Below are 57,671 nucleotides of genomic sequence, written 5' to 3'. Positions count from 1 at the left end.
ATGTTTTTTCTTTTTGACATTTACGTTGAACAAATTGGCAGCCAGCGCATTGCCTTGTGCACGCGCGAACGCTTTTTGTTTTGACCAGATCGATAAGTTTTTTCTTTTCACATGGTGTTTGGAATGTCTTCTACTCATGGAAATCACCTCCCTTCATAGGAAATGAAGGTACGGATGGTCTTAGTGGTGCTTTTTGCGTTTGGATATTTTGATGTTCAGTGCATTGGTTGCCAAGGCATTACCGCTCCTTGCTTTAGCAGCTGCAGCTTGAAAGATTTTAACGACCAGAAATTTGTTTTTACCGACACGGTGTTTGAACGTTTTTACTCTAGTTCGAATCATCTGCATACCCCCTCTGCTAAGGTATACTTTATTTATATGCCAGTGGCGATAGCGATGTATCAGCATGAATCTATTAACAGGAAAAAGAAACTATTACCTAATAAATAGTTTTCCATGTCCCATATTAACTATATGAAACTCAACATATCGTCATATTAGAAGGCTGGGATCGTGATCAGCATGAACCATACATATATAGTGCTAAAATCGGATATCGAACTATTTTCAGCTGCATTAAGTCGGGTAGGAGTGTATGCAGTACAGCCGTTAAGTGATGATTTGATAGAGGTTGTGGACTATGGCGGACCAGTGGAGAAGTACACTTCTCAGTCCGTAAAGATCAATGGATCGTATTTCTTGCGTAATCAGTTTGAAGTTAGAGTAGATGTGAAAAAGGACTCCGCTGGTTTGTAGCCAATAAGGAGTCCTTTCTTGTTTATTTAGTTGAATACTCGCTTACTTCAAACGTGAGTATTTTATTGAAGATCACATAGTTTTTACGGCTGCTGAATGGTCCTTTGTTGTTATTGTGTTTATCAATCGCATATTTGGAGGGGCCGGTACCGGCATCTTTTGCATCGTACCAATTCATGAAGGCATCCACTTCCTCCATTGAGAGATCATATTCTTTTTCCAAACCAGTTGTTAAAGTGATAGTAAGGATGGCACGATTCCCTTTGGGTTCTGGTTCACTAGGATTAGAACTACTATGGACAATCGCGGAAACCTCATTTGATGCCTGAGCCTCATTGCCGTTAGAAATAGCCGTTACTCTATAGTAATATGTTGTGTCTAACCTAATATTGGTGTCAGTATACGTTGCATTAGTAACATTGCTAGTGATTTTATCGTATGGACCGCCGGATACCAAAGATCTTTGGAGTGTATAACTCTCTGCCCCTTCAATGGTGTTCCAACTAAGTAAAATATTATTTTGCTGAGCATTTGCAGTTAAGTTAATCGGACCAGTCGCTAAAGTTCCATAGACTTCAAAATCATAAATATTTGCTGACTCCCCAGCTACGTGGCATCATTGTACCAGTAATCAACACTGCTAGACGTGAAGTAAAGCTGTCTCGCAGGAAAGATGATTATAGTTGGGTTAAGCTGGAGGATATTATATCTGCATCGTAAAAAAATACCTCACATAATACATAAAATATTCCATTTATATTGGTAATTGGATTGCCTCGAATTGGTAGAAAATGTAGTATTAAGGTGTGTTTGTTACCAATTACATGAAGGGGATATGTGTTATGTGGGAGCCTATTAGGTTCTTGCTGTTTTCAACTGTAGAAACAATGGCTGCATTAACGCTTATGCTTTCTATTTTTAGGTTAAAAGCTGTAAAGTATATGTTGCCGGCTTTGTTCATAGGTCTTGTTATGAATCTCCAAAGTTACATTTTAAGAGAGGAAATGTCTTTATCCTATTTGGCTCCTGCTATAAGCACATTGTTGTACATATTACTTATAACGACAGTTGTCAGGGTGCCTATACTGTGGGCTGCGATTATCTCTATCACAGGGACGTTTTTGTACACGCTTGTTCAAGCAATAATGATAGGGTTGTTTTTTGGGGGCGTAGACACTGCTGATCTACAAAATAGCGCTCAAGGGTCTTTGCTGCAAGCCATTACGAGCGCTTCGGTTTTTGCGATATCATTTGTATTGTTAAAATTTAAAATTGGCTTCATCGCGGATTTTGAGCGTTTGCGTTTAAAGTGGGAACATGTACTAGTTATTATTTTTATAGTAGGATCGCTCATGGCATCAACATTCATGTTTTATTATAATGATCTGTTTCTGATGATACTATATGTCTCTATGGCCGCTGGTTTATTTTTATATTATGCGCTCAAAAAAGAAAGGGAAGAACTTGAGGATGATTGAGACTTTGGCTTTGAGAATGGCAACTCATATAAAATCTACAATCCCTGATCATCCGGCGTCGGTAGCTGTGTTAAAGCATTCATTATCCATAGTTCTGAATGTTGTTTTTATTGTCTGTTTGACCATGGGTGCGGCGTTGTTTACAGGCAAGGTTAAAGAAGCCTCTTTAATGTTAGTCATGTTCGCAATACTCAGACAAATTACAGGCGGGATACATCTAAAAACAGGTATTGGATGCGTACTTGTTACATCTATCGTATGTACCGCACTATCATTTTTTACTCTTAGCTACAAATTGAGCATTGGTGCAACGATATTAAGTATAATCCTGATTTTAATCTATGCTCCGTCAGGGATTGAAAAGCAGTCGCGTATTCCTAAACGTTATTACCCGCTCTTAAAAACCATCGCTGTATTACTGGTCGGAACAAACTTGGTATTCGCCTCGTCTATACTAGCGATAAGTTTCTTGATTCAAAGCATTACTCTTATAAGGAGGTGAGAATGTGAAGAAATACATTTATTCAACGTTTGCAACAAGTTTGGCTGCTCTTGCCATGTTTTCTGTAAGTGTAGCCAGCTTAGCGTTCGTTTATAATCCAGAACCACCGGAAGAACTGATGAAATAAGGTGTGATTTTATGCATACCGTTTCAACAACGTCAAATGCGATACACTATACAAGTTGAATTTTTACGGATAATACTTACCGTATAAATTGGAAAGCATCGTAGCACCCTGCTGGCTCAAGCTGATGGGGTGTTTTTTTGTTTACCTAGAAGTCCATTTCCTAAGCAATACCTCGCATAGCCTGTAGAGTAAACAAAGGAGGCGTTACGTGTGAGGAGAATAGAAAAAGGTGGCGGAGAGGCTGCCGAAAAAGTTTGGACATCGATAGTTACGATCTTGGCACTGTTCATTTTGCTGGTCATCATCTTGAAATTAATTCTTTTATAAAGATTCTTGGACTCCACCGTCATTTTTGCAAATTGCCGTTTAGCCCTGTCAAATTCTTTAATAACACATACTGTGTACAGTATCTAAAAAAAAGGAGGAGTTTATGTGAGTGAATGTGGACATGAGCATAAGGTCAAACATTGTGGTGCTTTCACATCGACGAGTGCAATTTTGGTGCTCTTTATCCTGTTGGTCATAATTACTAAAGCATGTTGGATTTAATTTCGTGAGCATAGCCACACTATTCGCTGCTCTTTGGTTAACTAAGTTCTTACCGTATGCATGGCAATTCCTTCCATAATAGTTGTTGCGCTTATTGGGTTTTGTAGACCTAGCGGGATTGTCAGTAACGGGGATTGTTCGAATTAGCACTGGAATGACTAAGGATGATAAAACTATTAGAAAACGAGTGAATACCTTATCGGCTTCGGCTGGTAGGGTATTTTTTTGTTTACCCACACGCCCTGTCACAGAATGCATTTATTCATATATTAGAGTATCAACAAATAAAGGAGGTTAAAGGCCATGGGTGCTTATGAAGGCGGCGGCGGTGTATGGACTTCTACAGCAGCAATTTTGGTGCTCTTTATTCTGTTGGTTATAATCACTAAATCAATTTGGGTTTAATTTGTGAAAAGAACTGTTGGATAATGCCACATCAATTAAGATTAACGGATCTTATTTCTTCCGTAAGCAGTTTAAATTTAGAGTAGATGTAAATAAGGACTCTAGCGGTTTGTAACCGATAGGAGTCCTTATTATTATGTACTCGAATATCTCGTCCACATCGCTTGATTTACCAAGTTTTCGCCTTTTAATGTGACTTGAATACCATTTATATCTTGCTTGGAAACTTGACTATAATTATTATAAACTCCGCTAATATCCTCGCTGCCTTCGGCTACTCTATAATTAATTTTCTCCTTACCATTACTATAATCAGCCTCTATAACTGATTTTCCAATTACTTGAATCAAATTTTGCCAAAACAGGCCTGCTGATTAACCAGATTATGTAGTTTGAATTGATTCATACTCAAGTGTAGTCAGATGATAGATGCGAATCATCCATTCAACCGATAATCTATCCAGAAGCAGCAAGCGAGCAAATCGAACAAAAGAAAGGTCAGCATGACAGGGGAACGAGTTATGATTCATTTGATGATGCCGAGGAACTGTGTGGCAACATAACAGTAATCAACACCACTAGATGCGAAGTAAAGCTGTCACGTTGGGAAGAGGATTTTAGTTGGATTAAGCTGGAGGATATTATATCTGCATCTATAGAAAATATTTACCTTACATATATCATAAATATTTCCAATTGTACGGTTAATTGCATTGCCATACGCCGAAAATTAAATATACAATAGTAGAAGCCTAATTCAAGGACGGTGTTTCATTTGTTATCTGCTTTATTGTATATCCTACTCGGTGTGTTTGATGCCATAGCATCTGTTACTTTGGTCCTGAAGCTTTATATGCTACCTCTGTGGGAATATCGGAAAAGAATACTTATTTATGCAGTAGTTATAGCTTTGTTCTCCTATTTGATGCGAGTAGTTGTTGGGATGCCAAAGTTAGATTTGCCACTACAATATATTTTTATGATTATATTTTTTAGGTTTGGGTTGGGAATCAAAACACATTTGGCAGCCTTCTCAACTGGAGCTGGGTTGACGGCATATATAAACTTGCAACTCATAGTATTTTTATTTGCAAATTTCTTTGGAATAGCCCAGCCTGAGGTAATACAAGATACTGATGGACTCTCCATTTACTTTATACAATTGTTTTCCATTGTTGTTGTTTTTTTAATTTCATTTTTAATGAGCAAATATAATTTTGGATTTTCATTTATCGTACAACCTCCGCATGATTTCCTGAGAGGGAAAAGTTACTCTTCCTCCTTAAATAAAATGTTGATTTTTGGTGCGATAATATCTGCTATAACTATTTCTATAACTTTATACATGCTCTACAATTCTATTGCAATAGGTCTTCTTTCCATTTCTTTATTAACATTCGGTATATCTTATTTCTTTTCAGAGAAAGGGGATTATGAGGATGCTAGAAGCGCTATCCAGGCGCATCGCGGCAGAAATAAAGAGATCTGATCCTGATGGTCCAACAAGTTTAGAGGTGATGGAATATGCGCTTGCAATAAAACTTACTGAAATCTCAACGATAATTTTTGTTTCCATTATAGGATGGTTTACAGGACATTTTTTCGGAGCATTATTGGCTCTTGGAAGCCTGATGCTAATTAGAAGATTCTCGGGAGGAATTCATTTTTCCAACCTCAATTTCTGTGTTTTTTTTACAACGATAGTATGCACCATCATTCCTTTTATTCCCCTGAGTTTGTCGGTAATTTTAATTACTAATGTTTGCTCATTGCTGATATTTATTGCTTATGCACCGAATCATTTTATTTATATTAATAAGACTGAGAATCACAAATATTATAAACTAATATGTATTTTTATTTGCATGTTGAATTTTTTCGTACAATCATCCATAATATCCCTATCTTGTGTTGTACAATCTTTCAGTATTCTGCCTTTATGGAGAGGAGGTGAACGTAAATGGATATGAAATTGGCAAGATTATTGAATGTAAAATTGGGTAAATACGCTGATGAATCAACCAAAAAAGAAAAAACAATATTTGGAGCTAAGCCAGTACCAGCAGAGTTGAAGAAAAAAGAAAAGAACTAATTATTTGGACTGTCTTGAGTTCCTTTTTAGAAGGAAGTGGAAATGGGCACTCGATCAATATGATACCATACTAAAATGTGAAATCTCTTAGCGCTCTGAGCGTTGAGGGATTTTTTCGAAGAAGGACGATACATTTTAGCAGTAGCATGAGAAGTCTGTGGCAAAGTGGATCGTGTGACATAAAAAAAGCAGGAAGAATCCTTCCCGCTTTTTGCTGACAACGGCTATTAACGTCTGCGTCGTCCGTCATTTACGTTAAACAGGTTAATAGCCAGCGCGTTACCTACTGCACGCGCGTTGGCTCTTTGATTGGAACGGATGTTTAATCTTCTTCTTCTGTTTCTTCTGCTCATCATATCACCTCCCTTCAAATATAATGAAGGTATGGTCTAAACTTACCCGTCTTCATCTTTACGCTTGCGCTTGGAAATTTTGATATTCAATGCATTGGTAGCCAAGGCATTACCGCTCTTTGCTTTAGCAGCCGTAGCCTGAAAGACTTTAACGATCAGATATTGGTTTTTTCCGATGCGCTGCTTATATGTTTTGACTTTACTTCTGATCATCTGGCATGTCTCCTTTGCTTAGGTCTGCTTTATACATATGTCAATAGTGCTAGTAATGTATAAGCATAAATCTATTAAAAGCAAAAAGAAGCGAATACCTATGATTCTAAGAATTTATAAAAAAAACGTATAGGTATAAAATGAGTGAACAATCCTTTGAAAGAGGGAGGATTTTTAAAGCTGATAAAATGGTCAAAGCCATAGCTTGCTGAAAAGGAAATAATAGTTATTAGTTACATAGATGAACATGAAATCAATACAAAACCGGCTTGCCCTAGGCAGCCGGTTTTTGAGGTAGTGGATAAAATAACGGGGAAGAAAAAGTGATAAATCAGTGGAAGTCCCGGAAGAGTCCTACAACCTTGCCCAAAATGCTGACATGCTTCAGGCGAAGCGGTTCAAAGGCTGGATTCTCTGGTTGAAGCCGGATATGATCTTTTTCTTTGTAGAAGGTTTTAACCGTTGCTTCATCTTCATCTGTCATGGCTACAACAATGTCACCGTTATCAGCAGTTTGTTGCTGACGTACAATTACATAGTCACCGTTAGCAATACCAGCTTCAATCATGCTTTCGCCTACAACAGATAACATGAATATTTTATCCTCACCAACAAAATGTTGGGGAAGAGGAAAGTAATCTTCGATATTTTCTGTCGCCGTAATAGGAAGACCGGCAGTTACTTTACCGACAACGGGAACACGACTAATGGAGTAATTAATCAAGTTGCTATTATCCGCCTCGTCTTGGCCAAGTAACTCAATGGCCCGTGGTTTCGTTGGATCGCGACGGATGAGTCCTTTTTTCTCTAAACGATCCAAATGACCGTGAACCGTAGAGCTGGAGGCTAATCCGACAGCCTCGCCTATTTCGCGTACAGAAGGGGGATAGCCCTTTAGACGCACTTCATTGCGGATAAATTCAAGAATGGCCTGCTGGCGGCTCGAAATCTTAGACATACCGTATCAACCCCATTTAGTAACGTTTGGGAAAATTATAGCATAGAACCTCCGTTCGCACAAACATAAGTTCTAAATAATCCCTAAAAATATTTGCGAACTTTTGTTCTATTGTCTATTGAACAAAACAAACGTTCGTGTTATATTGTGAAAAAACATAAGAACAAACGTTTGGAGGACGCAGCCAATGATGAGATATAGCACATATCAAAGTATTTTTCCGATGAATTTAGAAAAGATGCAGGAGAATCAAAAGAAAGGGAGCAAAGGATTTTTACAATTGATTGCACAGATGATTACCAATACTCTCTTACTTAAGCTTCTCATTCTAGTTATTGTTGTTTGGATTGCAGGTGCAGGCGTTTTGACAGTTTTCGCAGCACCTTCAGTTCCGAAGGTAGAGGTAACCAAGCTGACAGTACAGCCTGGGGACACATTGTGGCAGATTGCAATCAAACATAAACCGGAACGAATGGATACACGAGTATATATAGAAGGAATTGTACGGATTAACGGGCTGGAAGATCGGGGAGTGCAGGCAGGTCAGGTGCTCAAGCTTCCGTACTTCTGATCTATACACCGTTAGGGCTTGTTAGGGGCGTGATGTGGGAACCTTGACAAGCTCTTTTCTACATGTCAAAGTGTATTATATCTTTGCTTTTATGGAGGGGACATAATTTGGATATAGACAGCTTGGTACAGCGCATCAATGAATTAGCGCGCAAAGCAAAATCCGAGGGACTGACGGAAGAAGAAACTACAGAGCGTGCCAATCTTCGGGAAATTTATTTAGGTAACATTCGCCGTAATTTTCGGCAACAGCTTGAAACGATTGAATTTGTGGACGATGATACGCCAAAGGGTAATGGCGGGCTTAAGCATTAATGTCGCCAGAGCGACTTGACCTGCATAATTTGACTTTTGTTTTTAGGTATCTTTCGCGGTATCTATATAGATTTGCTTTCAAGCAAACGTTTTGATGCAATATATATGGGAAGGGAATTGACAGATGGCCCGATCATTTGAAAGAAAAGTACGCAAAAACACAGCGCATTTAAACAAAACGCGCAAAAAACAAGGCATGCAAACCATTAGCGGTACGGGTTCTGCAATGGATATTTTCCGCGGCCGTAATATTACTGTGCCTATCATGCTGGCTGGCCTTGCCGTATTATACATGCTGATGAGTTACTTTCTAACCAAGACCGGTATGAGAGGAATGGATTGGCTTGTATTCGGCTTGTACTTGATGCTGGCTGTTATCTTTTTCATCCGTCGTCCTTATTTGAAGGTCGGGAAGAATACGCTGTATATGCTAAAAGGCGGCAGAGAACGTCCCATGACGGCTGAGGATATGAAAGCCATTAAGATTGAAAAGGGCTACGTAACGATTGAAAGAAAAGGTAAGGGCGGCAACTTTATTTTAACAAAAACATTGGGTCGCTATGACACGGATGCCATTGCAGAGCGACTTGAGAAGTTTGCGCTATCCAATCAGGTGCAGGTTGAGAAGAAATAACAGATATCACCTGTAGCTCTGTATGTAAGGCCGCATGATGTTATTTCATATAACACGTTGCGGCCACTTGCTTAATGTGGGCACATCATATCGGAATGCTTGTGAGACGTAACTATGCACAACAGGTGTTACATATAACATGGAAAGAGAGTGGATAATTCAGATGGCGATTCAGGCGGTAATGTTTGATCTTGATGATACGCTTTTGTGGGATGAACGTAGTGTGGAAGAGGCGTTTGACGCAGCATGCCAGACAGGTTCCCGGGAAGCATGCGTTGATCCGAAGGCTCTGGAGGAAGCAGTCCGCAAGGAAGCACGCGCTTTGTACGAGTCTTATGAGACCTTTAGTTTTACTCAGATGATCGGCATTAATCCGTTTGAAGGGTTATGGGCGAACTTTTCGGCAGGTGAGCAGCCTGAGTTCCGTCAGTTGGAACAACTGGCTCCTGTTTATCGCAACGAGTCATGGCGTAGAGGTCTTCAGCAGCTAGGAATAGATAATGAGCAGCTGGCACAAAAGCTGGCTACCCAATTTGCTGCCGAAAGACGCGCACGTCCCCATGTATATGAAGAAACATTTGAAATTCTGGAGCATTTGAAAGGACATTACAAGCTGTTATTGTTGACAAACGGCTCCCCTGACCTACAACAGGAAAAACTGGATGGCGTACCTCAATTAGCGCCTTTTTTTGATCATGTTGTCATTTCAGGTTCGTTTGGTAAAGGAAAGCCTGATCCGTCTATATTCCAGCATGCTTTAGGGCTTCTTGGTATCAAGCCAGAACATGCTTTAATGGTAGGGGATAAGCTGACAACTGATATTCAAGGGGCTTTGGGAGCTGGTGTGCACTCCGTGTGGTTGAACCGAAACGCCAAAACCAATACGACAGAGATCAAGCCAAAGTTTGAAATCAAGCATCTGTCTGAATTGGATGGAATTATTCAATCGTTAAAGTAATAAATGAAGAGCTTTTTCCATAGAAACGAGTATTAAAAACTCCCTCCGCTCAGTGTGCTTTGAGTAGAGGGAGTTGTTTTATCTACAATAGGATAAGCTCGCATTAAGCTTTAATAAATGACGGATCTTCAAAAGGTTCGGCAATCCAGCCATTCTCTTCAATGAACAAGCGGACTGCGACGATCTTCTGATTTTCCATTAAGGTGAAGAAATGAGGGATATTTTCAGGTACAGAAATAACGTCACCCGGTGAAAGCTCTACATTGAAGTAGCCAATCTCTTCAGGACCTTTAATGATGAAAATACCTTTGCCGGCAACGATGGCACGGATTTCATCCTCGGTATGGGTGTGAATTTGTTCAAATTTGGCTAGCAGCTCGTCCAGATTTGGTGTTGCTTCAGATAAGGTGATAACGTCCCATATTTTATATCCGCGACGCGCGGCCAAATTCTTGATTTCAGGTTCAAAGGTTTGGAGAACAGCGGCTTTTTGCTCATCTGTTAGTATAAAATTTTCTTGCAGCTCCCCGGACAATTTGGAAACGTCCCAATGTTCATACAGGACTTCGTGACTTTCCAAAAATTCACGGACTTGTTCCTCACCGCTAATTCGTTCATTGGTATTGCGAATTAAAATTTCAGCCATGGGTTTATCCCTCTTTTCCACTTGGTTTAATATTGTATACAGGATATCATGTCTTGAATCGTTGCACAATACAGGATTACAACATTTTATGCTGAATGACTCTAGCTAAAAAATACGGATTAAAGCCTGTCTTTCTAACACAGCAAATTATAAAATGGATTACAGGAGTAGTTATTATAAAAGAGTAAGCTGCATAAAACGTATGTTTTTACTTCAATCTATCTAAATGATACGGTTTCTGCTAAACTAGGATTTAACGTTTTGCGGGGGTGAAGAGATTTTGGACAAAATTAGCTTGCAGGAAGCGTTACAACGAAGGATACTACTTCTTGACGGAGCCATGGGGACCATGATTCAGCAGGAGGATCTTTCCCCCGACGATTTCGGTGGGGAAGAGCTGGAGGGCTGCAATGAGATGCTGGTCTTAACGAGACCGGACGTCATTCAAGGCATCCATGAAGCATACTTGGAGGCCGGGGCAGACCTGATTGAAACGAACACATTTGGAGCTACATCTGTCGTTTTGGCGGATTATGATATACCAGAACGTGCACGTGAGATTAATCTGGCTGCGGCCAAGCTGGCGCGTAATGCGGTGGATAAATTCAACACTGCGGACAAGCCCCGTTTTGTTGTAGGAGCGATGGGGCCGACGACGAAAACCTTGTCTGTAACAGGCGGAGTTACGTTTGCGGAACTGATTGAGAGCTATCAGGAGCAGGCCTTGGCGCTGATTGAAGGCGGCGTGGATGCACTGCTATTGGAAACGTCACAGGATACACTTAACGTCAAAGCGGGAAGCATCGGAATTCGCCAGGCTTTTGAGCAGACGGGGATTGAACTTCCGCTAATGATTTCGGGTACCATTGAGCCTATGGGCACGACGTTGGCCGGACAAAATATCGAATCCTTTTGCATATCACTGGAACACTTGCATCCGGTATCGATTGGTCTGAATTGTGCTACAGGTCCAGAGTTTATGCGGGATCATATTCGTTCCCTTTCCGAGATGTCCTCAGCAGCGATTAGCTGTTATCCAAATGCGGGCTTGCCTGATGAAAATGGTCAATACCATGAATCACCTGAATCATTGGCTCGTAAAATGGCCGCATTCGCTGAAAAAGGTTGGCTCAACATTGCAGGGGGGTGCTGCGGTACCACACCTGAACATATTCGGGTTATGAGTGAACAAATGGCACAATTTGAGCCGCGTCCGCTGGCAGGTCATCATCCTCCAGCAGTATCCGGCATTGAGCCTGTATATATTGAACAGGACAATCGTCCTTATATGGTTGGTGAGCGAACGAATGTTCTGGGCTCCCGCAAATTCAAGCGTTTGATCGTGGAAGGCAAATATGAAGAGGCATCTGAAATTGCACGCGCTCAGGTAAAAAGTGGGGCACATGTCATTGATATTTGTGTGCAGGACCCGGACCGCGATGAAATGACGGACATGGAAGCATTTTTGAAGCTGGTTGTGAACAAGGTAAAAGTGCCTCTGGTGATAGATACCACGGATATTAAAGTCGTTGATAAAGCGCTGCAATATTCGCAAGGCAAGGCAATTATTAACTCCATTAATTTGGAGGATGGTGAAGAGAAATTTGAGAAAATGGCTCCGCTTATTCATAAGTACGGCGCGGCTGTTGTAGTCGGCACGATTGATGAACGCGGTCAGGCTATTTCGCGTGAGGATAAGCTGGAGGTAGCCAAGCGTTCTTATGATCTGCTGGTGAACCGTTACGGTCTGGCGGCGGAGGATCTCATTTTTGATACGCTCGTATTTCCAGTAGGTACAGGTGATGAGCAATACATTGGCTCAGCAAAGGAGACGATTGAGGGCATTCGCATTATTAAAGAAGCGCTTCCCGGGGTCCATACCATCCTTGGTATCAGTAACGTATCCTTTGGTTTGCCGGAAGCGGGCCGTGAAGTGCTCAATTCTGTCTATTTGTATGAATGCACCAAGGCAGGTCTGGACTATGCGATTGTAAACACAGAAAAGCTTGAACGTTATGCATCGATTCCTGAGCATGAGCGGAAGCTTGCCGAAGACCTGATTTATAAAACGAATGACGATACTTTATCTGCTTTTGTGGCAGCTTTCCGTAACAAGAAAGTAGAGAAAAAAGAAAAGGTATCCAATCTTTCGCTCGAAGAACGCTTGGCTTCTTATGTAGTGGAGGGAAGCAAGGAAGGACTGATTCCCGACCTGGAGCAGGCACTCGCCAAATATTCCTCGCTGGAGATTATTAACGGTCCGCTCATGAAAGGGATGGAAGAGGTAGGGCGCCTGTTCAACAACAATGAGTTGATCGTTGCGGAGGTGCTGCAAAGCGCTGAAGTAATGAAGGCGTCGGTTGCCTATTTGGAACCGTTCATGGAGAAAAATGAATCCTCGGTAAAAGGCAAGATTTTGTTGGCTACGGTTAAAGGTGATGTGCATGATATTGGTAAAAATTTGGTGGAGATTATTCTGTCCAACAATGGTTACCAAATCGTGAATCTGGGTATAAAAGTACCACCAGAACGCATTATTGAAGCTTACCGTGAAGAAAAGGCCGATTTGATTGGCTTATCCGGCTTGCTTGTGAAATCGGCCCAGCAAATGGTACTAACCGCCCAGGATTTGAAAAATGCGAATATTGATATTCCTATCATGGTTGGCGGAGCTGCTTTAACGCGTAAATTTACTAAAAACCGCATCCGTCCTGAGTATGATGGTCTGGTTGCTTATGCGAAGGATGCTATGGATGGTTTGGACATTGCCAATAAGCTGATGGACCCTGAGTCCCGCAAAAAAATGGCGGAGGAAATGGAGGCTGAACGAGAGGCAGAAGCCGCAACAGTCGTGGAAACCAAGCAGCTTCCTAAGCTTACTCGGGCTGTACGCTCTAAAATTGCTCAGGATTTGCCTGTCTATATTCCACCGGATACGGATCGCCATGTTCTGCGCAACTATCCGTTAAACTATATATTGCCTTATGTAAATATGCAGATGCTGATGGGGCATCATCTTGGCTTGAAAGGAAACGTCGAGAAGCTGCTGGCAGAGGGCGATCCCAAGGCGACCCAGCTCAAGGATACGGTGGACAGCATCATGTTTGAAGCTGTTACAGACGGAATTATTCAGGCACATGCCATGTATCGCTTCTTCCCGGCCCAATCGCAAGGAGATCAAATCCTGATCTATGACCCGTCTGATGTGAGCAAGGTATTGCACACATTTACGTTTCCACGTCAGCAAGTGGAGCCATACCTGTGCTTGGCCGACTTCCTGAAATCTGTAGAATCTGGAGTCATGGATTATGTAGGTTTTATGGTTGTGACTGCCGGTCATGGAATACAGCAGCTCTCTACCCAGTGGAGAGAACAAGGAGATTACTTGCGCTCTCATGCGCTTCAAGCGGTAGCGCTCGAAGTGGCAGAAGGTCTGGCGGAGCGGCTTCATCATATTATCAGAGACAGCTGGGGCTTCCCGGATCCTGCCGATATGACGATGAAGCAGCGGCATGGAGCCAGATATCAGGGCATTCGGGTATCCTTTGGTTATCCGGCATGTCCGGATCTGGAGGATCAGGGACCGCTGTTCCAGCTGCTAAAACCTGAGGACATTGGCGTTGAACTGACAGAAGGGTTTATGATGGAACCGGAGGCTTCTGTATCAGCCATGGTGTTCAGCCACCCTCAGGCGCAGTATTTTAACGTCGAAAAGGTTTAACACCTCTATCAGATAGGATAGCAAAGACCCTCCGAGCTTCGGAGGTTTTTTGCTGGTCAGTAGGAAGAAGGTTAACTTATGGAATTTTATTTTCTCGGTACGAATGCAGGGGTGCCTACGATTCAGCGGAATGTAACGTCCATTGCTCTTCGATTGCTGGAAGAACGAAGAAGCATGTGGTTATTTGATTGCGGTGAAGGCACTCAACATGAGATACTGCGTTCGCCGCTCAAACTCAGCAGGCTTGAAAAGATATTTATTACCCATTTGCATGGAGATCATCTTTTTGGTCTGCCGGGCCTGTTGTCGAGCAGGGCATACCAGGGAGGTACGGCCCCGCTGACAGTATACGGACCACCAGGGCTCAAGCAATATATTGAACTTTCTTTAGGAATCAGCCAATCCCGGATCAATTACCAGCTGCACATTGTGGAGCATACGGGCGGAGTGTTGTTTGATGATGGGCAATTTCGGGTGGAGTCAGCTCTGCTGGATCATCGGATCGATAGCTTTGGCTATCGAATTGTAGAGATGGATAAGCCCGGCAAGCTTAACCAGGAGCTGCTGGAGCGATACGGAATCAAGCCCGGTCCGATTTACGGTAAATTAAAGCGTGGAGAAAGCGTGGAGGTGGAGGGTGGCGTCATACTTCATCCTCAGGATGTCTTGGGCTCACCGAAAAAGGGGCGCATCATCACCATCCTTGGTGATACACGACCTTGTCCCAATACTGTAGTGCTGGCTCAAGATGCAACAGTTGTCGTTCATGAAGCGACTTTTCTGCATGAGCTGGCAGATACAGCATACGAGTATCATCACAGTACGGCGCTTCAGGCAGCGGAAGCTGCAAAAGCCGCAAATGCGGGGCAGTTAATACTGACGCATTTTAGTTCCCGATATAAAGATCAGGAACAGCTTGAGCCATTGCTGGAAGAAGCAAAAAGTATATTTCCCAATTCATTGCTTGCAGAGCAGCACGTGCTATTACCAGTACCCGATATCGGCTAATTAACGCTTGGAGTGTAGATATGCATGTGGGGGTGCCGGAGCTTGCTCCGGTGCTTTTGTTTTCCACCCGTAATTATTTTCCGGGAAAGCGCAGGATGCGACAAGAGACGAGAGCGGCCACTTGTTGGGATGGAGTGAATTTGTGATACCACATATGGAGGCGTGTTATATTTGATTTTCTATATATCGAATTTGAAGGACTTTATTTCTTTGAGCAAGTGAGGAAATACAGGGAAATTCCTTTGAAGACATGGTCTCTTCGATGGATTTCGACGCTGATGTAAACTTATTTCATGTGAAAGCAACGGCTTTTAGCGAGGAATGGCACTATTTTGGACGGTTTATCGGCAATTCATAGACTTCATTAGCATGTTTGACTTAAGATAGATAAGATGAAATAGAGATGTCAACTTATTTTATGACCTAAATGATTAAGGTGGTTAAATAAGTGGGGGGAACATCCTTCATAGGATGAATGATCATTTTGCGACGTTATCATGAATTGATTTGAAGTGGGGGAGGGGATTACGATAAAATCGTTACTGATTGATCTGGATGGTACACTTTATCATGGAAACCGGATGATCAAGGGTGCGGACCTGTTCATATCCCAATTGCGTACAGATCGGATACCATATGCGTATGTCACAAACAATGCTTCACGCACACCCGAATTGGTGGCAGAGCATTTGGTTGGTATGGGAATTGAAGCAGTCAGCCATGAAGTATATACTTCGGCGTTGGCAGCTGCACAATATGTTGCACAGCAGAGCCCAGGAGCACGTGTATATTGTATTGGCGAAACCGGATTACGCCAGGCGCTCACAGAGGCCGGGTTGCAGCTTGTTCAGGAGCAGCCGGATTATGTGGTGCAGGGGATAGATCGTCAATTTACATATGAAACACTGGCCGCTGCCATGCGCTGGATTCGGGAGGGAGCGACTTTTATTTTGACCAATCCGGATCTACAATTGCCCTCACATGATGGGTTAACGCCAGGTGCAGGAACGATTGGCGCTGCGATTGAAGCGGCTTCACAGGTAAAGCCAGTGGTTATCGGCAAACCTTCGAGCGTGTTGATGAACTATGCGCTGGATCGCTTGAATATTAGAGCGGATGAAGCTCTGGTTGTGGGCGATAATATGCTTACTGATATTGCAGCAGGTGCAGCGGCAGGTTGTAAAACAGCTCTGATTCTGTCGGGTGTGACGACCCGCGCGAATATGGAAGAACATATGCGCGCCGTTGGCGTAAAGCCTGACCTGATATTTGAAAATCTGGATGAACTGCAGGACTGGATCAAGGAAGAGTTGAAATGATAACCAACATACATTTAATAATGGTGAGAATTAAAAGCTATGTAGCTACGAAAGGAAAGATGTTGATATGCCGGAACTTCCTGAAATGGAAAACTACAGAACGCTATTGTCAAAACAAATTTTGGACATTCCTATTACTGGAGTGACGGTTAACCGTGAAAAATCCATTAATACTGACGTGGACACGTTTGAAAAGCATTTGCTGGGAGCGACCGTTGTATATTTAGAGCGTCGAGGCAAGCATTTGATTTTTCATTTAAACACGGGTGGGCGGCTTGTGCTGCACCTGATGCTGGGAGGACTGCTATATCTGGGAACGGAGGAGCAGCGCCCGAACCGTACGGTTCAGATTGAATTGGATTTTAGCGGTGTGAAGCTTTATTTTATTGGGCTGCGGTTAGGCTACTTACACTTGCTGACAGCTAAAGAAACAGAGGAGGCATTATCAGACCTCGGACCCGATCCGTTGGACCATCGAATGACGTTGGAAAAGTTCACAGCGCGTCTAAAGGGACGGCGGGGGATTTTGAAAACAACGCTGGTGAATCAACAGATTTTTTCGGGTATTGGCAACTGTTATTCGGATGAAATTGCTTATATCGCCGGATTTACACCGGGTTCCAAAGTACAAAATATCGTACAGTCACCGGAAAAAGTGGAAAAGCTGTATCATGCTACTCAATCCGTGCTGCGTGAAGCTACTGCGGAAGGCGGTTATATAGAAATGCCGCTGATGGAGGGAGACACATTAACGGGTGGCTTCGATCATCAGTGCCGGGTATATGACCGTGAGGGTGAAGAATCCCCAAGTGGCGGGAAAATTGTTAGGGTTGAGCTGGCGGGGAAAAAAGCATTTTATTGCCCGGTACAGCAGCATGATGCCTAAATTACTCATCGGCGCCCATGTGAGTACGCGTGGCGGCTTTTCCAAAGCTGCTATGCGTGCACAAGAGCAAGGGGGATATTCTTTTCAATATTTTCCGAAAAATCCTCGCAGTCTCAGGTTAAAGGAATGGAGTGCTACGGATGCTGCTGCTTGTAAAGCTTATTGCTCAAAGCACCAGCTTCAATCTATTGCCCATTCGCCTTATCCTGTGAATCCGGCTCTTGGTCGTGCGCGTGGTCAGGAGCTTTATGAGCTGACGGTTGCCTCATTGCGGAACGATCTGGACATTGCAGAAGCTTGCGGCTCGAGGGGGATTGTCGTTCACTTCGGGCATATGCATTCGTCTGACCCACTGGAGGGCTACCGAAATATCATTGGCTGTCTTGATGATGTACTGGAAGGCTGGCAGGGAAATGCCAAAATACTGATTGAGAATCAAGCAGGGGATCACGGACCGATGGGAACCACGCTGGAGGAAATGGTGCAAATCCGCCAGTTGTGCCAAAATTCCGACAGTATCGGCTTTTGTCTGGACACCTGTCATGCCTATGCAGCAGGTTTGTGGAACGGTGAAAAGGACGAGGCTTTGATTGAAAAAGGGGAGCGTCTCGGCTATTGGTCAGCCCTGTGCGGAGTTCATTTGAACGATTCCAAATATCCGTATGGATCTAAAAAAGATAGACATGCCCGCGTCGGGCAAGGCTGTATCGGTTTAGAGGGAATGCGTTGGATGACAGAGCAGAGGCCTGTAAGAGGTATTCCTGTCGTCCTGGAAAGTGAAACGGGAGATGATGGGACACATCGGGAAGATATTCAATTGGTTCTAAGCTGGCAGTAAATCAGTCTAACGGATCATGGATATCTTTGGGGCTTTTGAAGCTTTTTTTAGGGGAAAAGGAGGAGAGTTGATGATTTACCTGCATTCCTCCAGTCCGGAGGGACGGCGTGCTATGTATGAGCTGCTCTATGCCAACAAGCCAGAAGGAGTCATCGTGCATAATGGTCCGATACCCGAGGAACGTATGCGTGAGATCAGAAAAGAGTCGGAACGATGAGAGAGATAGGACAAAAAGAGGCACGTCGTGCCATATGGGAGGGATGCAAGCTGGCTTTGTTTGTGTACACTCCCATGTGTGGAACCTGCGCGGCTGCCCGTCGAATGCTCGAGGTGGCGGAGCATTTGCTTCCCGAAGGAGCAGTGTTGCAAAGCAACATAAACTATATTCCTGAACTGGTGCAGGAGTATCGAATTTCCAGTGTACCCGCGCTTCTTATATACAACGGCGAAAATGAAATTCCTGAAATCATCTACAAAATGGAATCTGTGGAACACTTGCTGAACAGGATAAGGAGCGTGATGGAATGATATCCATAAAGAACATCACATTGCAGCGGGAAGAAAATAAGATTTTGGACGATGTAAGTCTCGATATACGGGAAGGCGAGCATTGGGCGATTCTGGGGCGCAACGGTTCTGGTAAAACAACATTGCTGGAAATGATGACAGGATACATGTTTCCCAGTCGTGGCACGGTCGAGGTGCTTGGACAAACCTATGGTCAATGTGACGTGCGGGAAGTTCGCAAGCAGATCGGTTATATTAGCCAGACATTGCTGGAAAAGCTAGCGTTAAAAGATCCGGTATGGGAAGTGGTCGCTACCGGTGCATATGCTTTTTTGCGTTTTTATCAAGAGATTCCGACAGAGGCAAAGGAAAAAGCCGTATCTTTGTTGGAGGGGATGAATTTAGGCGGTCTGATGCATCATCCGCTGGGGACATTATCTCAAGGAGAGCGCAAAAAGGTCATGCTGGCTCGTTCACTGATGGCGGAGCCTCGTTTATTGATTATGGACGAGCCTTGTGCCGGGCTTGATTTATTTGAACGGGAAAAAATGCTGGTTGAGATTGATCGGCTCCGTCAACGGGATTTGTCAGTGGTTTACGTAACGCATCACATTGAGGAGATTGTCCCTCTCTTTACGCATGTGGCGTTGATCCGTGATGGCAAGGTTGCAGCAGCGGGACCCAAAAAAGAAGTTTTAACGAAAGAATTGATTATGCACACGTATGAAGTTCCAGTTGAGCTGGATTGGGATGGAGAACGTTCCTGGATTCGGGTGTGCAATGGAGGGTAATGTTACTTTGGAGGAACAATACATGCGTACAGATGAACAGGGTGTGGCCGCCTTGTCATCGTCAAGATTTATTTGTACGGCTAATCATGGCTTTGCGCCCTACGCTCAAGAGGAGCTTAGAAGATTATTTGGCTCTGTGAAAAGTACAGTACTATTGCCTGGAGAAATTTTTCTGGCTACATTACCTGCGGGAGCCAGTGAGGCTGTAGGGACGATCACAGGTCAGCCGCCGATGTTTTTGCGACACTTGTTTCCTGTACATTTTCAGGAGGAAGGAACAAACTTGGCCCAGGTGCTGGAGCATCTGGTTGCATTTATCCGTAACCGCCGGGAACTGATAGATCAACGTGTCTCTTTGCAAGTGCGCAAAGGAGCTAACAGCAGTTGGACTGAAAGCGCAGGCGCGCTCAAGCAGGCTTTAAGTGAACAATTAAGTGATCTACCTATGGAGCAAACGGTACAAGGGGCCGACGTAATTGTATCCGTTTTTGCGGATACGGATACGTGGTATGCAGGCGTATCACACCCTCAGGACAATCTTTCAGATTGGAGCGGAGGCGCGGTTCGTTTTCAGAAGGAGGAGGGACAAATTTCTCGTGCCAAATTCAAGCTTTTAGAAGCGGAAGCGACATTTGGTATTGATTTTGGTGCCTTTCATCAAGGACTGGATATCGGGGCAGCACCGGGTGGGTGGACTTCCTTCTTACTGGAGCGAGGGCTTAAGGTAACGGCGGTTGATCCGGCCAAGATGGAGCCGTCGCTGATGAAGTATGCCAATCTGACTTTTTTGCGCAAAAATGCGAGTGAAGTCAAATTTAAAGAGAACACGTTTGATCTGCTGGTTTGTGATATGAGCTGGAGTCCGAAGCAGATGGCAAGGCTCGTAACTGATTTGCTGTATAGTTTGCGGAGCGGGGGTACTGCTATCGTAACGGTCAAGCTAATGCATAAAAAGCCTTTGGCGCTCATTCATGATGTGATGGCTTCATTCGAGCAGTCTGGCATGCAGATTCAGCGGGCTAAGCAGCTATTCCATAACCGAGATGAGATTACCCTGTATATGATCAAGTATGGAAAATAATACTTTACAATGAGTACAGGTCTGCTATATAATAAAACCAAATTGTTCCTTAAAAAATAATAATCACGTTTTAATAAAGGGAAAGCATCCCGCAGATCATTTTCATGGTGACATGGAGATTTTGTTTTGCGGCGGCTTTCCCTTTTTTGCGTTGTTTGCTTATAGAAGGGAGGTGGAAGGATGATGCAGAAGCCATCACGATTGGAATACGGATCTATAGTCGGTGAACGTTACCGAATTGTTCGCACGTTGGGTACAGGAGGAATGAGCCGTGTATTCATGGCAGAGGATTTGAAGCTGCCAGGCAAGCAATGGGCGGTGAAGGAGTCGGTTGCCGAGCCGCAAATGATGAAGCTTATACGGACGGAAGCGGAAATGCTGATTTCATTAAGCCATCCACGCCTACCGAGAATTGTTGATTTCTTCGAGCATCTGCCATCTGGTGCGGTATATCTGGTTATGGATTACATTGAAGGCATGACGCTGGAAGCCTATATGAAGGGCTACCAAGGTCATATCCCACAGAGGGAAATCATTCCATTTGCTTTGCAGGTGCTGGATGTGTTGGATTATTTGCATACCCGTCAGACACCAGTCATATACCGTGATCTGAAACCGACGAATATTATGCTGACCCCGGAAATGGAATTTAAGCTGATTGATTTTGGGATCGCGCGGAGCTATAAGGCAGAACTGAATCAGGATACGGTAAAGCTGGGAACCGTGGGCTTTGCAGCCCCGGAGCAATATGGAGCAGGCCAGACGGATGCTCGCTCAGACTTATACAGTTTGGGAGCGTTGCTGTTATATCTCTGTACGGGTGGCAAATATAGCGAGTGGACTTCAGGAGTAGAAAGATATATTCGCGGGGAATTACCCCGCCATTTGATTCCAGTGATTCGAAAGCTGCTGCGGCAGCATCCTGAGGAACGATTTCAATCTGCCGGAGAGGTCATTGAAGAACTGCGACGAAGTGCAGAGTTTCAGCCTGCTCAACATGGAGCATCCGTTAGTGAACCTTCAAATACTTTATTGGAATACGCAGGTACAAGGGTAGTAGCTGTGCTCGGTGTGTCTTCCGGCTCCGGTGCTACACATACGGCAATTGCGGTGAGCCACTACCTGGCCCGAAGAAGTCGCTCCGTAGCTTTGGTTGAGCTGCACAGCACAGCCAAAGCGTTTGCCCGGCTTCAAGCAGTGGTAGAGGGCGCGCCTGCTGGACGAACGAGTTCGAGTCGGCGTTTTGAGGTGGACGGAGTACATTATTGGCGGCAGACATCTCGTGCGGACGTTATCTCTTTACTAGGCGGTTCCTATAGATTTATCGTTCTGGATTTGGGGAGTGGACAGGATAATGAGCGACTGGAGGAATTTTTGAGAGCCGATTACCCGCTTGTCGTTGGTTCAGGAGCGGAATGGAGAGCTCAAGAGATAATCGGGCTGGCCCGATCGCTTCAGCGCCATCCGCAGCATAAATGGAATTACTGCTTGCCGTTGGCGCCCTTGGAGGCAGTTCGCAGGCTGCGTAAGGAACTAGATCATGATAAAGTATTTGCTCTACCATTCCATTCTGACCCATTCGAGCAAGATGGTGAGATGGATCAGGTGCTGGACGAGCTGTTTCGCGGTGCCATTCCGGATACCCGGAAAAAACGCTTCGGATTTCTAAAACGCCAGCGCTAAATCAAAGATATATATCAAAAAAGGCAGGGGAGAAGCTGTGTGTCCAAGCTAAGAAAGAGCAGTAAGCAAAAGCTATACGCCGGTTGTATTGGAGCGGGTATAGTTAGCATTATTTTTGTAGGCTACCTTATCGTTAACACCCATCAAATGAATGAGGTCAGGAAACAGGCCGAAGTAGACGCAGAACTAAAATGGAAAGTGTATGAACAAGAGCAACGCACTGCGAAAAAAGGCTGGGCTGTTATTCGTGACATATCACCGGGCGAACAGATTACAGCTAATGATTTGAAGGGAGTTACGGTCCCTGGTTCTCAGGCTCCGGCAAATTTGGTGACAGATAAAAATGAAGCTTCCGGCACTACAGCCAAGATTGAATTGAAAAAAGGGTCTGTGCTTACGTCTGCAATGGTAATTGTTGATGAGCCCGCATCTAAAGATTTACGCAACCGTGAGCTAAAGGTGGTAGTACTGCCCAGCAACCTGAAGCAGGGAGACGAAGTGGATATCCGCATTCAATTTCCAACGGGCCAGGATTATATTCTATTGTCCAAAAAGAAAATTTCCAGGCTGGAAGGCCCTGTCGTCTGGGTCACTATGAATGAGCAGGAAATATTATCGTTTTCAAGCGCAATTGTTGATGCCTATCTGCATAAAGCATCCATCTATGCGCTGACCTATGTCGATCCTGAGTTCCAGCCGAAGGCGATCCCAACTTATCCGCCTAATGCCCAAGTGTTAGCACTCATGAATAGTGATCCGAATGTGCTACGCGTGGCGGAACAAAAGCTGTCCAAGCAGTTGCGGAATTCTCTTGAAAATGCAATTAATTCATCAAACAATGTCATTTCGACACCAATAGAAAGAAGTCTGAGTGAGGAAATTGCAGCTCAGCATACGGATACAACTGTAGGAGATGCATCTGACGGGAGTAAGGGTATAGGGAATGGATATGGAATCGGGCAGGATCATAAAGAACAGGCTGAAATTTTGACGCAGGGTGGAAGCTCTGATCCGTATGCCAAATAAATAAAAGAAAAGGAACGGAAGCATGAAAACTTGGATATTTGCCGGACTTTGTGACAAAAGCGATACCTTGTTATACATCAGCAGCATATTAGCTGCTTCCGGCCAACAGGTGCTGCTTGTGGATGCTACGCTGCGGAAACAGTATCGATATAGCATCGGGATGCTCGATAAACCACTTCCCATTATACAGTTTAATGGTTTTGATGTGGCGACTGGTTTTACAGCGTGGGAAGATCTTAACATCGGTATGATGGCTGATCTAAAGGCAGAGAAGGCTTATGACATTGTAATTTTGGACGTGGAGTCAGCGGATTTTTGCCCCATATCTGCTTGGAAAAGGGCGGAACAGCGAATTTGGGTCAGTGATTATAGCCGAATGCAGATGCACAACGGACGGATGTGGCTAGAGCGTCTGTTCGGCCAACCTGGATTTCCCAAAGATCTTGCATTTGACAAATTATTTTTACAAGCCGTGGATTGTGGTGTAGAGGAGCCGTACTTGTGGGATTACATGAACGGTTTTCCTGCCTTCTGGCAGCAAGAGCCGTATGTATTGCCATGGGATGAGGGACATCTTGCCCTGAAGCTGGAAAATGAGCATAAACAGCAGCTTCAACTAAAACCGCTATCCAGAATGTATAAGAAAGAATTGTGTCGTTGTATTGGAGAATGGATGGGCTGGGAATTTAAAGAGAGCCGACGTGCGCTAAAGCGTGCGGAAAGGAGGAGAGCATGAGCACTGTTTTATTTTGGAGCCCAATTAAGGGAGCGAGTGGAAGTAGCTCATTGGCGGTGGCAATAGCAGTTACCATAGGCAATCTATATAGAGGAAGATTACTATTGACCCATCTGGGACGTAGACATACGGGAATTGAATCAGGATTCCCTATACAGGAGCATCGTATGGATGATCCAAGTTTGCGGCTTCAGGAAGGTGGTTGGGATGCTGTCGCACGGTTAGTACTGCGTGGAACATTGTCTAGAGAAAATATTTGTAATTATACGACACCTGTACTGGAACAGACTCTGGATGTGCTTGAGGGAACCTCCAGCTTTGGAGCTGTTCCACCACTGTTATCCCCTGGACTTGTACGAACAGTCATGGACACGGCGGATCAATATTATGATTTGACGCTGGTTGATGCAGGAAGTGGAGCAGGGTGGGGATCTGTACAACATGAAGCATGTGCGGGAGCCAAGCTGGCTGTTCTGTCGCTGACTCAGAATATGCGAGAGCTGGATGCTTTTTTTGAATCTGTATCTCCGCTATCCACTTACTCGGCATTGCCGTTATTAATGGTACTCGGGAAATATGATGTGCATTCTCAAGCAAGTGTAGCGAATATCCGCAGGAGATATGGCTACAAGGGAGCTTTATATACGGTTCCTTACAGTACTGAATTTATGGACGCGTGGAACCGCAGGGATGTGGTAGGCCATGTACAGCGTGGCGTGCGAAGTGGGAAAGAGCCGCATCGCAGGCTTTTTACACCTATCGGATGGGAGCAGAGCATACGGCAGATCAGTAAAGCTATTCTAGAGGCGGCAGAATCCGATCTTCGGCTCAAGGCTTTGGAAAGGGGCGCTTGATGCTGTCTGCTCAATTGATCAATGGATTGATACTTGCTTGCATTATACTGCTGGGCATCGTATTGATTATCGTTAAATATCGAGGAAATATTCACTCGCGTCATTCAACCTCGCGGGTCGGCAAAGAGAATGAAGAGGCTACATTGGAAATTCTGATGGAGTATATCAAAAATGCACTTCATGAACTAAGTCATAGCCAAATGGCGGATGTCGGGTTGCATGAAGAGGAATACAGAAGGCGTATCCATCAAAGAGCGGAGCTGCGCAGAGCGTTAAAGGACTGCGCCAATGGCAGTAGTGGCGATAAACGTTTTGTTAAAAATCTGATGGCTGAACTGCTGATTAACGGCTATGGCTTGAACGAAAAAATCGTAGATTCCGTTATGCCATTTTCCAGACCTGAGTCATTAAGTATACAGGATCAATTCGAAATTTTCTTTTACCAATACCAGCAAAAGTATGGCGCTGACGCCCTGTCGCGTTTACTGGATACTTATGACTTGGCCGAAATGAGATATTCACAGCCACATGAAGAGGATGGAAGCTATCTCGTCACGGGAGAGGATATCCGTTATATCTATGACTGTGAACACCGCCCCCTTTCCTTTTTAGAGAAGGTGGATATTATTGTGCAGCGGATTTATCAGCATTATAAAGGCTTTTCCGTCATTGATGATATACGTGATCAGCGGATTGACGGTGTAAGCGGGGGCGTTAGTGGCATGCCAAAATGTGGGGCTCCTGCGTCGGCGGACTGGCCTTCGGATCGGTATACATTAGAACAAGCATCTGAACCTACTGCAAATGGTTATGAGAGTGTGTGGATTTTTTATAAAGGAAAAACGATTCATCTTTCGTTTCTTTCCTTTGGTTCAGAGCGTGAGCTTAAACGGGTGTGCCAAAATATTTATAAATATAATTACCCGGGACAGCTTTCCGAAGCCAATGGTTATAAGGTAAACGAAATGAAGGATGGGTCACGGGTTGTGGTAGTCAGACCTCCGTTCTCTGAATCGTGGGCTTTCTTTGTCCGTAAATTTGATATCCAAAGCGCATCGCTGGAGCAGTTAGTTAAGGGTGAAAATGCTGATTTTCCGATCCAGCTTCTTTCTTACTTAATGAAAGGCAGCCGGATTACTGCAATTACAGGCGCACAGGGTTCAGGTAAGACGACGCTATTGATGGCGATGGTTAAGCATATCTATGCTTCGTATACGCTTCGTGTACAGGAAATGGCCTTTGAGTTGCATTTGCGTAGCATCTACAGTCGCCGTAACATTCTTACCTTTCGGGAAACCGACCATATTTCAGGGCAACAAGGGCTTGATTTACAGAAAAAGACGGATGGAACCGTCAATATCCTTGGCGAAGTAGCGAGTGATGAAGTGGCTGCTTGGATGATCCAGATGTCGCAGGTTGCAAGTCTGTTCACCATTTTTACTCATCATGCCAAAACATTTCGTGATCTTGTATTCTCGCTTCGTAATTCATTGCTCAAAACTGGAGTATTTCAACATGAAGGCATTGCTGAGGAGCAGGTAGTTCATGTCATTAACTTTGATGTGCATCTTAAGCGTGATGCGGAAGGGCGCCGTTATATTGAACGAATTACAGAATGTGTGCCGCATGACCCGGATCACATAGATACTGGCTCCAATGCTTCGGCGAATTATAGCTATCGGCATGTAATGGAATACCGGAATGGGTGTTATATGCCAATGGAACCGCTAACCGCCAAAAGCGCAAAGGAAATGTGTGAGCAGATGAATGCCAAGGACGCCAGTGATTTCCGCCGTTTTTTGACCCGTTATTGGGAGGAAGAATATGAGTCTTAAAGAGATGTTATTGTGGATTTTACTCATTTCAGGTGGGGGCTTTGTGCTTCTATATACAGCTTTGTGGTGGCTGCACAAACGCAATAATCGTGCAGTCCGCATTGGACGAATTCATTCTGTGCGGGAAGGGCGGAAGGGAAAAGCGGTACTGCAACGGGAGATACAAGCCTTATTGCACAAGCTATACACGCTGGGCATGGGAGTGCCTGTCCTTTCCGAATACATCAAGAGCGTACGTAAGCGTCTATCTGGTTTGCATGCCTACGATGAGTACAAGCTACGCCTACAGACTATGAGGATGACACTGTTCATCTGGGGAGCTTTTATTTGCAGCGGCATCGTGCTGTTAATGATGAAACCCGGATTAGAGTTTGCTGTATTGGCCCTTTTATGCGGCGTGGTAATCAACAGCCTCTTCTTGGATGTGGCCATTAGCCGGATGGAAAAAAGACTGCTTGCACAGATGACCGAACTGTTCGCCAATGTGCGTCATCATTATCACCAGCATGGCATGGTAGAGGAAGCCATTTCAGAAGCGGCCGATTTGGCCGGGGCCGAGGCTGGAAGACACGCACGACTCATTCATGAAGCGCTGACAGATGTTGATCCGCATGAAGCATTGGAAAGATACTATGAGTCTGCTCCTAACCGATTTTTAAAAGCCTTTGCTGGTATCTCATATATGGTGATGGAGTTTGGTGACCGGAATGAGGAGGGCGGCTCTATCTATTTGAAGGGACTTGGCAGTCTTGCGCGCGAAATCCAGCTGGAGATGCTGCGGAGAAATAAACTGGACTATCTGCTCAAAAGTTTGAACGTGATTGCACTGGCCCCCGTTTTTTTTACAATACCGATTGAAAAATGGGCGAGATCCAGTTTTCCATCCATGGATGATTTTTATCAAGGGAAATTGGGATATATTACAAAATTATCTGTCTATATTGTAATTATTTTATCTTACTTTCTGTTACAAAAGCTGCAACAGACCAACGAAACAGGTTATCGTGCGGGTCGGGGCCGTTATGTCTGGGAGCAAAGGCTATACCGTTACCCCATCATTCATAATGTAGTAGATGCTTTAATTCCGCGGCCGCAGGCATCCTCTTATTTCCAGATAACCCGCCTGCTAAAGGAGAGCGGCGCGGAGATTAAACTGGAATGGCTGTACATACGGAGGATTGCTCTTTTCATTACAGGATTGGTGCTGAGCATCAGTACGGTATTTATTTTACATGAAGCTGAGAAAACACATATTCTTTACGCTCCTGTCCAATCGGGTCAAATGTTTGGACGTTTAAATCCCACAGAGGAAAAAGAAGCTTTGAAGCAGAGTGAGGTTGACCGCAAAATCATGTACCTACTTAACATGAGAGCGGAAAGCACATATGAGCAGACGTATGCAGCTCTGGAGCGTAATGCAGGTGGCACAGCAAATGCGGATCAGCTATCTAAAAATACACGCCGCATCCTCCAGAAGCTGGAAGCGTGGAATGAGGAATACATCAAGTGGTGGGAAGTGCTGATCGGTTTGGTTGTTGGATATGCAGCCTACCAAATGCCTGTGCTTCTGTTATATTTGCAACGAAAAATGCGTCGGTTGGATATGAGGCATGAGGTATATCAGTTTCAAACGGTCATTTCTATTTTGCGGGTCATGGAACGAATGTCTGTCGAGGAAATATTGGAGTGGTTGAATCGTTTTTCGGTTATTTTCAAGAGGCCATTGCAAAAATGCTTGCTTCATTATGAACACGGACCCGAGGCAGCTCTAGATTTGTTGAAAGAAGAAGCGCCTTTGCCGGAATTTCAACGTCTGGTGGACAAGCTCCATTTGTCTTTGGGCAAAATTACGATTCGCGAGGCCTTTGACGATTTGGATTCTCATATGTCCTACTATTTTGAACAAAGAAAACAGGAGTATGAAAAAATGATAGACAGCAAGGCCATCTGGGGTAGGATGATTGGTTTTGCTCCAATGTACAGTCTTATCTTTTTATATTTGGTGATTCCATTGATCGGCATGAGCTTTGTTCAAATGGATAGCTATTATGAGCAGATACAAAAAATTCAGTAAGTAAGCTCTATGATTACCCATACGATATAACAAACTAAGGAGAGAAAAATAATGAATAACGCATCAACTGCCTTAAAGGTAGCCGCCGGTATATTTTTGACTATCGCCCTCATTACAATTGTAGTCATTCTGTTTATTTCAGCTCAGGAGGCGACCAAAACGGCACAAAATAATTTTGCTGATATTCAGACGGAATTGTCTCAAGCCTCTTTTACAGTATATGACGGTACAACGATTAGCGGATCTCAGGTAACTAATGCGCTACGCAAGTTTCAGGGCAAGGACCAATTCGGTATTCAGATTAAAACCGGCAAAAATATGGCAGGGCAGTGGTACGGTAATGCTTTGAACATTAGCCCGGACAGTGAACAGTATGGTGCAGTGAACGGTGGAAGTGATAAGACGGGAAAAATAGCGAATACGCTGAATGAGAAAGAAAACGAATACGTCAATCCAAGCGGTAAATTCAAGGCCGAAATCGTCAAAGACAAATCGAATGTTGTACGCGGCTTGCTATTTACCCAATCCTAAACGCTACAGTGGAGATCATAATGAGTAGGGAGATGGGTGCATGTCTGATCACGCTTCGAGCATGCTGCGGCTTGGTGTATCACTTATTTTGTTCATAACCGCATGTACGGCAGCAGCAGACTTGTCCAGTCAGATGAGTATGGCACTGGAATTAAGATCACAGCAGGAGGAGCGTTCCGAGGGGCGGATATCCCGTACTGCGGAGGCGGGCATGCCGGAACGGATTCAAGGGACTCAGGTTATTCAGGCGATCCGCATGAATTTACAGGATGGAATTTCGGTTCAAGTCGACGGGACGGAGTACGATGTGTATTCCGAACCGTTTGAGCCTGATGTATCGGCTTTAAATGCTTCCTCTTTGTATTCCATGTACCCACAACGTAATCAGCATGGAGAGATCATATCTGTATGCTTTGAGAAATTGGAGGAGGACTGAAGTGGTTCAATCAATATCCAAGCTGTTGGGGGCCCTGCTCGCTGTATTGCTTTTGTACATCGTACCCGCAGCTCAAGCTGCTGAACGGCAGGATGATATATCGGGGCTGAATGTTTATCATTCAACGGTACGTTTTGTAGATATGGTAAGAACCAAGGGCTACATTACACCGACGATGTATAACGATTTTATGCGTGAACTGGAGCTTACAGGCAATACGTATGAAGTTGATCTGGAGCATATGCACAAAAAATATGTACCGGAATATGCAGATGCCTCGAAGCCGGATAGTTTTCTGGGCAATTATGAAACGGTATATGATGGGTACTACGACGCGCAAATCTTGCCTGTCCTTTTTCCTGACAATCAGCAGCCAAAGTCAGACCAGACACGTCGATATACCTTGATGGCAGGGGATTATTTTACAGTGCGGGTGCATAACACAAATCGGACTCCTGCGGATTTATACGAATCATGGCTTCTGGGTGGGAGCGATAGCGGAAAGCCGGCAGTTACAGCTTCATACGGAGGTTTGGTTCTGAATGAAGATTACTGATTTTGCAGTTATATTTATCCTGCTGTTTTTGCCCTTTGGTGTAATGAATGATTTGCGGGTACAAAATCAGCGTGAAGTGCAGCAGTTGGAAATGAAATATACATCGGCTCTCCATACCGCAGTTCAGGATGCAGGTGTCGTACTCTCCCAAAATGAGCGTCAGGAACGGGAGGCTGGATACGGATCGGACAAGTTTTTTCGTGTTGATAAGGAAGAAGCGCTAAAGACGTTCCTGCATACCCTTTTTCTAAACATAGGTATTGATGGGGATACAGTAGCACAACGCGCTTTATTGGATTATATACCCGCCATTGTGATTTTGGATTATGACGGTTATTATACGTTTGCCTCAGAAACCTATACAGATGAAGATGGACAATCTGCGATAGGTCCCAAATGGAGTGAAAAAAGGCCTTTTGCCTATGCTGATTCAGCGGGTAATAGTGTGGGATTCACTTTGGATAATTATGTACATGCGTATGATTCGCAGAATCACAGGTGGGTGGAAGGCTTTCAAAAGGAGCTTCAGGGTCAAACCAGCATTTCGTTGCTGAATAATTCCGAAACGTTTGAGCAAGTACGACGTTCCACCATCGTTCATAGTGTTCAGGAAGACCTGGCCCGCCTGATTAATCTCCATAACCAAAAGGCAGCACGCAACGGCGTAGCCTATACGTTTACACTGCCGACTATTCCGCAAGAAGAGTGGTATAACACGATAGATGATGTGGGGTTGATGGCGTTTATCCAAGGCATTCCGGTCGGTGACAGATTTTACAATAACTATGGATTTGGTGGTGGAAGAGTCGTTAGAAAGCAAGCTATTATCGGTGGCTTAGAACCGGATACCGGAATGAAATATTTTTACAGAGATTCCTGTCCAGCACCCTTTCAGGCTAGAGAACGTTTTTCAGATGAAAAATCTGCTGCTGCTGCGGGGTACTTCGAGTTTAAATGTAATAACGGCTTACAATAATCACTCTGACGAGTGGTTTTTCTTTTTTTATAGGAAAGTCCGCATTAAAAACCTTAAAATTCGTTATTTTCAATGTTCCGATAAGGCTGCTGAATGTGCTACAATAAGGCTTTGAAAGAAAACAAATGATATATGAAATAATGACAGTCGGCATCGCCGATGACAATAAGGAGCCAAAAACAGCGTATGAGTTTATTGACTGTAGAAAATGTATCCCACAACTTTGGGGACCGCGCATTATTTAAAAATGTTTCCTTTCGGTTGCTTGCGGGGGAACGTGTAGGTTTGGTAGGAGCTAACGGTGTCGGTAAATCGACACTCATGAACATTTTGACCGGGAAATTGCTTAAGGATGAGGGTAAAGTGGAATGGACTCCACGTGTACGTTACGGTTATCTGGATCAGCACACCAAGCTGACACCGGGCAAAACAGTACGTGATGTATTGAAGGATGCTTTTCTTCCTTTGCTGGAATTGGAAAAGGAATTGATGCAGATTACGGATAAAATGGGGGATGCTTCTCCCGAAGAGCTGGAAGTGCTGCTGGAACAGATGGGTGAAATTCAGGAGCAGCTGGATATGGGGGATTTTTACCTCATTGATGTGAAGGTTGAAGAAATGGCGAACGGGCTGGGTCTCTCGGCCATCGGACTGGATCGGGATGTATCCGCGCTTAGCGGTGGACAACGGACTAAGGTGCTTCTGGCCAAGCTGCTGTTGGAAAAGCCAAACGTCCTCCTGCTGGATGAGCCAACCAACTATTTGGATGTTGAGCATATCGAATGGCTTACACGTTATTTGAAGGATTATCCTTATGCATTTATTCTTATTTCGCATGATACGGAGTTCATGAACCAGGTCGTTAATGTTATTTATCACCTTGAATTTGCCAAGATGACCCGCTATTCAGCAAATTATGAAAAGTTCCTTGAGATGGCGGATCTGAACAAAGCGCAGCATATTGATGCTTATGAGAAGCAACAGGAATATATTAAGAAACAGGAAGACTTTATTCAGCGCAACAAGGCGCGTGCATCCACATCAGGCCGGGCGAAGAGCCGTGAAAAGCAGCTTGATCGGATCGAACGTATTGATAAGCCCGAAGAAGCTGCCAAGCCAACCTTTCAATTTAAAGAAGCACGTGCGAGCGGGAAAACGGTATTTGAGGGAATTGATTTTGAAATTGGCTATACTCATGCCCTGTTGCCTAAAATGTCCATGACGATTGAACGTGGCGAAAAAATAGCAATTGTAGGCTGCAACGGTGTCGGTAAATCAACATTGCTCAAAACCATTCTGGGAAAAATACCGCCAATCAGCGGAAAAACCTATCAAGGCGATTTCTTGCAGCCGGCTTATTTTGAGCAGGAAGTAAAGGCGGGCAAAATCACACCGATTGACGATGTGTGGAATGAGTTCCCGCATTTGAACCAGCATGAAGTAAGAGCGCATTTGGCCCGTTGCGGATTGAAAAATGAGCATATCACACGTCCTCTGTCTGCGCTTAGTGGTGGTGAGCAGGCTAAAGTACGTCTGTGCAAATTGTTAATGCGGGAAAGCAACTGGGTTCTGTTTGACGAGCCTACCAATCACTTGGATGTTAAAGCAAAGGACGAGCTCAAACGTGCCCTGAAGGAATATAAAGGGACTATATTGCTTGTATCTCACGAACCGGATTTTTACGAGGATTGGGTAACCAAAACGTGGAATGTGGAAGAGTGGTCAAGTAAAGTCAACTAAAATCAAAAAATTCAGTTCTGTTATGCTTCACAAAAAGTGGGGGTTGCAGAATTAGAAAAATATGCTAAGCTATTTGTAGCTGATACAATATAATAGTCACACTAGGGGAGCCGCCCATGCGGCTGAGACGGAATAAATGGATTTCGGACCCTTTGCACCTGATCTGGGTTATGCCAGCGTAGGGAAGTGAGCGCCGTACAAGCAAGGTAACCGCATCATTACTTTTGTTTGTGCGTGGGACGATATACGTATACGGATTTGATTGTCCGTTCGATTATTGGACGTTCGTGAAACCACTTCCTCTGGGAAGTGGTTTTTTTGCGTTTCGTTTGGCTTTGCCTGTCGAACTTCCGTATACGGATTCACATATGTTCTCCTTTCATTATTGCTGGTACATGTGGCCGGCTCCGTATGTTATTTCGCGATATGGAGCTGCAACGATATAGGTTCAGCTTATACGATTATTTTATATCAATAGTTCATATTCTTAGTTCAATGTGAGGTGAAAACGAGATCGAATTACACGTGATTACGATGGAAAGTGGCTACCATGCAGATGTACCCCAAGTGGCGGCTGCTATTTATCCGTATGTTCATTATGTGCATGCACGCCTGAAGCAGAAGGGTGCCTCAGAATTGCTGGCTTTGATCCGCAGCATGGTGGAGCAGGGAGTTCCTCTCCAGCAAATTGCAGTCAATGACCGTGTAGATGTAGCTTTACTTACCTTGGCTGGAGCTGTCCAGCTACCGGCTAACGGCTTGCCTGTCAGGGATGTGAAAAGCCTGCTTCCAAAGGGAACACGCTGTGGCGTGTCTGTTCATTCCTTGGAAGAGGCGCAAATGGCCGAACAGGCTGGAGCAGACTATGTACTCTATGGTCATGTATATGTAACCCGCTGTAAGCCCGGTGTTGTGCCGCGGGGGATAGCTCAGCTTGAGCGTATATGCAGCTTATCTAACATTCCAGTGATTGCACTTGGCGGCATACAACCGCATCATATTCCGGAGCTTTATCATGCTGGAGCAAGCGGAATTGCAGTGATGTCCGGCATATGGGAAGCTGAGTCGCCCATCGCGGCTGCGATGGAATATAGACAATTGGTAGATCAGGTAGTCCGCAATCTGTAGCAGGGAACGAGAGTAGAAGTAATTCGAAAGCAGTATGGTCAGTGGAGAGGAGATATAACACATGCTAAAGATACACACAGAGGCTACAGTTATAGGACATGCTGAATGCTTGGTCATAGGTGGAGGTGTGATCGGCAGTTCCATTGCTTATCATGTGGCCAGGGAAGGGCGCAGTACGATTATCCTGGAGCGAATGATGCCGGGTGAGGGAGCCTCGGGGGCAGCGGTCGGAATGCTTGCGGCGGAGAGTGAAGAGTTCGCCGACCCTGAGTTTGAACAATTTGCTCGCACAAGTCGGGATGCATTCCCTGAGCTAGTTCGTGAGCTGGAGCGGTTGTCTGGTGTTTCGGTAGAATTTCGTACAGAAGGTTTTGTAACTCCTTTCCGTTCGGAAGCTGAGGGTGAAAGACGCTGGAAAGCTGCGAATACGCGCGAGGATACTCAGCCTGAGTGGTGGGATGCCGGGGAATTGACCAAGCGGATTTCGGGCATAGATCGTCAAGCGATTGGAGCTATATATCGATCGAAGGAGACACAACTCTTCCCCGTACAGCTGTGCCGTGCTTATACGGGAGCAGCTACAGTGTTGGGTGCAACAATATGGTCCGGTACCCATGCAGAGCAGTTGGTCGTACAGAATGGCCGGGTTTGCGGTGTAGTGACAGATAGCGGCTTTGTTTCCTGCAACCAGGTCATTATTGCCGGAGGCTTGGAGAGCATGAATTTGCTAGAGCAAGTGGGCTTTCATTACCCGCTTTATCCGGTCAAGGGTGAAGCAGTTGCCGTCTCCTTAAAGGATCACCCTTTGGAATATACCATTTATGCCGATGATGTTTACCTTGTGCCTAAGCAGAAGAACGAGCTTTGGATAGGGGCAACGAGCCTTCCGCATCACGATGACACAGAAGTGACTGTTGCAGGTTTGGAGGGGCTACTGGCACGTGCTTCTGCATGGCTGCCGCGCGTACGTGAAGCTTCTTTTGTACGCACTTGGGCAGGCTTGCGTCCGCAGGCGGCAGCGGGACGTCCTTTCATAGGGGCTGTTCCCGGTGTGGAAGGGGTATATGCTGCAGTCGGGCATTATCGCAACGGTGTCCTGTTGAGTGATGCTACCGGACGTGCGATGGCTGCTCTGCTTAAAGGGGCTAATGCGGCTGAACTTGGAATAAGCAAATTTTCTTCTGCACGTATCAAGGAGGAAAGCTTATGAAGCTGACGATTAACGGGCAGAGCATGAACTTTTCTAACCGGATCACTCATGTGGAACAATTGCTGCATGAGCTTGATTTAAAGGTGAAAACCGTTGTAGTGGAGCTGAATCGTCACATATTGACCCGTGAGGAACATGAGGAAGCGGTACTAAAGGACGGAGACAACCTGGAAATTGTACATTTTGTGGGAGGCGGTTGATTATGTTAACTATTGGAAAAGCATCTTTTACATCAAGGTTGTTGTTGGGAACAGGGAAATTTTCTGACCTAAGTATCCAATCCCAAGCTGTTGAGGCTGCTGAAAGCGAAATATTGACCTTTGCCGTGCGAAGATTAAATTTGGAGGAACGGGATAAGCAACATTTTCTGGATACGCTGGATTTGAGCAAGTATACACTTCTTCCCAATACGGCAGGGGCGACGACAGCGGAGGAGGCTGTTCGTATTGCAAAACTGGCAAGAGCCTCAGGTCTGTGCGATATGATTAAGGTGGAGGTCATTGGCGATGGCAAGACGTTATTGCCTGATCCCTTTGAAACGCTGAAAGCAAGCGAAAAGCTGCTGGATGAAGGCTTTATCGTGCTGCCCTACATATCGGATGATGTCATTCTGGCCAAGAGGCTGCAAGAGCTTGGCGTGCATGCCATTATGCCTGGAGCTTCACCGATTGGTACAGGACGCGGTCTGCTCAATCCGTTTGCATTGGAGTTAATTATTGAACAAGCAGAGATCCCGGTCATTGTCGATGCAGGTATTCGCTCGCCCGGTGACGCGGCAATGGCGATGCAGTTGGGAGCAGATGCTGTTCTGTTGAACACAGCCGTCTCGGGAGCGAAGGACCCTGTGAAAATGGCAGAGGCCATGAAGCTGGCTGTTCGTGCGGGCAGATATGGTTTTGAGGCGGGGCTGATTCCCGTACAACGTTATGCTTCAGCAAGCAGCCCAACAGAAGGCATGGTTCAGGCATGATGGAAACTGAAAAATCCGGTGCAGGAGTACAAGCAAGTGACCGCTATTCCAGACAGGAAAGATTCGCTCCCTTTGGGATAGAAGGGCAACGCCGGCTGGCTTCTTCTCATGTACTGATCGTAGGCGTCGGAGCGCTTGGTACAGGTATTGCGGAAACGCTTGTCCGTGCAGGGGTAGGGACGGTGAGTATCGTTGACCGGGATTACGTGGAATGGAGCAACTTGCAGCGTCAGCAGCTTTTTCAGGAGAGCGACGCCGCGGAGAGATACCCCAAAGCAGTGGCTGCCCAGCGACGATTAGAAGCCATTAACTCGGAAACGGTCATACACGCACATGTACTGGATGTCGGGGTAGAAGAGCTGGAAGAGCTGATCCAGGGAGTTGACCTGATGATGGATGCAACCGATAATTTCGACACCCGTCTGCTTATGAACGACATGGCACTTAAGCATCGCATACCGTGGATTTATGGGGCGTGTGTGGGAAGCTACGGTGTGACATATACCATTTTGCCTGGACAAACGGCTTGTCTTCACTGTCTGCTGGGAACCGTTCCGTTTGGAGGCGAGACCTGTGATACCGCCGGGATTATACCACAGGCAGTACAAATGGTTACGGCCAATCAGACTGCAGAAGCCTTTAAGCTTCTTGGCGGTTATCCGAAAGAACTGCGAGGGAAGCTGCTTTCGTTTGATCTATGGCGAAACGAGTATACAGCGATAGCCGTAGACAGTTTGAAAAAAGCGGATTGTCCTTCCTGCGGCAATCAACCTACGTATCCCTATTTGTCAGCCTCAAATCGGCAGAAAACAGATGTGTTGTGCGGTCGGGATGCCATTCAGATTAGACCTGCCAAACCGGTACAGCTGAATCTTAAGGAAACAGCAGATAAACTTGCTTCTGTGAGAGAGGGGAAAGTAGAGCGGAATCCATTTCTGGTTTCCTTTAGCACCGGCGTGTATCGCTTGGTCGTTTTTGCAGATGGACGAGCGTTGATTCACGGGACAAAGGACGTGGCAGAAGCTAAAAGTCTATATCACCGTTATTTGGGTTAGCTATAAAAAGCAGAAAACCATTCTTTCAGGAATGATTTTCTGCTTTTTTGTTACAATAAATATACATATGTTTTAATGACTTACAAATAAATTGTTCATTTCCATATTGTAATGCGATGTCCAAACCAGGTGGGTGAAAAGATGACCCCGTTAATTTTATTTGTGGATGGAAATGAAGCGTCTCCTGCATATGTACATCTGTTGGAGCAGGCAGGCTATCAGGTGGCTCATGTCCAAAATATGTCGGAGGGAAGCCCCTATGTAGCCGATCATCCTGTGAATATGCTGCTTCTGAACATCGATGACAAGCAAGCGGATGCACAAGGCATGATTCGTATTGCGAAACAAAACCATCCTTATGTACCATTATTCGTATTGACCTCATCAGACGATGAGAACCATATTGTTGCCTGTTTTGAGCAGGGAGCACACGATGTGACGGTACACCCTTTTTCTCATAGAGTGTTTCTCGCAAGAGTGGCTAATTTATTGCGAATTTTTGACACCGCACAGGATGTAGCAAGGGCAATCGAGGCAGGTGATTTACATATAGACCATGCAAGCAGGATGGTGAGTAGAGGGGGACAGAAGCTGGAATTGACTCCGAAGGAATTCGATCTTTTGCTTCATCTGGCTATACATCTCAATAAGGTTTGCAGCAGGCAGCAAATTCTGAAGGACGTTTGGAAACATGATTATATCGTAGATACGAACGTAGTAGACGTGTATATCAGGCATTTGAGAGTGAAGATAGATAAGGGGCAAAAATTTAAAATGATTCGCACGGTGCGGGGCATTGGCTATTCTCTCAGAACACCATGAACACCACCTGCAGTAGAATAGCATAGCGGCATATAAAAAAGCCGGGAACTTTTCGTCCCGGCTTGCATATTTTAAACGAGTTTGATACTACAGCACGCGACGTGCTTTGATGTATGTTCTTTTCCAGTTGCCAGAGTTCAGATCGGAGATGGTAACACCAGGTCCACCGTAAGTGTGCAGAATCTTACCGCCGCCCATATAGACTGCTACGTGGGTAATGTTGGTGCCTGTAGCACGACTTCCGCTTGAGAAGAAGACCAAATCCCCTTTTTTCAAATTGGACTTGGATACAGCACGTCCGACTTTAGATTGCTGCACAGAAGTGCGCGGCAAATCCACTCCGTACTTTTTGAAAATATGTTTCATAAAAGATGAACAGTCAAAATAGTTAGTGGTGCTTGTAGAAGCTCCGAACTTATAAGGAGTTCCCATATATTTTTCGCCATAGTTAATTATTTTTTGGCCTGTCGAAGTCGTAGCAGTGGCAGCTTGTGCCATGTTTGTTCCCTCAATTGCAAAAGTTCCAAAACCGATCGTAGCTGCGACTCCCGTGATAATTACCTTTTTTATGATTTTATGCATGTTCATGATGTAAGTACCTCCAAAAAATGATTTCTGCAATATTTTGCTGAGTTGCTAACTTACTGACAGCGTTGAGTATAACAGCTTTGGAGCCGCCTAATAGTTGGAAAATCAAGCCCGAATGCTTGAGGGACAAGGCTTGCGTAGCAATTATTAAAAAACGATTAAAAATTACAATTTGTAAAAAATAAAAGCGTTTTACGAATTCTGAAAATCGGAAAAATGTTTGTAAATCAAGGGTTTTGAGCATTAAAACAACTTTTTTAAAAGTTACAATAATGTCATAACTAATCTTTGCTCTGAATAACGAGCAGTAGTCCGCTTTCGATGGAAATCGTACCTTTTGGAGCGGTTAGCTTATTGCTGACAGCACGTGATTGTCCCATCTTGAGCGTGGCATTATGCAATGGGTACATAAATCCTTCCAGATTTATCCCTGTTACTTCGGCAGTCATAGGAAGCAGCGATGTATATGTATAGCCCATAGGCTTGATCTCCAGCGTAGACCCAGTGAGCTCGATATAATTATGTGCGTCCATAATTGCGCAGTTGATATGATGCTGCATCGCGCGTACCAATATTTGAACATTAGCCAGTGTGTGGTCCATTCTGGTGCCGGTCACGCCGAGCATTAGCACATGATCTGCCTGTTCGTCTATAGCGATCTCCAGGGCAAGCTCCGTATCTGTCAGGTCCTTTAGCACTGGATCACACGCAAGCATGCGTTTGCTTGCTGATTCAACCCGTTCTTTTTCCTGTGGTGTTATCGAATCAAAATCACCTACAGATATATGTGGTGTAATGCCATGCTCAATCAGAAAAAGAGCACCCTTATCTGCACCTATAATAAAATCTTCAGGTTGTATTTGTTGTAAATCTTCTTCGCTTAGACGACCGCCGGAAAAAACAATGGCGCGCTTCTTCGTCATATCCAACATCCTTTCTTTCTGTCATACGCTCTATTTTGTACCATCAGCTTTTAAGTATAACGCGTTAAATATGGCTTGCACAATTTTGGAGGACACAGCTACAATGAAACAGAAAAAAGTAGTGTACGTGCATAGGAAGGAGAACAACATGATTAATGTTTTATTTGTGTGTCTGGGCAATATCTGCCGTTCCCCTATGGGAGAAGCGGTACTAAGACACAAGGTGCAGGAACGGGGACTAAGCATGCAAATTCAGGCAGATTCGGCTGGAACAGGCGACTGGCATATTGGGAATCCCCCGCATAAGGGAACGCTAAAGCAGCTCAAGCTGCACGGGATTAGCGAGCAGGGCTTAAAGGCGCGGCAAATAGAGGCCCGTGATTTTGAAGCGTTTGATTATATTGTGTGCATGGATGATTCCAATGAACGAAACATGCGTAAGCTTGCAGGTGGGGCGGACGCTGACATTCTAAAATTCATGGACCTGCTCCCCAAAGAACAGCTAAGAGAAGTGCCTGACCCGTATTTCACCGGAAATTTCGAAGAAACCTATCGACTAATGGATGCGGGGTGCGAGGCCTTGCTGGACAAAATCATAGAAGAAAAGCTATAATGTGAACGACAGAAGACGGCAATGATTGCCGTTTTTACTTATATAATTTTGAAAGCGTAATCATTTTATGAAAAAGAGGAAAGAGCATGACGATCTGATCTGGTCGATCAATGCCCAATCCCCAACGATTGTTTAGTTTGGAAAAAGTACACTCAGGCGCGATCCAAAAAGTACATGAGCGCGTCAGGCAGCTCGTTTTGCCAAAAGCCCCACAAATGCTTGCCATCCTTTTCACGATAGGAAACCTCGGCGTTGCGTTCGCGCAGTAAATCTGCGCATTGACGATTAAGCTCTACAAAGTTATGAATGCCGGTATCGCTCTCAAATGCATCCTCCTGAAGGCCGACTATCATCCACACCCGCAGCCGGGACAGATCCTTCTCACGGGCGATGATTTCCTGCGAGGCCTCAAAGTAAGCGCCAGACAAGCTGATAATGCGGTTGAACAGTTGTGGATACAACAAGGCCAAATGCAGAGAAACACTGCCTCCGAGTGAGTCCCCTGCCAAAATGCGGGACGATGCATCACTTCTTATAGGATACTTTTGTTCTACATAGGGAATAATCTCTTCTGCAAAACAGGTGGTATACGCCTTAAAACGATCGCCAAAGGGAGCGTATTCCTGGGTTCTGATTTTGGTGTTCACTTCGACGCCGACAATGATGAAGGGCTCGACGCCTTCATCCAGGATGAGGCGGTTGGCATGAGTTGCAATGCGGCCAAAATTGAAAAATTCCTCTCCATCCTGACAGTATACGACCGGGTAGCTCAATATTTCATTATAGCCGGGAGGCAAGTAAATGCGGAGTGTTCTGGTTTCGCCAAGAAAGCGGCTTTCTACTTTGTCTTTAAGGATAGTTCGTTTTAAGTACCGGGAATCCGTCATTTTTCGTCACCTTTCTTGGTGTATTATTTTGCATTCGGGATCACAATAAGTTAAGATTACCCTGATTGCAATAGATGCTTAAAAAAGATGCTTAAAAAATGCTTAAAAGATGCTTAAAAGATGATTTAAATTCCAACCATGTACTAATCTGTTATAGTAATATCGGTATCCTGTTACATACACAAAAATGCGGTGAACTCAAAAAAAATAACTAAATCTTTGACGCCAGCAATATAACAGGTGTATAATAATCCTATAACAGCGGAACTTGATATTCAAATTTTTTTGTTGAGGTGAAGAAAATGAGCAAGGTTCCTTATGAAGTGTACACAGAGGAAGTTGAGGCTCTGTCCGTGCTTTCTCCGGATGGTGAAATTATCAATAAAGATAAATTGCCTAAACTTACAGATGATCAATTGAAAGAAATTATGTATCGTATGGTATTTACACGTACTTGGGATGACCGTGCTGTTAACTTGGGCCGTCAAGGACGTCTCGGCTTCTACGCTCCGGTATCCGGACAAGAAGCAACCATGGTTGGTAGTGAATTTGCGCTCCAAAAAGAAGATTTTATTGCTCCAGGCTACCGCGATATTCCGCAACTCGTTTGGCATGGCCTGCCTTTATACCAAGCTTTCTTGTATTCCCGTGGTCATCAACACGGCGGTCAAATACCGGACGGTGTTAACGTATTGATGCCGCAAATCATCATCGGCGCGCAAATTCTGCACGCTATGGGTATTGCAATGGGCTACAAACTTAAAAAACAAAAACAAGTCGTCATTACATATACAGGTGACGGCGGTTCTTCCGAAGGTGACTTCTACGAAGGTCTGAACTATGCTGGTGTATACAAGTTGCCAGTTATTTTCTTTGTGCAAAATAATGGTTACGCCATCACAACTCCATTTGCGAAGCAAACCGCTGCTCTTTCAATCGCTCACAAAGCAGTTGCTGCTGGTATTAAAGGCGTGAAAATTGACGGTATGGACGTGCTTGCAGTAATCAAGGCTGTTCAGGAAGCCGCAGAACGTGGCCGCAATGGCGAAGGTGCTACACTGATTGAAGCGGTAACATACCGTTTCCGTCCGCATTCCCTTTCTGACGATGCAACCAAATATCGTTCCAAAGAAGAAGAAGGCGAATGGAATGCGAAAGATCCAATTGCCCGCTTTGCGAAATATCTTGAGAAAAAAGGTCTGTGGACTGAAGAAGATACAGCTCGCGTAAAAGAAGAAGCTAAAGCGAAAGTGAACGAAGAGATCAAAAAAGCCGAGAAGACAGAGAAAATGACCATTCCTGGCCTGATCGACAGCATGTTCGAAAAAACGCCTAAGCATCTGGAAGAACAAAAAGCTGATTTTAAATAATTGAGTACGAAAGAGACCGGGCGGCATCCCGATCCGGTCTGTTTTTCAATTGGACCTGAACTGAAACTGATCTGTAATGTTTAAGGAGGAAATGAAGCAATGGCACAAATGAACATGAAAGAAGCTATTCGTGACGCACTGCGCGTAGAGTTGAAACGCGACCCTAACGTCTTGCTTTTCGGTGAAGACGTAGGTCATGTAGGTGGCGTTTTCCGTGCAACGGAAGGTTTGCAAAAAGAGTTTGGCGAAGAGCGTGTATTCGATACTCCGCTGGCGGAATCCGCAATCGGGGGTCTTGCTGTCGGTCTGGGTATCCAAGGCTTCCGCCCTGTAGCTGAAATCCAGTTCGTAGGCTTTATCTTTGAAGCACTCGACCAAATGGCAATTCAGGCATCCCGTATGCGTTACCGTTCCGGTGGACGTTACAATTCTCCAATCGTATTCCGTACACCATTTGGTGGCGGTGTTAAGGCAGCCGAGCTGCATACCGATTCCCTGGAAGGTCTTTTGACTCAAACACCTGGTATCAAGGTTGTTGTTCCTTCCAATCCTTATGATGCAAAAGGTCTTATGATCGCGTCTATCCGCGATAACGATCCAGTATTTTTCATGGAGCATTTGAACTTGTACCATGCGTTCCGCGCTGAAGTTCCTGAGAATGATTACGTTGTTGAGCTGGGCAAAGCCAACGTGGTTCGTGAAGGCTCCGATGTGACGATCATTACTTACGGTATGATGGTACACACTTCGATTAAGGCTGCTGATGAGCTGGAAAAAACAAAAGGCATCAAAGTGGAAATCATTGACTTGCGTACGATTAGCCCGATTGACATTGATACCATCGTTGCTTCTATTCAAAAAACCAATCGTGCTATCGTTGTTCAGGAAGCGCAAAAGAGCGCCGGCGTAGCTGCTGAAGTGATTGCACAAATTAACGAAAAAGCAATTCTGCATCTGGAAGCACCAGTTCTGCGTGTAGCTGGTCCAGATACCGTTTATCCTTTTGCTCAAATTGAAGATACTTGGTTGCCAACGCCAACACGTATCATTGATGCGGTTAATAAAGTATTGGAATTTTAATTAAAGCACACCGTAAATTTGGGAGGTTTTAAACGTGGCAAAATTTGAATATAAATTTCCGGAGCTGGGTGAAGGTCTTCATGAAGGCGAAATCATCAAGATGCATATCAAGCCCGGCGATAAAGTAACTGATGAAGATATCATCATGGAAGTACAGAACGACAAGGCTGTAGTTGAAGTTCCATGTCCGGTCAATGGTACGGTTCAAGAAGTATTTGCCAAAGACGGTGACATCTTCAACGTAGGCCAAGTTGTAGCTGTCATTGATGCAGAAGGTGAACTTCCTGAACAAGAAGATGCACCGGAAGCACCAGCTGCTGCTAGCCCTGAGCCAAGTGCTGCTGCACCTGCACAAGGAGGAGCTGCAGGCGCAGCTAGATTTGAATATAAATTCCCAGAGCTGGGTGAAGGTCTTCACGAAGGCGAAATCATCAAGATGCACATCAAGCCCGGCGATAAAGTAACTGATGAAGATATCATCATGGAAGTACAAAACGACAAGGCAGTGGTTGAAGTTCCTTGCCCAGTCAATGGTACAGTTCAAGAAGTATTCGCCAAAGACGGTGACATCTTCAAGGTAGGTCAAGTCGTAGCAGTCATTGCTGCAGAGGGTGAGCTTCCTGAACAAGAAGATGCACCAGTTGCCGCTAAGCAAGAACAGGATGCTGCACAAGGTGGAGCTAATACGAAACCGGCTGCAACTCCTGCTGCATCGAACAAAGATGTGCTGGCTACACCTAGTGTGCGCAAATTTGCTCGTGAACAAGGTGTAAACATCGCTCAAGTGAGTGGCTCCGGCAAAAATGGTAAAATCACTAAAGAAGATGTAGAAGCTTTCAAAAATGGTGGAGGCCAAGCGGCTGCACCGGCAGTGAAAGAAGCTGCAAAAGCACAAGAGCCAGCTAAAAAAGAAGCGAAAGCTGCAGCGCCATCCGCACCAGCAGCAGATCCGCGTGCTGAGGAAGAGCGCGTACCATTTAAAGGTATCCGCAAAGCTATTTCCAATGCCATGGTTAAATCGGCTTACACGGCTCCACACGTTACGATTATGGACGAAGTGGATGTAACCGAACTGGTTGCTTTCCGTACTCGTATGAAACCAATTGCTGAGAAGAAAGGCACAAAAGTAACATACCTGCCATTCATCGTTAAGGCTCTGGTTGCTGCTTCCCGTCAATTCCCGGCTCTGAATGCCTCGATCGACGAAGAAGCGAACGAAATCGTCTACAAAAAATACTACAACATCGGTATCGCTACAGATACAGACAACGGCTTGATCGTTCCTGTTATCAAAGATGCTGATCGTAAGAGTATCTGGATGATCGCTGATTCCATTCGTGATCTGGCTGTACGCGGTCGTGATGGAAAATTGGCTGCCAACGAAATGAGAGGAAGCACAATTTCCATCACTAACATCGGTTCTGCAGGCGGTATGTTCTTTACGCCAATCATCAACTTCCCTGAAGTTGCGATTTTGGGAACTGGTCGTATCAGCGAAAAAGCAGTTGTGAAAAACGGTGAAATTGTTGCTGCTCCAGTAATGGCTCTTTCTCTCAGCTTTGACCACCGTATTATTGACGGTGCAACTGCTCAAAACTTCATGAACTATATCAAACAGCTGCTCGCTAACCCTGAGTTGCTTGTTATGGAGGTGTAATCAATGGTAGTAGGAGACGCTTCTCTGGATATTGACACATTGGTTATCGGTGCGGGTCCTGGCGGCTATGTAGCTGCCATCCGTGCCGCACAATTGGGACAAAGCGTATTGATCGTTGACAAATCTGAGCTGGGCGGTGTCTGTCTGAACCGTGGATGTATTCCATCCAAAGCTTTGATCTCTGCAGCTCACCAATACGAAGCAGCTAAACATGGCGAGTCTTTCGGTATTACGGCTGAGAATGTAAAAGTAGACTTCGCTAAAACACAAGAATTCAAAAACGGTGTTGTTAAAAAAATGACAAGCGGCGTAAGCGGCTTGCTCAAAGGCAACAAAGTTGAAGTTTTCAATGGTGAGTGCATGTTCATCAACGAAAACGAAGCACGTGTATTCAATGAACATGAATCACCACGCTACCGTTTTAAAAATGCCATTATCGCAACAGGTTCCCGTCCAATCGAACTGAAGCCATTCCCATTTGGCGGACGCATTCTGTCTTCTACTGAAGCATTGAACCTGCCTGAAATTCCGAAAAGCCTGATCGTGATCGGCGGTGGATACATTGGTGCAGAGCTTGGACAAATGTACTCCAAATTCGGTTCCAAAGTTACCATCATTGAAGGTATGGATACTGTTCTTCCTGGCTTTGACAAAGATATGACTTCCATCGTTGCTAAGAGCATGAAGAAAACAGGCATTGAAATCTTCACTGGTGCTAAAGCAGAAAGTGCGGAACAAACAGATAAAGACGTAACCGTGAAATTCTCCGTTAACGGCGAAAGCAAAGAAGTAACTGCTGATTACCTGCTTGTAACCGTTGGACGTCGTCCAAACACAGACGGCGAACTGGGTCTGGATCTGATCGGTGTAGAACTGGATGAGCGCGGAATGGTGAAAGTTGACCATCAAGGACGCACCAGCATTCCTCATATCTTTGCCATCGGCGATATCGTTGCTGGTCTTGCTCTGGCTCACAAAGCTTCTTATGAAGGTAAAGTGGCTGCTGAAGCGATCGCAGGCGAGCCGTCCGTAGTGGACTACAAATGTATGCCGGCTGTCGTTTTCACAGATCCAGAATGCTCCAGCGTAGGCTATACAGAGGCGCAAGCCAAAGAAAAAGGCCACAATGTCAAAGTTGGCAAGTTCTCTTATGGAGCAAACGGCCGTGCCGTTTCCCTGAACGCTGCTGAAGGCTTTGTGAAAATCGTAGCTGACGCAGATACCGGTCTGGTACTGGGGACGCAAATCGTAGGTCTGGAAGCTTCCAACCTGATTGCTGAGCTGGGTCTGGCGATTGAAATGGGTGCTACACTCGAAGACATCTCCCTGACTATTCACGCTCACCCTACATTGGGCGAAATCGTTATGGAGGCAGCTGAAGTCGTGCTGGGTCATCCGATCCACGCATTGGCACCACGTCGCTAATTCCATTTCATCATCTCGTTTTTGATTTTCATATATCTTCAAGAGAGGCAAGGGGCGCAATATCTGCGTTCTTTGCCTCTTTTTTTCATGTTTTAGGAATTTTCAGAACTACCATGAAAATTCAAACAGTACATGGTCAATGAAGTGTCGTACATGATAAACTAAATATAGCTGTGGTGTAGAGCGAATTTTTCAAGATTAGATTCTAGGGCTGCTAGATCTTAATTCATGTTTAAAGGAGAGAAAAGAAGTGCGCAACTATTTGGAATTGCTGGAGGATATATTAGAGAATGGAGTAAAAAAAGAGGACCGCACAGGGACGGGAACACTATCTGTTTTCGGAAGACAGCTTCGCTTTGATCTGGCCAAGGGCTTTCCCCTGGTAACCACCAAAAGAGTACATTTAAAATCGGTTATCCACGAGCTGTTGTGGTTTTTGCGTGGGGATACCAATATTTCTTATCTCAAGGAAAACGGAGTTACCATTTGGGATGAATGGGCGGATGAGCAGGGCAATCTGGGCCCCGTATACGGATCGCAATGGCGCTCGTGGGAAACGACAGACGGGCAACATATCGACCAGATTGCCAATGTCATTGAGTCGATTAAAAACAATCCAGATTCACGCCGGCATATCGTCAGTGCCTGGAATGTGGCTCAAATCGAATCGATGAAGCTGCCGCCATGTCATTTTGTATTTCAGTTCTACGTAGCTGGAGGCAAGCTTTCCTGCATGCTGACCATGCGTTCAGTAGATACCTTTCTTGGGCTGCCGTTCAACATCGCAAGTTATGCATTGTTAACGCATATGGTTGCACAGCAATGCAACTTGGAGCCGGGAGAATTTATTTGGTCAGGCGGTGATGTGCATATTTATTCAAATCATATGCAACAAGTGCATACCCAGTTGGAACGTGAGCCTTATCCGCTGCCTCAGCTGAAAATTATGCGCAAACCGGATTCCATTTTTGATTACACTTACGAGGATTTTGTTTTTGAGAATTACGAATACCACCCAGGGATCAAGGCGCCTGTCGCCATCTGATTAGAGGGGATGGAAAGCAAAGGAGGGGGACAGCATAAGTATTTCGATGATATGGGCTATGGCACAAAATGGTGTGATCGGCCGGGATAACCAGCTTCCTTGGCGTCTCCCAAGAGACATGGCCTTTTTCAAGGAGCAAACGATGGGCAAGACTGTACTCATGGGGCGCAAGACGTGGGAGTCCTTTGGAGGAAAAAGCCTGCCCAACCGACGCAACGTGGTTTTGACCCGAGATCAGAGCTACCGGGCAGAAGGGGCGGAAGTGGTTCATTCACTCGAGGAGGGACTCCAATTGGCTACAGAAAAGGAACTGATGGTCATCGGGGGAGCGGAGATTTATTCACTGTTTTGGCCACATGCCGATCGGCTGATCGTGACCCGAATTGAGGAGATTTTTGAAGGGGACACCACTTTTCCTGAGCTGGATTGGGATGGCTGGCATATAGTCAGTGAGATTCCTGGTATTAAGGATGAAAGAAACCCGTACAACTACCGTTTTGTCATTTATGAGAGAACAAAATAAGAATGGGAATCATTTGACCTCACCGATTTGAAAAATTAATGAACCATATAAAAAATCCTTTTGGCTGTTGATGCAGAAAGTTGCATAAGTTTTCATTACTTTTGCGCTGTATTGTGATACAATAAATCAAATTCAACGAGAACAGACCCTTTCATGATACAAACAGACAAATTCGAATTTGACTCAAATTCTGAATGGATGGACGGGGTTCATAAGCGAAGAGATGGGGGAACGTAACATGTCTACACCAACTGGATTTATGGAATACACACGACAGCTTCCTATAGACCGGGACCCGGCAGAGCGTATTAAGGATTGGGAAGAATTCCATAAGCATATGTCTGAAGAAGAGCTGCGTACCCAAGGGGCACGTTGTATGGACTGCGGAACTCCTTATTGTCATACAGGGATGGATATGATGGGAGCGACTTTAGGCTGCCCGGTTCATAATCTTATTCCGGAATGGAACAATCTCGTATATCGTGGTTTATGGAAGGAAGCGCTAGATCGGCTGCACAAAACGAATAATTTCCCGGAATTTACAGGCCGCGTCTGTCCTGCGCCATGCGAAGGCTCCTGTACAGTCGGTCTGATCGGACAGTCTGTTACCATTAAGACAATTGAGGAAGCTATAATCGAAAAAGGTTTTGAGGAAGGCTGGGTTGTCCCTAATCCGCCAGAAAAGCGTACAGGCAAACGAGTGGCTATTGTCGGCTCGGGTCCGGCAGGATTGGCTGCTGCTGCTCAGCTTAATAAAGCAGGGCACAGCGTGACTGTGTATGAGCGTGCGGATCGTGTGGGGGGATTGCTGATGTACGGAATCCCTTCCATGAAGCTGGATAAGAAGGTTGTACAGCGTCGTGTGGATTTGCTGGAGGCTGAAGGTATCCAATTCATCACAAATACGGAAATTGGCAAAGATATTCCTACTGAGCAGTTAATAGCTGAGTATGATGCAGTTGTACTATGCGGTGGATCTACGAAGCCGAGAGAATTCAACATTGAAGGCAGCGATTTGAATGGTGTTCATTATGCGATGGATTATTTGAATGGCACCATCAAAAGCTATTTGGATTCCAACCTTGAAGATGGAAACTATTTGTCCTCCAAGGATAAGGATGTTATTGTAATCGGCGGCGGTGATACGGGTTCGGACTGTGTAGCTACGTCTCTGCGTCACGGTTGTCGGAGTGTCACTCAATTTGGTACGCATGCTAAAGCTCCTTTGGAACGTGACCCGATTGCCAACCCTTGGCCACAATTTCCGAATGTGTACTCTCTTGATTATGCACAGGAGGAAGCAAAGGCGTTGTTTGGGGAAGATCCGCGTGAGTTCTCCATCATGACGACTAAGTTTGTAGGTGACGAGAACGGGAATTTGAAAGAGTTGCACACCATCCAAATTCAACGTATTGTTGATGAAACAGGGCGTAAAATCTATCAACCGATTCCAGGTACAGAGCGCGTATTCCCGGCACAGATTGCACTTATTGCGATTGGATTTGATGGACCTGAGCAAACGATCGTAGAGGAAATCGGTTTGGAAACGGACCGTCGCTCCAATGTTAAAGCACGCTATGGGAAATATGTTACGAATGTGGAAAAGGTTTTTGCTGCGGGTGATATGCGCCGCGGACAAAGTCTTGTCGTGTGGGCTATTAATGAAGGTCGGGAAGCCGCGCGTGAGGTTGATAAATACCTCATGGGTGCTACCGTTTTGGTGTAAACCTAGCTCTATCATTACGGATCGAGTCAAAGCTCCATCTTCGGATGGGGCTTTGTTGTGTTTACAGGCTAGTGGATAGCATGACGCAAAAGAGAATAATATGTGATTTAAGTTTACGAAATTTTTCTGAATCGAATGTGATTTCATGGTATGTAGAGAGTTGTTACTATTTTGTTATTGTTCTGTTATTATAATGTAATTAAAGTTGACAAATAAATTAAATTATCTGAATGTTTATTAATTATCTACAGTGATCATAACATAAAATCCGAAGAAAAGTGCAACTTTTTTATTGAATTATGAAATTATTTTACGATAAAAAGAAAACATTTAATTTATATGTTAGATAAATTAACTCAAATATGACTCATGCCGTCTTGTTGTGCAACTTTTAGGAGTTTTTTTACATATCCTTTTCAAGCTTCGCAAAATCATAGCCTGAGAGAACAATGATATCTATGGTATAATACACGTATATTGTTGAAGCGTTAGACTAAATGAATTTACAAAGGAGCTTTCGCCCGGGAGAAAGCTCCTTTTGCATGAGGCCATGCTACCTGTGTTTCCTGTACATCTATATGTATGATTTGTTGAAGGAAAACAGAAGGCCGTCAGGAAGGAATGGAATATGAATGAAAACGTTGATTATTGCTGAAAAACCGGATATGGGCCGGACGATTGCTGCTGTTATGGAGCCGCGTGCTAAAAATAACCGCACTTATTTGGAAGGGGAGAAATACATTGTAACCTGGGCAATCGGTCATTTGCTGGGCCTGGCTGAGCCGGATGCATACGATGCCAAGTACAAACGATGGAATATTCAGGACCTGCCCATTATCCCTGAGCAGTTCAAAATTGTACCGAATCCCAAAACAAAGGATCAGCTGAAAATGATTGGTGAGCTGGCCAAACGCTGCAATGCCATTGTCAATGCATGTGATGCCGGGCGGGAAGGGCAGTATATTTTTGCGTTGATTCAACAGCAGTTGAAGCTGCGCCAGCCAGTCAAGCGGCTATGGATCTCAGATTTGACAGCAGAAAGTATTGCGACAGGTTTTGAACGGCTGCGAGATGCTTCAGAGTTTGAATTTCTGACTCAGGCTGCGCGGGCACGAAGTGAAGCGGACTGGCTGATCGGTATGAACGCCTCCAGAGCCTTCACAACACGACATAACACGCTCCTGTCGGTAGGGCGGGTGCAAACGCCTGTGCTGGCATTGATCCATGATCGGGAGAAGGAAATTGAAGCATTTCAGTCTCAAACCTTTTATGATGTATGGGCCGAGTTTAAGCAAGATCAAATCAAGTACAAAGGGACATGGCAGGGGGATCGACTGACCAAACCCGAAGAAGCTGAGGAGATCGCTGCAGCGGTTCGCGGCAAAGCGGGCAGCATTACCAAATATGATACGAAGCAGACGAAGGAGTATCCTTTTAAACTGTATGACTTGACGCTGCTGCAACGCGAGGCAAATGCTAAGTACGGTTATTCGGCGAAAAAAACATTGGATGTGGCACAGGCTCTTTATGAGCGGCATAAGGTTATTTCTTATCCGCGTACCAACTCCAATTATGTAACAGAACAAAATATAGACGGGATGCACAAGGCGCTGCGTATGTTGGGCACAGGCCCTTATGCTGAGCTGGTACAACAAGCAAACCCTGATTTGGTCCATAAACAGAATAAATCGGTCTGCAATCCGTCTCGTGTTGAGGATCACCATGCTATTTTGCCAACGTTAAAAAGACCGGGAACGCTTAGCAAGGAGGAGCAAAATATATATGACCTGATTATTCGCAGGTTTTTGTCCCATTTTTTCCCTCCCGCTGAATATAAAATGCATACCGTGATGACACAGGTGGACAAGCATCTATTTAAAACAAGTATCAAGGAGCTTCTTTCCTTAGGATGGAAAGTGGTTTTGAGCAAGGCTGACCAGGATAAAGGTAAAAAGAGCAAAGCAGCCAAGAAAGAGGAAGAAGAGGAGACGGATGAGTGGACGGACAAGAAGTTTGAAATCGACGCAGGTCGTCAGGTGGATTGTATTCGTGCCGAAATGAAAGAAAAGGCGACTCAGCCGCCTAAAAGCTACACAGAGGGCACATTGCTGAAAGCGATGGAAAGCGCGGGCAAGCAGATGGAGAATGAGGAATTACGCGAGGTCATGAAGGATGCCGGATTAGGTACGCCTGCGACACGTGCGGCCACCATTGAACGATTGAAGAAGGTCGGCTACATTGAAATGAAGGGTAAAAAGATTCTCATTACGGATAAGGGGAAAATGGCCATTGAGCTGATCCGTCATGCAGGCGTCGATTTGTTGGCTTCTCCGGAGATGACGGGACAATGGGAACGCCGTCTGCATCAAATTTCCAAGGGGGAGGCAGCCCAGGAGAAGTTTATGGACAATGTTAAAAGATTTACGTTGTCCATCATTGACAAGGTGAGGCAGCAGCCACCGGCTCCGGCCAATGCTTTTGGCGAGGAAGCGAGGGGCAAGCGTGCGGGTGGCAAGGGAAGCACTAGCGGTGCAGGCGCGAGTGGACGCACCGCTGCCAAAGGGACGCGCGTTCCAGCAGGGCGCGGTAGCAGCGCTGGAAGCGCAACGCCGGAGCGTGCCTCGGACGCGGCAGCTTCTTCAGCCGCAGGATTAGCGCGCGGCTCCTCCAGCGTGCCGTCAGGCGCTTCAGCGAGCCGACGGGAAGCTCTGGGCAGCTGCCCGCGCTCCAATTGCGGTGGAAGCATTATTGAAGGCCGCAAGGGGTACGGGTGCAGCCACTACAAGCAGGGCTGCGGTTTTGTTGTCTGGAAGGAATATGCTGGCAAGCAGATTACGGAAACCATGCTCAAGTCTCTGTTGACGAAGGGACAGACGCAGTTGTTGTCTTTTAAGCGTAAAGATGGATCGACCGTCAAAGCGCGAATTGTGCTGAATGAACCGGGTACAGGCCAACTTAGTGTTCGTGAGGAAATTTGATACATTCATAGCTATAATTTATATAAAATTATAATAATAACTTTTTTTAGTCGTCGTCAGATGACTTCTGAATTTCATCAGGAGTCATCTTTTTTTATGCCCACTGTTGTGCCCAATTAAGTTTTAGCAAGATTACGCATCCTAAAAATACCCACTAAAATCGAATAATTAACATTAGATTAAACATTTGTAAGCTTCCGACCGATAAAATAAAGAGAAGTTTATGCAAAACAAATTTTTCCAGCTAGTTTATAAACACTCTATGCGTTGCGGAACGCGATTGTTTGACATGAAAATTTCTTTACAGGAGATGGTGGAAGAATCGTGGAAACGAAAATGGTAAATGTGACAGACTCAACGCAATTACGCAAACTGGGCAACTCGGATTTAAAGCTGTCACCGCTTGGGCTTGGCTGCTGGCAGTTCAGCAACGGAAAAGGGATGGTCGGGAAATTCTGGCCAGCGCTGCGTCGGGAAGATATACGGCAAATTGTTCAGACTAGTTTAGAAGGTGGAATTAATTGGTTTGATACTGCTGAAGCATACGGTGGCGGACAGTCTGAGCAATTGCTGGCTGGCGCGTTAAATGAGATTGGAGGGCCGCTCGCGGAAGAGGCAAATATCGCTACGAAATGGTGGCCGGCCTTTCGCACTGCAGGCAGCATCACAGCAACGATTGATGAACGTATTCACCATTTGGCTCAACGGACGATTCACCTTTATCAGGTGCATTCGCCTTACTCCTTTTCTTCGGTCGGCGCGACGATGAATGCGATGGCTAAACTGGTCGAGCAAGGTAAGATTAAATATGTGGGTGTAAGCAACTTTTCCGCGCAACAAATACGTGAAGCCGATCGTGTGTTGCGTGAGCACGGCCTACGCCTGGTTTCGAATCAAGTGAAATACAGCCTTCTTGACCGGAGAATCGAACAAAACGGAATTCTGGACACGGCCAAAGAACTCGGTGTGGCGATCATTGCCTACTCCCCGTTAATGCAGGGGATCTTAAGCGGAAAATTCCATAAAAATCCGAATTTGGTCAAGTCAATAAAGGGTCCGCGCAAGTGGACGGCGGCATTCCGGGATTCGGGGCTGCAGAGATCGAAGCCACTGATTGAAACGCTGGAACAGTTGGCCCAGCAATATAATGTGACGCCAACGCAGATTGCCTTGAATTGGCTGATTAACGCCCATGGAGAGAACGTATTTGCGATACCTGGGGCTTCAAAAATACATCATGCCCAGGAAAATGTGAGGGCGATGCAGTTTACCTTGACAGCAGGAGAGATTGAGATGATCAGCCACGTTTCCAACCAAGTGCTGAGATCGAAGTAATCGTGGTTAAAACATTACTCTTCCGAAGATGCCCACCAATTGCTCCACTCCCTATACACCTCACGTCGCCAATTTTGGCAAAACATCGAATGCGAGAGAAGCTTTGGAATATCATTTTTGTCGTAACCTGATAAAAGATTAAAGGATATCACATCAATTTTTTAAAATAAAGTAATTATTATGAGTGAATATACAATTTATTAGTCATTGTGAAATGATACCATAGATTGTTGTTTGTCAAAGATTTTGACTATATCTTGTGGTTATCTAATCGATAATTGCTCCTTTACACACATTTTAAAAACTTAGAACTAATTGACAAAATGAGATATTTTCATTATTGTACAATTGATTAAATTTATTTCATATATATTCCATATTAAAATAATATACTAAATGCTTCACAATTCATCATTCAAAAGCTAAACCGCTAAAGTTGTCCAGGTGGACATCTTGGAATGTTGGGGGTGGGGATGAAGTATTTCGCGAAGCAGATAACAACGTATTGTAAATATAATTCCAGGTAAAAGGTTCGGAAAAAAAACGAACTGATAACAAAGCTTACCGCATTGTGGCGCCGGAGGGGGACCTGAAGGCGTGGATACAGCGGTAGATATACTTACTTATTTCCCGTTAATCGTAAACACCTCGAAAGTGGTGGACACAAAGCCATGGGTCTAAAGCTGGATTCAACAGCCATGATTGCCAGGTTGCCGAAGGAAACCGGGCGAAGTCTGCTGCCTGTTCCTGTACTTTTTATAGGGGAACAGGCTTTTTTTATTTGTAGTGGGAAATCGTTTGGGCATATGGAGTAGAACGCATGAAATGCTTAACAACAGGAGGAAATTTTATGGAAACGAGCATGATAACTATTAAGGAGTATCCGTTAAGCTCCTATCAGAAAGACATATGGTTCGAACAGTGCATGTACCCTGAAAAACCTATTTACAATATTGGTGGGTATGTTGAGATCAAAGGAAACCTGGATACGGCTATCATGAAGGAGTGCTTGCAGTTACTAATCAGCCAGAATGATTCTCTTAGTGCCCGTTTTATCGATAAAAAGGGAGAACCTTATTTAACATTCCTGCCGGAAGTTGAATATGAAGTTCCGCTATATAATTTTTCGATGAAGGAAAATGCAAATTCTTTTTGCATCGACTGGATGAAAAAGGAATTTTTAAAGCCTTTTCAATCAGATAGCTTTTATTTTCAATTTGATTTATTGCAAGGCACCCTGAATACCTATTTTATTTTACTTAAAGTTCATCATTTGGTGATCGATGGATGGGGATTTGCTCTCTTAATCAATCAACTCTTTGACAATTACAATAAACTCGCACAAGGAATTGGCGAAGTGAACAGAACTGTCTATTCCTATGCTAATTTTATCTCCGATAATCAGGATTATCTGAATTCTCCGGCCTTTTTAAAAGACAGGGAGTTCTGGAAGAACAAATACCAAACCATTCCCGAGCCTCTATTGAGCAGAGGAGTGAACTTCGATGATGGTGATTCCGCTTGGAGTGATCGGCAAACCTTAACGATAAACAAGACCTTATACAATCGAATGATTGAATTTTGCAAAGAGGAAGGGTGTTCGTCGTTCCACTACTTTTTAGGCATACTGTTCCTTTATTTCAGCAGGGTTTGCAATCGGAACGAGATGGTGATCGGCGTCCCGGTTTTTAACCGGGGCAAAGCGAGATATAAGCAGACGATGGGACATTTCGCCAACGTGCTGCCGCTGCGGATCAGCCCTGAAGAAGATCTAAGCTTTAAAGAGCTGATAAAGCGCATCAAACGTGAGCTTATGCAATGCTATCGACATCAGAAAATGTCCTTCGGTGAAATTTACCGGGCAGTTTACGAGAATAGCCATGAGAAAGGAAAACTGTTTGATATATCGCTTTCTTTCGAAGAACAGGAAAACAGAGAATCATTGATCGGTACAGCAACCCAGATTGTAAGCATGCCGCATCATCATGAAAGGAATGCACTTAATCTCTTTATATGGGGACAAGAAGGTAAAACGGATGTAGCCGTTAATTTTGACTATCAGATACAGGCTTTTGAAAGATTCATCCCCATTGAGAATGTCGTTTCCCACTTTGAATATTTATTTGCTCAAGCCATGGAACAAAGTGAAACTCCTATTTCACAAATCGAAATCGTGCCGGAGGAAGAAAAGGATGTGCTGCTCCGCGATTTCAATCGCACGGAGGCGGAGTATCCGAAGGATCAAACGATTAATGCGTTGTTTGAGGAACGAGCGGAGCAAAGAGCAGATCATCCGGCTTTAGTCTGGGGAGAGCAAACACTGACCTACCGGGAACTGAACGAGCAGGCGAATCGGCTGGCCATCATCTTGAGAGAGCGTGGAGTGAAGGCGGATGATATCGTCGCCATCATGATGGAGCGTTCCATGGAAATGGTCATCGGCATCCTGGGCACGCTCAAAGCGGGCGGAGCCTACCTGCCGATCGATCCGAACTATCCGGAGGAACGGATTCACTACATGCTGGAGGACAGCGGCGCGTCCATGCTGCTGACGCAAAAGCATCTCCGGGACAAGCTCACTTATCACGGCCCGATCATGGATGTGGCTGGCGAAGAGTTGAAGCATTTAGAACTGGATGGCCATGCCAATCTGCAACCTGTTAACAAGCCGGAAGATTTGGCCTATATCATCTATACCTCAGGTTCCACTGGGAAGCCCAAAGGGGTCATGGTAGAACACCGGGGAGTCATCAACCTTTGGCATTTCTTCCAGGAACAATGGGGGGTGAACGGATCGGATCGGATGCTGCAGTTTGCCAGCAGTTCGTTTGACGCTTCGGTCTGGGAAATGTTCACGATTTTACTGGGAGGCGGAACGCTTTATCTGGTTTCGCGAGATATTATTAATAACCTGAATGAGTTTGCGCGCTTTGTCAACGAAAACCAAATTACGATTGCGTTGCTACCGCCTACCTATCTGGCGGGGATAGAACCCGACAAGCTGCCGGCACTGAAAAAACTGGTGACAGGTGGATCAGCGATCACCAAAGAACTGGTGACGCGGTGGAAGGACAGCGTGGAGTATATGAACGCCTATGGTCCAAGCGAATCGAGCGTCATAGCAACGGCGTGGATGTACCGGGAAGAGGATATGGGGTATTCATCGGTACCGATTGGCAAAC

At 44.9% G+C, this 57,671-nt stretch carries 60 protein-coding genes, 1 pseudogene and 2 riboswitches (1 of these 63 running past the window's edge); of the genes and pseudogenes, 51 read left to right on the top strand and 10 right to left on the bottom strand.

Annotated features, from left to right (window positions below; all coding sequences use genetic code 11):
- A protein-coding gene (locus WG8_RS27405) for a hypothetical protein (protein WP_007430674.1) crosses the window boundary here: on the bottom strand, nucleotides 1-138 show its 5' portion. The gene continues 3 nt to the left of window position 1, outside the view; 138 of the gene's 141 nt are visible here — the first part of the coding sequence; its start codon is at nucleotides 136-138; its stop codon lies off the left edge, out of view.
- 42 nt (nucleotides 139-180) lie between these two features.
- Complete coding sequence (locus WG8_RS27400; RefSeq protein WP_007430673.1) at nucleotides 181-342, bottom strand: hypothetical protein; 162 nt, start codon at nucleotides 340-342, stop codon at nucleotides 181-183.
- Between the two features lie 180 nt (nucleotides 343-522).
- Between WG8_RS27400 and WG8_RS13130 the strand changes: the two genes are divergently transcribed.
- On the top strand, nucleotides 523-756 hold the full coding sequence (locus WG8_RS13130; RefSeq protein ID WP_043891064.1) for a hypothetical protein: 234 nt from the start codon (nucleotides 523-525) through the stop codon (nucleotides 754-756).
- 22 nt (nucleotides 757-778) lie between these two features.
- Here WG8_RS13130 and WG8_RS13125 read toward each other — a convergent pair whose 3' ends face one another.
- Nucleotides 779-1,213: a hypothetical protein gene (locus tag WG8_RS13125; RefSeq protein WP_052310866.1), complete on the bottom strand. Its 435-nt coding sequence runs from the start codon at nucleotides 1,211-1,213 to the stop codon at nucleotides 779-781.
- Between the two features lie 385 nt (nucleotides 1,214-1,598).
- Between WG8_RS13125 and WG8_RS13120 the strand changes: the two genes are divergently transcribed.
- The 9 genes and pseudogenes from WG8_RS13120 to WG8_RS29325 all read left to right on the top strand — a co-directional run bounded on the left by WG8_RS13120 (nucleotide 1,599) and on the right by WG8_RS29325 (nucleotide 5,909).
- Nucleotides 1,599-2,234, top strand: coding sequence for a hypothetical protein (locus WG8_RS13120; RefSeq protein ID WP_198286455.1), 636 nt, complete (start codon nucleotides 1,599-1,601; stop codon nucleotides 2,232-2,234).
- Nucleotides 2,227-2,736 carry an accessory gene regulator ArgB-like protein gene (locus tag WG8_RS13115; RefSeq protein ID WP_043891053.1) on the top strand — a complete coding sequence of 170 codons (510 nt, stop codon included), beginning with the start codon at nucleotides 2,227-2,229 and terminating at the stop codon, nucleotides 2,734-2,736. The genes WG8_RS13120 and WG8_RS13115 overlap by 8 nt, the downstream gene beginning before the upstream one ends.
- 4 nt (nucleotides 2,737-2,740) lie before the next feature.
- Nucleotides 2,741-2,863 carry an AgrD family cyclic lactone autoinducer peptide gene (locus WG8_RS26545; protein WP_007430670.1) on the top strand — a complete coding sequence of 41 codons (123 nt, stop codon included), beginning with the start codon at nucleotides 2,741-2,743 and terminating at the stop codon, nucleotides 2,861-2,863.
- Between the two features lie 210 nt (nucleotides 2,864-3,073).
- The gene (locus WG8_RS28435; protein ID WP_232289104.1) at nucleotides 3,074-3,190 is read left to right on the top strand and encodes a YjcZ family sporulation protein; all 117 of its coding nucleotides are present in this window, start codon (nucleotides 3,074-3,076) and stop codon (nucleotides 3,188-3,190) included.
- A gap of 525 nt (nucleotides 3,191-3,715) precedes the next feature.
- Nucleotides 3,716-3,817, top strand: coding sequence for a hypothetical protein (locus tag WG8_RS26540; RefSeq protein ID WP_007430669.1), 102 nt, complete (start codon nucleotides 3,716-3,718; stop codon nucleotides 3,815-3,817).
- Nucleotides 3,818-4,337: 520 nt separating this feature from the next.
- Nucleotides 4,338-4,475, top strand: a pseudogene (locus WG8_RS29525) (YolD-like family protein); the annotation flags it as partial.
- 117 nt (nucleotides 4,476-4,592) lie between these two features.
- Nucleotides 4,593-5,306 carry a hypothetical protein gene (locus WG8_RS13110; protein WP_043891052.1) on the top strand — a complete coding sequence of 238 codons (714 nt, stop codon included), beginning with the start codon at nucleotides 4,593-4,595 and terminating at the stop codon, nucleotides 5,304-5,306.
- Nucleotides 5,257-5,787 carry an accessory gene regulator ArgB-like protein gene (locus tag WG8_RS26530; protein WP_157136328.1) on the top strand — a complete coding sequence of 177 codons (531 nt, stop codon included), beginning with the start codon at nucleotides 5,257-5,259 and terminating at the stop codon, nucleotides 5,785-5,787. The genes WG8_RS13110 and WG8_RS26530 overlap by 50 nt, the downstream gene beginning before the upstream one ends.
- A complete protein-coding gene (locus WG8_RS29325) occupies nucleotides 5,778-5,909 on the top strand; it encodes a hypothetical protein (protein ID WP_007430668.1) in 132 nt (43 codons plus the stop codon). Before WG8_RS26530 ends, WG8_RS29325 begins: the two co-directional genes overlap by 10 nt.
- Nucleotides 5,910-6,136: 227 nt before the next feature.
- Here the strand turns inward: WG8_RS29325 and WG8_RS29320 are convergent, their stop codons facing one another.
- The 3 genes from WG8_RS29320 to lexA all read right to left on the bottom strand — a co-directional run bounded on the left by WG8_RS29320 (nucleotide 6,137) and on the right by lexA (nucleotide 7,433).
- Nucleotides 6,137-6,262 carry a hypothetical protein gene (locus tag WG8_RS29320; RefSeq protein WP_007430667.1) on the bottom strand — a complete coding sequence of 42 codons (126 nt, stop codon included), beginning with the start codon at nucleotides 6,260-6,262 and terminating at the stop codon, nucleotides 6,137-6,139.
- A 42-nt stretch (nucleotides 6,263-6,304) separates the two neighbouring features.
- Nucleotides 6,305-6,475: a hypothetical protein gene (locus tag WG8_RS27395; RefSeq protein ID WP_007430666.1), complete on the bottom strand. Its 171-nt coding sequence runs from the start codon at nucleotides 6,473-6,475 to the stop codon at nucleotides 6,305-6,307.
- A 331-nt stretch (nucleotides 6,476-6,806) separates the two neighbouring features.
- Nucleotides 6,807-7,433, bottom strand: a complete 627-nt coding sequence (gene lexA, locus WG8_RS13105) for a transcriptional repressor LexA (RefSeq protein ID WP_007430665.1) — start codon at nucleotides 7,431-7,433, stop codon at nucleotides 6,807-6,809.
- 190 nt (nucleotides 7,434-7,623) lie between these two features.
- Between lexA and WG8_RS13100 the strand changes: the two genes are divergently transcribed.
- The 4 genes from WG8_RS13100 to WG8_RS13085 all read left to right on the top strand — a co-directional run bounded on the left by WG8_RS13100 (nucleotide 7,624) and on the right by WG8_RS13085 (nucleotide 9,910).
- Nucleotides 7,624-8,004, top strand: coding sequence for a LysM peptidoglycan-binding domain-containing protein (locus tag WG8_RS13100; protein WP_043891062.1), 381 nt, complete (start codon nucleotides 7,624-7,626; stop codon nucleotides 8,002-8,004).
- A 107-nt stretch (nucleotides 8,005-8,111) separates the two neighbouring features.
- A complete protein-coding gene (locus WG8_RS13095) occupies nucleotides 8,112-8,318 on the top strand; it encodes a DUF896 domain-containing protein (RefSeq protein WP_007430663.1) in 207 nt (68 codons plus the stop codon).
- 124 nt (nucleotides 8,319-8,442) lie between these two features.
- The gene (locus WG8_RS13090) at nucleotides 8,443-8,952 is read left to right on the top strand and encodes a hypothetical protein (RefSeq protein WP_007430662.1); all 510 of its coding nucleotides are present in this window, start codon (nucleotides 8,443-8,445) and stop codon (nucleotides 8,950-8,952) included.
- A 139-nt stretch (nucleotides 8,953-9,091) separates the two neighbouring features.
- Entirely contained in the window at nucleotides 9,092-9,910 is an 819-nt protein-coding gene (locus tag WG8_RS13085) for an HAD family hydrolase (RefSeq protein ID WP_007430661.1), read from the top strand.
- Between the two features lie 103 nt (nucleotides 9,911-10,013).
- Here WG8_RS13085 and WG8_RS13080 read toward each other — a convergent pair whose 3' ends face one another.
- Nucleotides 10,014-10,556: a 1,2-dihydroxy-3-keto-5-methylthiopentene dioxygenase gene (locus tag WG8_RS13080; protein ID WP_007430660.1), complete on the bottom strand. Its 543-nt coding sequence runs from the start codon at nucleotides 10,554-10,556 to the stop codon at nucleotides 10,014-10,016.
- A 280-nt stretch (nucleotides 10,557-10,836) separates the two neighbouring features.
- Between WG8_RS13080 and metH the strand changes: the two genes are divergently transcribed.
- The 26 genes from metH (at nucleotide 10,837) to WG8_RS12950 (ending at nucleotide 38,339) form a co-directional block, all read left to right on the top strand.
- Entirely contained in the window at nucleotides 10,837-14,277 is a 3,441-nt protein-coding gene (gene metH, locus WG8_RS13075; protein WP_043891051.1) for a methionine synthase, read from the top strand.
- Between the two features lie 78 nt (nucleotides 14,278-14,355).
- On the top strand, nucleotides 14,356-15,285 hold the full coding sequence (gene rnz, locus WG8_RS13070) for a ribonuclease Z (protein ID WP_007430658.1): 930 nt from the start codon (nucleotides 14,356-14,358) through the stop codon (nucleotides 15,283-15,285).
- A 512-nt stretch (nucleotides 15,286-15,797) separates the two neighbouring features.
- A complete protein-coding gene (locus tag WG8_RS13065) occupies nucleotides 15,798-16,604 on the top strand; it encodes a TIGR01457 family HAD-type hydrolase (protein ID WP_007430657.1) in 807 nt (268 codons plus the stop codon).
- Nucleotides 16,605-16,671: 67 nt separating this feature from the next.
- On the top strand, nucleotides 16,672-17,490 hold the full coding sequence (locus WG8_RS13060; protein WP_007430656.1) for an Fpg/Nei family DNA glycosylase: 819 nt from the start codon (nucleotides 16,672-16,674) through the stop codon (nucleotides 17,488-17,490).
- Nucleotides 17,480-18,328 (top strand): deoxyribonuclease IV, encoded by an 849-nt coding sequence (locus WG8_RS13055; RefSeq protein ID WP_198286457.1) that lies wholly within the window; start codon nucleotides 17,480-17,482, stop codon nucleotides 18,326-18,328. Before WG8_RS13060 ends, WG8_RS13055 begins: the two co-directional genes overlap by 11 nt.
- Nucleotides 18,329-18,398: 70 nt before the next feature.
- Complete coding sequence (locus WG8_RS13050) at nucleotides 18,399-18,545, top strand: hypothetical protein (RefSeq protein WP_007430654.1); 147 nt, start codon at nucleotides 18,399-18,401, stop codon at nucleotides 18,543-18,545.
- Nucleotides 18,542-18,856: a thioredoxin family protein gene (locus tag WG8_RS13045; protein ID WP_007430653.1), complete on the top strand. Its 315-nt coding sequence runs from the start codon at nucleotides 18,542-18,544 to the stop codon at nucleotides 18,854-18,856. The genes WG8_RS13050 and WG8_RS13045 overlap by 4 nt, the downstream gene beginning before the upstream one ends.
- Entirely contained in the window at nucleotides 18,853-19,626 is a 774-nt protein-coding gene (locus tag WG8_RS13040) for an ABC transporter ATP-binding protein (protein WP_007430652.1), read from the top strand. The genes WG8_RS13045 and WG8_RS13040 overlap by 4 nt, the downstream gene beginning before the upstream one ends.
- A 22-nt stretch (nucleotides 19,627-19,648) precedes the next feature.
- Entirely contained in the window at nucleotides 19,649-20,707 is a 1,059-nt protein-coding gene (locus WG8_RS13035) for an SAM-dependent methyltransferase (protein WP_007430651.1), read from the top strand.
- Nucleotides 20,708-20,887: 180 nt separating this feature from the next.
- Nucleotides 20,888-22,390, top strand: coding sequence for a serine/threonine protein kinase (locus WG8_RS13030; protein WP_007430650.1), 1,503 nt, complete (start codon nucleotides 20,888-20,890; stop codon nucleotides 22,388-22,390).
- Between the two features lie 39 nt (nucleotides 22,391-22,429).
- Entirely contained in the window at nucleotides 22,430-23,416 is a 987-nt protein-coding gene (locus WG8_RS13025; RefSeq protein WP_007430649.1) for an SAF domain-containing protein, read from the top strand.
- Between the two features lie 22 nt (nucleotides 23,417-23,438).
- Nucleotides 23,439-24,152 carry a hypothetical protein gene (locus tag WG8_RS13020; RefSeq protein ID WP_007430648.1) on the top strand — a complete coding sequence of 238 codons (714 nt, stop codon included), beginning with the start codon at nucleotides 23,439-23,441 and terminating at the stop codon, nucleotides 24,150-24,152.
- On the top strand, nucleotides 24,149-25,006 hold the full coding sequence (locus tag WG8_RS13015) for a hypothetical protein (protein WP_007430647.1): 858 nt from the start codon (nucleotides 24,149-24,151) through the stop codon (nucleotides 25,004-25,006). Before WG8_RS13020 ends, WG8_RS13015 begins: the two co-directional genes overlap by 4 nt.
- Complete coding sequence (locus tag WG8_RS13010; protein ID WP_007430646.1) at nucleotides 25,006-26,841, top strand: ATPase, T2SS/T4P/T4SS family; 1,836 nt, start codon at nucleotides 25,006-25,008, stop codon at nucleotides 26,839-26,841. Before WG8_RS13015 ends, WG8_RS13010 begins: the two co-directional genes overlap by 1 nt.
- A complete protein-coding gene (locus WG8_RS13005; protein WP_007430645.1) occupies nucleotides 26,831-28,915 on the top strand; it encodes a hypothetical protein in 2,085 nt (694 codons plus the stop codon). The genes WG8_RS13010 and WG8_RS13005 overlap by 11 nt, the downstream gene beginning before the upstream one ends.
- Before the next feature lie 51 nt (nucleotides 28,916-28,966).
- Nucleotides 28,967-29,446, top strand: a complete 480-nt coding sequence (locus WG8_RS13000) for a hypothetical protein (protein WP_007430644.1) — start codon at nucleotides 28,967-28,969, stop codon at nucleotides 29,444-29,446.
- 40 nt (nucleotides 29,447-29,486) lie between these two features.
- Entirely contained in the window at nucleotides 29,487-29,882 is a 396-nt protein-coding gene (locus tag WG8_RS12995) for a hypothetical protein (protein WP_007430643.1), read from the top strand.
- A 1-nt stretch (nucleotide 29,883) separates the two neighbouring features.
- On the top strand, nucleotides 29,884-30,438 hold the full coding sequence (locus tag WG8_RS12990; protein ID WP_007430642.1) for a hypothetical protein: 555 nt from the start codon (nucleotides 29,884-29,886) through the stop codon (nucleotides 30,436-30,438).
- Nucleotides 30,425-31,414: a hypothetical protein gene (locus WG8_RS12985; protein ID WP_007430641.1), complete on the top strand. Its 990-nt coding sequence runs from the start codon at nucleotides 30,425-30,427 to the stop codon at nucleotides 31,412-31,414. Before WG8_RS12990 ends, WG8_RS12985 begins: the two co-directional genes overlap by 14 nt.
- 186 nt (nucleotides 31,415-31,600) lie before the next feature.
- Nucleotides 31,601-33,154, top strand: coding sequence for an ABC-F family ATP-binding cassette domain-containing protein (locus tag WG8_RS12980; RefSeq protein ID WP_007430640.1), 1,554 nt, complete (start codon nucleotides 31,601-31,603; stop codon nucleotides 33,152-33,154).
- 93 nt (nucleotides 33,155-33,247) lie between these two features.
- Nucleotides 33,248-33,356: riboswitch (TPP riboswitch) on the top strand.
- 332 nt (nucleotides 33,357-33,688) lie between these two features.
- Nucleotides 33,689-34,282, top strand: coding sequence for a thiamine phosphate synthase (locus WG8_RS12975; RefSeq protein WP_043891050.1), 594 nt, complete (start codon nucleotides 33,689-33,691; stop codon nucleotides 34,280-34,282).
- A 61-nt stretch (nucleotides 34,283-34,343) separates the two neighbouring features.
- Nucleotides 34,344-35,492: a glycine oxidase ThiO gene (gene thiO, locus WG8_RS12970; RefSeq protein ID WP_007430638.1), complete on the top strand. Its 1,149-nt coding sequence runs from the start codon at nucleotides 34,344-34,346 to the stop codon at nucleotides 35,490-35,492.
- The gene (gene thiS / locus WG8_RS12965) at nucleotides 35,489-35,692 is read left to right on the top strand and encodes a sulfur carrier protein ThiS (RefSeq protein ID WP_007430637.1); all 204 of its coding nucleotides are present in this window, start codon (nucleotides 35,489-35,491) and stop codon (nucleotides 35,690-35,692) included. Before thiO ends, thiS begins: the two co-directional genes overlap by 4 nt.
- 2 nt (nucleotides 35,693-35,694) lie before the next feature.
- On the top strand, nucleotides 35,695-36,462 hold the full coding sequence (locus tag WG8_RS12960) for a thiazole synthase (RefSeq protein WP_007430636.1): 768 nt from the start codon (nucleotides 35,695-35,697) through the stop codon (nucleotides 36,460-36,462).
- Entirely contained in the window at nucleotides 36,459-37,517 is a 1,059-nt protein-coding gene (locus tag WG8_RS12955; RefSeq protein ID WP_007430635.1) for a ThiF family adenylyltransferase, read from the top strand. Before WG8_RS12960 ends, WG8_RS12955 begins: the two co-directional genes overlap by 4 nt.
- Before the next feature lie 141 nt (nucleotides 37,518-37,658).
- On the top strand, nucleotides 37,659-38,339 hold the full coding sequence (locus tag WG8_RS12950) for a response regulator transcription factor (RefSeq protein ID WP_007430634.1): 681 nt from the start codon (nucleotides 37,659-37,661) through the stop codon (nucleotides 38,337-38,339).
- Nucleotides 38,340-38,426: 87 nt separating this feature from the next.
- Here WG8_RS12950 and WG8_RS12945 read toward each other — a convergent pair whose 3' ends face one another.
- A complete protein-coding gene (locus tag WG8_RS12945; RefSeq protein ID WP_007430633.1) occupies nucleotides 38,427-38,927 on the bottom strand; it encodes a C40 family peptidase in 501 nt (166 codons plus the stop codon).
- A 281-nt stretch (nucleotides 38,928-39,208) separates the two neighbouring features.
- Complete coding sequence (locus WG8_RS12935) at nucleotides 39,209-39,850, bottom strand: thiamine diphosphokinase (RefSeq protein WP_007430632.1); 642 nt, start codon at nucleotides 39,848-39,850, stop codon at nucleotides 39,209-39,211.
- A 148-nt stretch (nucleotides 39,851-39,998) separates the two neighbouring features.
- Here WG8_RS12935 and WG8_RS12930 point away from each other — a divergent pair, with 148 nt between their 5' ends.
- A complete protein-coding gene (locus WG8_RS12930) occupies nucleotides 39,999-40,463 on the top strand; it encodes a low molecular weight protein-tyrosine-phosphatase (protein WP_007430631.1) in 465 nt (154 codons plus the stop codon).
- Nucleotides 40,464-40,615: 152 nt separating this feature from the next.
- Here WG8_RS12930 and WG8_RS12925 read toward each other — a convergent pair whose 3' ends face one another.
- Nucleotides 40,616-41,350: an alpha/beta hydrolase gene (locus WG8_RS12925; protein WP_007430630.1), complete on the bottom strand. Its 735-nt coding sequence runs from the start codon at nucleotides 41,348-41,350 to the stop codon at nucleotides 40,616-40,618.
- Between the two features lie 302 nt (nucleotides 41,351-41,652).
- Here WG8_RS12925 and pdhA point away from each other — a divergent pair, with 302 nt between their 5' ends.
- The 10 genes from pdhA to WG8_RS12875 all read left to right on the top strand — a co-directional run.
- Nucleotides 41,653-42,720, top strand: a complete 1,068-nt coding sequence (gene pdhA, locus WG8_RS12920; protein WP_007430629.1) for a pyruvate dehydrogenase (acetyl-transferring) E1 component subunit alpha — start codon at nucleotides 41,653-41,655, stop codon at nucleotides 42,718-42,720.
- 99 nt (nucleotides 42,721-42,819) lie between these two features.
- The gene (locus WG8_RS12915) at nucleotides 42,820-43,800 is read left to right on the top strand and encodes an alpha-ketoacid dehydrogenase subunit beta (RefSeq protein ID WP_007430628.1); all 981 of its coding nucleotides are present in this window, start codon (nucleotides 42,820-42,822) and stop codon (nucleotides 43,798-43,800) included.
- Nucleotides 43,801-43,834: 34 nt separating this feature from the next.
- The gene (locus WG8_RS12910) at nucleotides 43,835-45,457 is read left to right on the top strand and encodes a 2-oxo acid dehydrogenase subunit E2 (RefSeq protein WP_007430627.1); all 1,623 of its coding nucleotides are present in this window, start codon (nucleotides 43,835-43,837) and stop codon (nucleotides 45,455-45,457) included.
- Nucleotides 45,458-45,460: 3 nt separating this feature from the next.
- Nucleotides 45,461-46,882, top strand: coding sequence for a dihydrolipoyl dehydrogenase (gene lpdA, locus WG8_RS12905; protein WP_007430626.1), 1,422 nt, complete (start codon nucleotides 45,461-45,463; stop codon nucleotides 46,880-46,882).
- A 250-nt stretch (nucleotides 46,883-47,132) separates the two neighbouring features.
- Nucleotides 47,133-47,927, top strand: coding sequence for a thymidylate synthase (gene thyA / locus WG8_RS12900; protein WP_007430625.1), 795 nt, complete (start codon nucleotides 47,133-47,135; stop codon nucleotides 47,925-47,927).
- 34 nt (nucleotides 47,928-47,961) lie between these two features.
- The gene (locus WG8_RS12895; RefSeq protein WP_043891048.1) at nucleotides 47,962-48,450 is read left to right on the top strand and encodes a dihydrofolate reductase; all 489 of its coding nucleotides are present in this window, start codon (nucleotides 47,962-47,964) and stop codon (nucleotides 48,448-48,450) included.
- A gap of 238 nt (nucleotides 48,451-48,688) precedes the next feature.
- The gene (locus WG8_RS12890; RefSeq protein WP_007430623.1) at nucleotides 48,689-50,176 is read left to right on the top strand and encodes a glutamate synthase subunit beta; all 1,488 of its coding nucleotides are present in this window, start codon (nucleotides 48,689-48,691) and stop codon (nucleotides 50,174-50,176) included.
- Nucleotides 50,177-50,808: 632 nt separating this feature from the next.
- Nucleotides 50,809-53,154, top strand: coding sequence for a type IA DNA topoisomerase (locus WG8_RS12885; protein WP_007430622.1), 2,346 nt, complete (start codon nucleotides 50,809-50,811; stop codon nucleotides 53,152-53,154).
- Nucleotides 53,155-53,478: 324 nt separating this feature from the next.
- Entirely contained in the window at nucleotides 53,479-54,489 is a 1,011-nt protein-coding gene (locus tag WG8_RS12880; RefSeq protein WP_007430621.1) for an aldo/keto reductase, read from the top strand.
- 628 nt (nucleotides 54,490-55,117) lie between these two features.
- Nucleotides 55,118-55,207: riboswitch (cyclic di-GMP riboswitch) on the top strand.
- Between the two features lie 132 nt (nucleotides 55,208-55,339).
- Nucleotides 55,340-57,671 (top strand): non-ribosomal peptide synthetase (locus tag WG8_RS12875; RefSeq protein ID WP_007430619.1); only part of this gene is annotated, 2,332 nt, incomplete at its 3' end.

It is taken from the genome of Paenibacillus sp. Aloe-11, from assembly GCF_000245715.1.
In the GTDB taxonomy this organism is placed as follows: domain Bacteria; phylum Bacillota; class Bacilli; order Paenibacillales; family Paenibacillaceae; genus Paenibacillus; species Paenibacillus kribbensis.
Note: the sequence above shows the minus strand (reverse complement) of the source record. Positions and strands in the feature narration are given on the sequence as shown.

Coding starts and splice junctions, on each gene's coding strand:
- WG8_RS13090 (WP_007430662.1), top strand. CDS start 8,443: ATGGCCCGATCATTTGAAAGAAAAGTACGCAAAAACACAGCGCATTTA.
- rnz (WP_007430658.1), top strand. CDS start 14,356: ATGGAATTTTATTTTCTCGGTACGAATGCAGGGGTGCCTACGATTCAG.
- WG8_RS13045 (WP_007430653.1), top strand. CDS start 18,542: ATGAGAGAGATAGGACAAAAAGAGGCACGTCGTGCCATATGGGAGGGA.
- WG8_RS13005 (WP_007430645.1), top strand. CDS start 26,831: ATGAGTCTTAAAGAGATGTTATTGTGGATTTTACTCATTTCAGGTGGG.
- WG8_RS13120 (WP_198286455.1), top strand. CDS start 1,599: ATGTGGGAGCCTATTAGGTTCTTGCTGTTTTCAACTGTAGAAACAATG.
- WG8_RS13015 (WP_007430647.1), top strand. CDS start 24,149: ATGAGCACTGTTTTATTTTGGAGCCCAATTAAGGGAGCGAGTGGAAGT.
- WG8_RS12890 (WP_007430623.1), top strand. CDS start 48,689: ATGTCTACACCAACTGGATTTATGGAATACACACGACAGCTTCCTATA.
- WG8_RS12945 (WP_007430633.1), bottom strand. CDS start 38,927: ATGAACATGCATAAAATCATAAAAAAGGTAATTATCACGGGAGTCGCA.
- WG8_RS13040 (WP_007430652.1), top strand. CDS start 18,853: ATGATATCCATAAAGAACATCACATTGCAGCGGGAAGAAAATAAGATT.
- WG8_RS12885 (WP_007430622.1), top strand. CDS start 50,809: ATGAAAACGTTGATTATTGCTGAAAAACCGGATATGGGCCGGACGATT.
- WG8_RS13030 (WP_007430650.1), top strand. CDS start 20,888: ATGATGCAGAAGCCATCACGATTGGAATACGGATCTATAGTCGGTGAA.
- WG8_RS12930 (WP_007430631.1), top strand. CDS start 39,999: ATGATTAATGTTTTATTTGTGTGTCTGGGCAATATCTGCCGTTCCCCT.
- WG8_RS12935 (WP_007430632.1), bottom strand. CDS start 39,850: ATGACGAAGAAGCGCGCCATTGTTTTTTCCGGCGGTCGTCTAAGCGAA.
- WG8_RS27400 (WP_007430673.1), bottom strand. CDS start 342: ATGATTCGAACTAGAGTAAAAACGTTCAAACACCGTGTCGGTAAAAAC.
- WG8_RS13020 (WP_007430648.1), top strand. CDS start 23,439: ATGAAAACTTGGATATTTGCCGGACTTTGTGACAAAAGCGATACCTTG.
- lexA (WP_007430665.1), bottom strand. CDS start 7,433: ATGTCTAAGATTTCGAGCCGCCAGCAGGCCATTCTTGAATTTATCCGC.
- WG8_RS13000 (WP_007430644.1), top strand. CDS start 28,967: ATGAATAACGCATCAACTGCCTTAAAGGTAGCCGCCGGTATATTTTTG.
- WG8_RS13130 (WP_043891064.1), top strand. CDS start 523: ATGAACCATACATATATAGTGCTAAAATCGGATATCGAACTATTTTCA.
- WG8_RS13055 (WP_198286457.1), top strand. CDS start 17,480: ATGATGCCTAAATTACTCATCGGCGCCCATGTGAGTACGCGTGGCGGC.
- WG8_RS13100 (WP_043891062.1), top strand. CDS start 7,624: ATGAGATATAGCACATATCAAAGTATTTTTCCGATGAATTTAGAAAAG.
- WG8_RS29325 (WP_007430668.1), top strand. CDS start 5,778: ATGGATATGAAATTGGCAAGATTATTGAATGTAAAATTGGGTAAATAC.
- pdhA (WP_007430629.1), top strand. CDS start 41,653: ATGAGCAAGGTTCCTTATGAAGTGTACACAGAGGAAGTTGAGGCTCTG.
- WG8_RS12985 (WP_007430641.1), top strand. CDS start 30,425: ATGAAGATTACTGATTTTGCAGTTATATTTATCCTGCTGTTTTTGCCC.
- WG8_RS13115 (WP_043891053.1), top strand. CDS start 2,227: ATGATTGAGACTTTGGCTTTGAGAATGGCAACTCATATAAAATCTACA.
- WG8_RS12950 (WP_007430634.1), top strand. CDS start 37,659: ATGACCCCGTTAATTTTATTTGTGGATGGAAATGAAGCGTCTCCTGCA.
- WG8_RS13035 (WP_007430651.1), top strand. CDS start 19,649: ATGCGTACAGATGAACAGGGTGTGGCCGCCTTGTCATCGTCAAGATTT.
- WG8_RS12995 (WP_007430643.1), top strand. CDS start 29,487: ATGTCTGATCACGCTTCGAGCATGCTGCGGCTTGGTGTATCACTTATT.
- WG8_RS13010 (WP_007430646.1), top strand. CDS start 25,006: ATGCTGTCTGCTCAATTGATCAATGGATTGATACTTGCTTGCATTATA.
- WG8_RS27395 (WP_007430666.1), bottom strand. CDS start 6,475: ATGATCAGAAGTAAAGTCAAAACATATAAGCAGCGCATCGGAAAAAAC.
- WG8_RS26540 (WP_007430669.1), top strand. CDS start 3,716: ATGGGTGCTTATGAAGGCGGCGGCGGTGTATGGACTTCTACAGCAGCA.
- WG8_RS12960 (WP_007430636.1), top strand. CDS start 35,695: ATGTTAACTATTGGAAAAGCATCTTTTACATCAAGGTTGTTGTTGGGA.
- WG8_RS13050 (WP_007430654.1), top strand. CDS start 18,399: ATGATTTACCTGCATTCCTCCAGTCCGGAGGGACGGCGTGCTATGTAT.
- WG8_RS26530 (WP_157136328.1), top strand. CDS start 5,257: ATGCTAGAAGCGCTATCCAGGCGCATCGCGGCAGAAATAAAGAGATCT.
- thiS (WP_007430637.1), top strand. CDS start 35,489: ATGAAGCTGACGATTAACGGGCAGAGCATGAACTTTTCTAACCGGATC.
- WG8_RS13060 (WP_007430656.1), top strand. CDS start 16,672: ATGCCGGAACTTCCTGAAATGGAAAACTACAGAACGCTATTGTCAAAA.
- WG8_RS12915 (WP_007430628.1), top strand. CDS start 42,820: ATGGCACAAATGAACATGAAAGAAGCTATTCGTGACGCACTGCGCGTA.
- WG8_RS12975 (WP_043891050.1), top strand. CDS start 33,689: ATGGAAAGTGGCTACCATGCAGATGTACCCCAAGTGGCGGCTGCTATT.
- WG8_RS12980 (WP_007430640.1), top strand. CDS start 31,601: ATGAGTTTATTGACTGTAGAAAATGTATCCCACAACTTTGGGGACCGC.
- lpdA (WP_007430626.1), top strand. CDS start 45,461: ATGGTAGTAGGAGACGCTTCTCTGGATATTGACACATTGGTTATCGGT.
- thiO (WP_007430638.1), top strand. CDS start 34,344: ATGCTAAAGATACACACAGAGGCTACAGTTATAGGACATGCTGAATGC.
- WG8_RS13080 (WP_007430660.1), bottom strand. CDS start 10,556: ATGGCTGAAATTTTAATTCGCAATACCAATGAACGAATTAGCGGTGAG.
- WG8_RS12925 (WP_007430630.1), bottom strand. CDS start 41,350: ATGACGGATTCCCGGTACTTAAAACGAACTATCCTTAAAGACAAAGTA.
- WG8_RS12955 (WP_007430635.1), top strand. CDS start 36,459: ATGATGGAAACTGAAAAATCCGGTGCAGGAGTACAAGCAAGTGACCGC.
- WG8_RS13085 (WP_007430661.1), top strand. CDS start 9,092: ATGGAAAGAGAGTGGATAATTCAGATGGCGATTCAGGCGGTAATGTTT.
- WG8_RS29320 (WP_007430667.1), bottom strand. CDS start 6,262: ATGAGCAGAAGAAACAGAAGAAGAAGATTAAACATCCGTTCCAATCAA.